Below are 57,671 nucleotides of genomic sequence, written 5' to 3'. Positions count from 1 at the left end.
GCGGTGTCGGCCTGCTGCGCCTGTCCGGCCCGCGCGCTGCGGTGATTGCCCGCGCGCTGGGCGCACCCACGCTGCGCCCGCGCCACGCGCACTACGCACGCCTGCGCGACGCCGGCGGCGAGGTGATCGACGATGGCATCGTGTTGTGGTTCCCCGCGCCGAACAGCTTCACTGGCGAAGAGGTGGTGGAACTGCAGGGCCACGGCAGCCCCGTGCTGCTGCAGCAGCTGGTCGCGCGCTGCATCGCGCTCGGTGCACGCCAGGCCCGCCCGGGTGAGTTCAGCGAACGCGCGTTCCTCAACGGCAAGCTCGACCTGGCCCAGGCCGAGGCCATCGCCGACCTGATCGCCGCGGGCGACAACCGCGCCGCGCGCGCGGCACGCCGTTCGCTGGATGGCGTGTTCTCGCGCCGCATCGATGCTGTGGTTGAACAGCTCGTACTGCTGCGCATCCACGTGGAAGCGGCCATCGACTTCGCCGACGAACCGCTGGATACCCTGGGCGGCGCGCAGGTGCGGCGCGGGCTTGAACAGGCGCGCGCTGATCTGGCCCTGCTGCGCCGGGATGCAGAACGCGGCCGTCGCCTGCGCGATGGCCTGCACGCGGTGCTGATCGGCCCGCCGAACGCCGGCAAGAGCTCGCTGCTGAACGCCTTGGCCGGCAGCGAGCGCGCCATCGTCACCGACATTGCCGGCACCACCCGCGACACGTTGCGCGAAACCATTCGCCTGGACGGGCTGGAGCTGACCCTGGTCGACACCGCCGGCCTGCGCGACGGTGGCGACGCCATCGAACGCGAAGGCATGCGCCGCGCCCACGTGGAGATCGAGCGCACCGACCTCGCACTCATCGTGCTGGATGCGCGCGACCCCGCCGCCGGTGAAGCCGCGCTGGGTGAGTCTGTGGCCGCCGTGCCGCACAAGGTCTACATCCACAACAAGTCGGACCTGCTGGCGGCATTGCCGGCGCTGGACGACCCGGACCGCGTGTTCGTCTCGGCCGCCACCGGTGCCGGCCTGGAAGACCTGCACGCGCGCCTGCGTTCGATTGCCTCGGCCGGAGCAGGCGAGCAGGTGGACGGCGAGTTCTCCGCGCGCACCCGCCATGTCGATGCGATCGAACGCGCGCAGGAACATGCGCAGCGCGCCGATGGCGAGCTGGTGCACGAGCACCTGGAACTGGCTGCCGAGGAACTGCGGCTGGCGCATGATGCGCTGGGCGAGATCACCGGGCAGATGAGCGCCGATGACCTGCTGGGCAGGATCTTCTCCAGTTTCTGCATCGGCAAGTAGCTGTAGAGCCGAGCCCACGCTCGGCTGAGAGGCACCGGGATCGGGGGGCGGGGTCAGATCCCCGAAGGGGCTCTGACCCCTTGGATTGACGCAATCAACCCTGCATCCCTGGCTGCAGGGCGGTACGTCTTGAGTAAGCGCACAGACCGCGCTAGCGTGCGGAAAACTCTGGCTAGGGAATGGCAGATGCACCCGGACCATCTTTCGTACAGTCACTTCACCGGCCCAGCGCAGCTCCATCGCGCGCTGAACTCGCTGGCAGGCATCATCGAGGGAATCTCCATTGATGGAGAAATCAACGTGGATGAGCGCCGCTTTCTGGGCAACTGGATCCAGGATCACCTGCATCAGCGCCACCAGCACCCCTTCAACGAGTTGATGCCTGTACTTGACCAGGCGCTGGGCGAAGGCCGCATGGACGAAGAGTCAGCGGAGGATCTGCGCTGGCTCATTGACCGGATGCGATCCACCGAGCGGGCCAACGCAACGACGGCCGATCTGCAGCGCCTGCATGCGGTACTGGGAGGAATCGTTGCCGACGGACGCATTTCCGAACGGGAGCTGCGCGGCCTCTCCGAATGGATGGATGAGCATGCACATCTTCAGGGGTGCTGGCCCTATGACGAAATTGGCCACCTCGTTGCGAAGGTGTTGGCTGATGGCGTGGTAGACGCGCAGGAACAGGACCTGCTCAAGCAGTTCTTCAGTGAGTTCATCGTCCTGGCCGACGATCGCACCCTGACCAAGCCCCTGCTGGAACTTGCGGGAAGCCTGGTCGGAATGTGCGCGGTGGCACCGGATATCCACTTCGAGCAGAAGGGATTCTGCTTTACCGGTGCTTCATCCCGAGGGACACGCTCGGATATCCAGGCCCTTGTGACTGCACGCGGGGGAAGAGTGCACCCCACACCGTCGAAGAAGGTCGATTACCTTGTCATCGGCGCGGAGGGAAACCCGTGCTGGAGCTACGCCTGCTATGGGCGCAAGGTGGAGCGCGCTGTTGAGCTTCGCAAGGAAGGCCTGCGCATCATGATCGTGCACGAGCGCGATTTCCACGACGCCCTGGCGGACTGAGTCGTTGGGGTCAGAGCCCCTGCGGGGATCCGACCCCGTGCCCGACACCGCCGGCTGTAACATTCCCGCCGCATACTGACCCCCATCACATACCGCTTGGGGAAGTCGCAGTGAAGTCGTGGGGTTGTGCGTTGCTGTTGTCGCTGGCCGTGGCACCATCGGTGGCCATGAGTGCTGAAACTTCCACCCCGGCCACGGCCAAGGTCCCGGTCTACGGTCACCGGGGCGCCAGCGCGCTGCTGCCCGAGCACACGCTGGCGGCCTACGCGCAGGCCATCTCCGATGGCGCCGACTACATCGAACCGGACCTGGTGATGACCAGGGACGGCGTTTTGGTGGCCCGCCACGAGAACGAGATCGGTGGCACCACCGACGTCGCCGAGCACAAGGAATTCGCCAAGCGGAAGACCACCAAGGTCATCGATGGCGAGAAGGTCGAAGGCTGGTTCACCGAAGACTTCACCCTGGCCGAGCTGAAGACCCTCTACACCCGCGAGCGCCTGCCAGAACTGCGCAGCACCGCCTTCGACGGCCAGTTCCGCATCGCCACCCTGGACGAAATCCTGGCGTTCCTGATGCAGCAGGCCGGCCGTGCCAACCGCGGCATCGGCCTGGTGCCGGAAATCAAGCACCCGACCTACTTCCAGTCCATCGGCCTGCCGATGGAAGACAAGGTGCTGGCCGCGCTGCGCGGCAATGCCTATACCGCCGTCGCGCCAGTGACGATCCAGTCGTTCGAGACCGTCAACCTGCGCTACCTGCGCGGCAAGATCGGCCGTGGCAGCAACATCCGCCTGCTGCAGCTGCTGTGGAAGGGCGATGCCCGCCCGGCCGACGTCGCCAAGGCCGGTGGCACGCTTACCTATGCGCAGATGATGACCCCGGCCGGGCTGAAGGACATCGCCAGCTACGCCGATGGCATCGGCCCGGAGCTGCGTTCGATCATTCCGCTTGAGGCCAACGGGGCGCTGGGCACGCCGACGGCGCTGGTGCGTGACGCACATGCGGCCGGCCTGATGGTGATCCCGTACACCTTCCGCCCGGAAAACCATTTCCAGGCCAGCAACCTGCGCAAGGGTGCCGACAGCGCGCGCAACCCGGAAGGCTCGATCGCCGAGATGCGCGCCTACCTGGCCACCGGCATCGATGCGTTCTTCACCGATGACCCGGCGCTGGGCCGGCAGGCGGTCGATGGCATGGGCGCGGCGGGCAACGCCGCGAACTGACCCGTCAACGCCGCCGGGCACGGCCCGGCGCTACCTGTGTGGTCTGGTAGGTGCCAACCTTGGTTGGCACACAACAACCGCGCCGACCAAGGTCGGCCACTACCGGGTCATGGGGTTGCCGGCCAGCGGCCGGCACTACCCACCCATCAACCGCGCGGCTCGTCCGGCCGGCGGAAGGGGACCACCACGTAGTCGTGCCCCTCGCGCGGCTGCCACAGCACCGGCACGCGGCGCGGCGAGGGCGGCTCAAGCTCGTCGTCGGCCAGCGCCTCGACCTCGTCTTCCTCGTCCTCCCAGCTGTAGTGCTGGCGCGGCGTCATCGGGTCGGCATTGCGGAACAGCAGCGCAGCGATGATGCCGGCGAAGGCGCCGCCCATGTGCGACTGCCAGGACACGCCGTCGGCATGCGGCAGGATGGTCATCAGCATGCCGCCGTAGAACAGCATGCCGATCAGGCCGGTGGCAATGGCTGCGCGGTCGCGGCGCAGCAGGCCCAGGCTGGCCAGCAGGAACATCAGGCCGTGGGTCACGCCGCTGGCGCCCAGGTGCACGCTGCCGGGATTGCCCAGCATCCACGCGCCGATGCCCGAACCCAGCCACAGCAGGGGCAGGGCACGCACGGTGGCTTTCGGGTACACGCTGCCGGCCAAGGTGCCGAGGATCAGGATCGCAAAGCCATTGGCGGCGATGTGCTCGACCGAGGCGTGCAGCATCGGCCCGCCGATCAGCCCCAGCAGGCCCTTGGCCTCCAGCGGTGCCACCGCCCACGGCCGCCAGTCGAAGCTGCCCTGCAGGGCGAACACGGCCACCAGCACCAGCACGGCGGCCAGGCTGACATTGAACGCCCGCAGGATGCGCATGCGGTCGTTGCGGGGGGCCGGCACGTCACCGGCGGGCAGGGGCGTGTTGTTGTCCATACCTCAGCAATGGCGGTGGCCGGCGCGAAACCAAGGCCAGCGCAACGGGAGAGTGGAAGCGGCCGACGGGACAATCCCGCCGGCCGCGTGCCGCAGGCCGGTCAGGCTCAGGCCTGGCCGGCGCCTTCCTTCGGCGGGTACTTCAGGCTGAGCACCACGGTGGCGGCGATGATCGCGGCGACCACGCCCAGCGACACCGGGGTCGGGATCTTGAACAGGTCGATGATCATCATCTTGATGCCGATGAAGCCCAGCACCAGCGCCAGGCCGTACGGCAGCAGGTGGAAGCGGTCGGCCATGCCGGCCAGCAGGAAGAACATCGCACGCAGGCCCAGCACCGCGAACACGTTGGAGGTGAGCACGATGAACGGGTCGGTGGTGATGGCGAAGATCGCCGGGATGCTGTCCACCGCGAAGATCACGTCGGTCACCGCGATCAGGATCAGCACCGCGAACAGCGGGGTGAACCAGCGCTTGCCGTCGCGCATCACGCTCATCGCGTTGCCGGCGTAGTCCGGCAGCAGGCGCAGGTGCTTGCGCATCCAGCGCAGGGCGGGGTTGGTCTCCAGGTCCGGCTCCTGGCCGGCGGCGAACCACATCTTCCAGCCGGTGAAGAGCAGGAAGGCACCGAACACGTAGAGCAGCCAATGGAACTGGCTGATCAGCACGCTGCCGGCGAAGATCATGATCGTACGCAGCACGATCGCACCCAGGATGCCGATGATCAGCACCTTCTGGCGCTGCTCCTCCGGCACCGCGAAGTAGCTCATGATCATCAGGAAGACAAAGATGTTGTCCACCGCCAGGGCCTTCTCGACCAGGTAGCCGGTCAGGAACTCCAGGCCGACCTTGTTGGCCACCACCTGGCCGGCGGTCTCGCTGAGGTAATACCAGAGGCCCGCGTTGAACAGCAGGGCCAGCGCGACCCAGCCGATGGACCACCACAGGGCCTCCTTGAAGGTGACCTTGTGCGGTCCGCCGTGGCGCATCAACACCAGGTCGACGAGCAGGGCGATGATGACCACCGCCACGAAGCCGCCCCACATCCACACATTACCGATCGTCTGCATTGGGAATATCCGTTGGAAAGATGAATGCCAAGCCGGACGGCGAGGATCTGCAACGGAGGATCGGGAGGGGATCCAGGGACAGAGCTTCGCCAGTACGGCGAAGGTCTCGCTCGCAACCCCACGCGGGTGGGATTGCCGTTGCACCGGAGCCTGCGGGCTCGAATTGACGGCGACAACGTCTGGGAGCTACTCCCCTTCTGGGGCCGATTCTGCGGCCTGGCCGGGCCGCCGTCAAATGGGCGGCGGGCCGGGGTCAGAGCCCCTGCGGGGATCTGACCCCGGCGGCCGGTTTACAATAGGCCGATGAATACCCCCCTTCCCGTTGTCCGCCTCAAGAACGCGTGGCGCTCCAGCCACCCGTGGATCTTCCAGAAACTGGTCGAGAAGCCGACCGTCCGGCCCAAGCCCGGTTCCATCGTCGACGTGGTCGGCATCGATGGCGAGTTCATCGGCCGTGGCTTCTACAACGGGCACTCGCGCATCGCCGTGCGCATCCTTGAAACCGACCCGAACGTGCCGGTCGATGCCGGCTGGTTCTCGCGCAAGATCGCCCAGGCGGTCGAACTGCGCCGCGGCGTGCTGAAGCTCGATGCGGTGTCCGACGCCTGGCGCGTGGTGCACAGCGAAGGCGACGGCCTGTCCGGCCTGGTGGTGGACCGTTACAACGACCTGGTGGTGGTCGAATTCTTCGCCGCCGGCATGTTCCGCCACCGCGAGTGGATCTACGACGCCCTGCGCGAACAGTTCCCGGGCTGCCGCTTCCACAGCTTCGCCGACGAACACGTGCAGAAGCAGGAAAGCTTCGACTTCCACGGCAACACCACCACCGAAGCGTCGGTGATCACCGAGCATGGCATCAAGTTCCGCGCCGACCCGGCCGGTGCGCACAAGACCGGCTTCTTCGCCGACCAGCGCGAGAACCGTGAGTGGCTGAGCCAGCAGGTGGAAGGCAAGAGCGTGCTCGACCTGTGCTGCAACACCGGCGGTTTCGCCGTGTACGCCGCTGCGCGCGGTGCGTCGGAAGTGGTTGGCATCGACATCGATGAAGACGTCATCCAGATCGCCAAGGGCAATTCGCGCCTGAACAACGTGCGCCCGAAGTTCATCCAGTCCGACATCTTCCCGTGGCTGCGCGATGCCGCCAACCGCGGCGAGCAGTACGACGTGGTGATCCTGGACCCGGCGAAGATGACCCGCGACCGCGACCAGGTCATCACCGCGCTGAAGAAGTACCTGGACATGAACAAGCTGGCGCTGGGCGTGGTCAAGCCCGGTGGCCTGTTCGCCACGTTCTCCTGCACCGGCCTGGTGGCCGAGGACCAGTTCCTGGACATGCTGCGCCGCGCGGCCTATTTCTCCGGCCGCACGATCCAGATCCTGAAGGTGGCCGGCGCCGGTCCGGACCATCCGTTCATGGCCCACGTGCAGGAATCGCGTTACCTGAAGGCCGTGTTCTGCCGCGTGGTTGATTGATTTCAACGTGTAGAGCCGAGCTCACGCTCGGCTCGCGGTGCCTGATCAGTCGAGCATGGCTCGACTCTACAAATCTGCTGGCCGCAGCGCTATGGTCGGGCTCTTCCCTTTGCCGGTGAGAGCCCATGCCATCGCTGCGTCGCCTGTCCCTGTTGCTTGCCCTGGCGCTGTGCGCGCCGCTGTCCGCCCATGCCATCGAGTTCAGCGCGCAGGAGCTGGCCCGCGCCAAGACCCTGCAGCAGCGCCTGCTGACCCTGGACAGCCATCTGGATACGCCGGCCAACTTCGGCCGCGCTGGCTTCGACATCGAACAGCGGCACGATCACAACGCGCTTTCGCAGGTGGATTACCCGCGCATGGTCGAGGGCGCGCTGGATGGGGGCTTCTGGGCGATCTACACCGACCAGGGGGATCGCACTTCCGCCGCCCACCTGGCCGAGCGCGACCATGGCCTGCAGCGCCTAATGGAGATCCGGCAGATGCTGGCGGCCAACCCCGATCGCTTCGCGCTGGCGCTGACCGCCGATGATGCCGCGCGCATCAAGGCCGCTGGCAAGCGCGTGGTCTACATCAGCATGGAAAACGCCAGCCCGCTGGTGGAAGACCCCAGCCTGCTCTCGTTCTACCATCGCGCCGGCCTGCGCCTGCTCAGCACGGTGCACTTCGCCAACAACGAGTTCGCCGATTCGGCCACCGACCCCAAGGGCGCGGAGTGGAAGGGGCTGAGCCCGGCGGGCAAGGATCTGGTGCGTGCGGCGGTGAAGCTGGGCATCGTCATCGACCAGTCGCACGCCTCCGATGCGGTGTTCGATGACCTGCTGGCGATGATGCCGGTGCCGTTCGTGCTGTCGCACAGCTCGGCCAAGGCGGTCTACAACCACCCGCGCAACCTCGACGATGCACGCCTGCGCCAGCTGGCCAAGGCCGGCGGCGTGATCCAGGTGAATGCCTATGGCGGTTACCTGATCGACACTGCCAAAACGCCCGAACGCAAGCAGGCCGAAGAAGCGCTGAGCAAGCAGCTGGGCGGCTGGGAAGGCATGGGCATCGCCCAGGGCGTGGCCCTGCAGCAGGCCGAACAGGCGCTGGACCACGAGCACCCGGTGCGCCACGCCAGCCTGGACGATTTCTTCGCCCACTTCGAACACATCCTCACGGTGGTTGGCCCCGAACACGTGGGCATCGGCCTGGACTGGGATGGTGGCGGTGGCCTGAGCGACCTGCCCGACGTCAGCCAGTTGCCGAAGATCACCGCGTGGCTGCTGCGCAAGGGCTACACCGAGCAGCAGATCGCCGGCATCTGGGGCGGCAACCTGCTGCGGGTGATGCGGCAGGCGCAGGACTACGCGGCAAAGCAGGGCGGCTGACCGCCCCGAGGAAATGCCGGCCAGCGGCCGGCACTACCGGTGATGCGAAAGCGGTAGTGCCGGCCGCTGGCCGGCATACCCGGTGATCCGGTTATTTCGCGATCAACGCATTGCGGCGGCTGTACAGGAAGTACAGCACCAGGCCGACCACGTTCCAGATCAGGAAATACAGCTGGGTGGTGTGCGGCAGGCTGATGAACAGGTAGATGCAGCCCAGCGCGGCCAGCGGCCCGACCACGAAGGCCAGCGGCGTGCGGAAGCTGCGCTCGCGGTTCGGCTCGCGCACGCGCAGCACCACCAGGCAGATACCCACCGCGGTGAACGCGGCCAGGGTACCGGCGTTGGCCAGGGCGGCGATTTCGTCCAGGCGGGCAACGCCGGCCAGTGCCGACACCACTACGGCGGTGAACAGCGTGGTCGCCACCGGCGTGCCGGTGCGTGCGTTGACCTTGGACAGGCCACGCGGCAGCAGGCCATCGCGGCTCATCACGAAGAAGATGCGGCTCTGCCCGTACAGGAAGGCCAGCAGCACGGTGGGCAGGGCGATGATCGCGACCACGCCGATGAACATCGCCGCCTTCGAGCTGCCGAGCTCGCGCATGATCAGCGCCAGCGGCTCGGCGCTGTGGCCGAACACCGCGTAGCTCATCGCGCCCACGGCGGCCAGCGCCACCAGCACGTAGACGATGGTGCAGCCGATCATCGAACCGATGATGCCGATGGACAGGTCACGCGCCGGATTCTTGGTTTCCTCGGCGGCGGTGGAGATCGCATCGAAGCCGTAGAACGCGAAGAAGATGATCGCCGCCGCGGCCATCACGCCACGCTCGACGCCATCGGGGCCGAGCGACTTGGCAAAGCCATACGGCATGAACGGCTGCAGGTTGGCGGGGTCAAAGGCGGGCAGGGCGACGGCCACGAACACCGCCAGGGCGATCAGCTTGAACACCACCAGGATGGCGTTGAGCGTGGCGCTCTCTTTGGTACCGGCCATCAGCATCAGCGCCACCAGCCAGGTGATGATGATCGCCGGCAGGTTGATGAAGCCACCGGCCACGTGCGGCCCGGCGGCCAGTGCGGCCGGCAGGGTGATGTCGATGCCGAACTGGGTGTGGATCCATTCCAGGAAGCCGACGAAGTAGCCGGACCAGCCGACCGCCACCGTACTGACCACCAGCGAGTACTCGAGGATCAGGCTCCAGCCCACCACCCAGGCGAACACCTCGCCCAGCGCGCTGTAGCTGTAGGTATAGGCGCTGCCGGCCGCCGGCATCATCGTCGACAGCTCGGCATAGGCCAGTGCCGCACAGGCGCAGACCGCACCGGCGATGGCGAAGGAGATCAGCACGGCCGGGCCGGCCAGGTTGGCGCCGACGCCGATGAGCGTGTAGATGCCGGTGCCGACGATGGCGCCGATGCCCAGGGCGATCAGGTGCGGCCAGCTGAGGGTCGGCACCAGGCGCCGACCGGCTTCATGGACAGTGACGGAATCTAGCGACTTGCGCCGGAGCAGGGACATGCAGGCCTCGGAAGGGGATGACTTGGAACGACAAGTTCCCGAGTGTGACCGAACGCAGCGCAGCATTACCACTGACGAGGGTCATACCCGCCAAGGCGCGCGCTGCGCCCCGACCAGGCTGCCGGAATCGGCACAAAACCCGCGTCCCCGATCCCGCCGCTGGGCCAGCACGGTTTCAAAGCCGTGCTCGCGGCCGAAGGCGTGCTCGTCCAGCGTCACCGGCAGCAGCTGCAGGAAATCGAAGCGCCCGGAGGGCAGCTGCTGCGGACCCGGGAAGTGCGGGGCGGGAATGAACACCATCGCCTGCAGCGCGCTGTCGGCGCGGTCCACCGGCATGCCCAGCTTCAGCCGGTCCCATGCCGACAGCGGATCGCCTGGCATGCGCCCATGGCACAGCAGCAGCTGGTAGGCGGTGAACCAGCGCACGGTGGTCAATGCCCAGGGCGCCTCGTCCAGCGTTTCCATCAGCAGCTCGACGCCGAAACCGGAATCCCCATCCTCGTGCGGGCCTTCCCATGCATTGGACAGGCCCGAGCTGACGTACACCCAGTGCCGGCGCTCGCCATGCGGCGGGCAGGCGAACACGCCCACGTGCAGCCAGCGCGGATCGATTTCCTCCTGCTGGAACACCCCATGCAGCAGGTCCATGTCCAGCGGAAAGATGCCCGGGCCGGTGTCGCCGAAATGCTGGCGGTACAGGGTCTCTTCGCGGAATTCCCAGCTGCGTTCGAGCAGGGTGTCGTCATCCATGGTGGTCATCGTGCGTCCGTGGCAGTTGCAGGTGGGGGCTGCAGCATAGCGCGCCCCCACCCGGGCCCTCAGCGGTCCACCGTGGCCAGCACCGCCTGCGGGTAGCGCTCGCCGGCGGCGGCATGCAGCGGGAACACCGCATCCAGCCGCGCGAGCACGCCTGCATCCAGCTGCACCTGCAGCGCGCCCAGGTTTTCCTGCAGCCTGGCCGCGCGCGTGGTGCCCGGGATTGGCACCAGGTGCGGACCCTGTGCCAGCACCCAAGCCAGGGCCAGCTGCGCCGGGGTGATCTCCAGCTCGGCGGCCAGCGCCTGCACCTGTGCCACCAGCGCCAGGTTGCGGGCGAAATTGTCGCCCTGGAAGCGCGGCGAACTGCGGCGGTAGTCGTCGGCCTCGAAGTCATCCGGGCTGCGGATGGCGCCGGTCAGGAAGCCACGCCCCAGCGGCGAATACGGCACGAAGCCGATGCCCAGTTCGGCGGTGGTGGCCAGCACCCCGTTCTGCTCCGGTTCGCGCGACCACAGCGAGTACTCGCTCTGCACCGCCGTGACCGGATGCACCGCATGGGCACGGCGGACGGTGGCTGCCGAGGCTTCGGACAGGCCCAGCCAGCGCACCTTGCCCTGTTCGACCAGGCGCGCCATCGCGCCCACGGTGTCCTCGATCGGCACGGCCGGGTCGACGCGGTGCTGGTAGTACAGGTCGATGTGGTCCACGCCCAGCCGGCGCAGGCTGTCCTCGCAGGCGGCCTGCACGTACTCCGGGCGGCCGTCGATACCGCGCGCCTGCGGGTTGCCCGGGTCCAGCTTCAGGCCGAACTTGCTGGCCAGGAACACCTCGTTGCGGCGCCCGGCGATGGCGCGGCCGAGCAGGCGTTCATTGGTATGCGGGCCATACACATCGGCGGTGTCGAGCAGGGTGACGCCACGGTCCAGCGCCTGCTGGATCAGGGCGATGGCCTCGTCCTCGCTGCTGCGGCCACCGTAGAAGGCGCTCATGCCCATGCAGCCCAGGCCGAGGGCGGAAACGGTGGGGCCGGCGGGGCCGAGGGTGCGGGTCGTCATGGATGGGGAGCTCATCGGCTGGGTGCTCATTGGGGTGTCTCCAGGGGGGAAGGGTCAGGCGCGTGGCTGCAGGCGGGTGCCGCCACTCATCAACATGCGCGGCAGCGGCATCTGCAGGAAGTCGTGGGGGAAGGACGGGGCGACGGCACTGAGCGAGTCCAGCCGTGCCAGCGCCTCGGCCGGCAGCTGCAGGTCCAGCGCGGCCAGGTTGTGCTCGAACTGGGCCAGGGTGCGGGCACCGACGATGGGCAGGGCACCGGCGCCCGGGCGCTGCAGCAGCCACGCCAGGGCGACCTGTGCCGGCGAATGCGACAGTTCCTGGGCGATCTGTGTCACTTCATCGGCGATCTGCAGCGAACGCGCGGTCAATGCGCCATTGATCAGGGCGACGTTGCGGCGCGAGCCACCCGGCGTAGCAGCCAGCACCTCGTCCTGGGCCAGGTCGCTGGCGCTGTACTTGCCGGTCAGCACGCCACTGCCCAGCGGCGACCAGGCCACCACACCCAGGCCCAGCGCTTCGGCCATCGGCAGCAGTTCGTGCTCCACGCTGCGCTGGATCAGGCTGTACTCGATCTGCAGGGCCACCAGCGGGGCCCAGCCGCGCAGGTCGGCCAGGGTCTGCATGCGCGCGATCTGCCAGGCCGGTGTATCGGAAATGCCGGCGTAGAGCACCTTGCCGCTGCGCACCAGATCGTCGAAGCCGCGCATCACCTCATCCACGCCGGTGGTGTCGTCCCAGGCATGCAGGTACAGCACGTCCAGGTAGTCGGTGCCGAGCCGGCGCAGGCTGTCCTCCACCGAACGCCGCATGCTCTTGCGGTGGTTGCCGGCGTTGTTGGGGTCGCCCGGCACGGTGGCCAGGGTGTACTTGCTGGCGATCACCAGGCGCTCGCGCTGGCCCTGGGCGAAACGGCCGAGCAGGGTCTCGGCGCTGCCGTCGGTGTAGTTGTTTGCCGTATCGACGAAGTTGCCGCCACGTTCAACGTAGGCATCGAAGATGCGGCGGGCCTCGGTTTCGTCCGCGCCCCAGCCCCAGTCGGCGCCGAAGGTCATCGTGCCCAGAGCCATCGGGCTGACCCGCAGGCCGGAGCGGCCGAGCAGGCGGTAGTGGTCGAGCGACATCGCAGGTCTCCATCACGGGGGCGGTGCATCCGCCGGGGAAGCCAGCTTCCTCCTGTCGATCGTGTGGATAAACTGCGTATAAACTGACTCACCTTGAAGGCTGGCTTCACAATGGATGCCTCCGCTCCTCTGACTGCCGTGGTCGCCTTCGTCCACGTGGCCGAACATGCCAGCTTCACCCGCGCCGCCGATGCGCTGGGCGTGTCGACCTCGGCGCTGTCACAGAGCGTGCGCGCGCTGGAAGCGCGGATGGGCGTGCGCCTGCTGCAGCGGACCACGCGGCGGGTGGGCCTGACCGAACACGGCGCGCGCTTCCTGCAGCGGGTGCGAGGTGGCCTGGACCAGATCGACCAGGCCTTCGCCGAACTGGACAGCGCGCGCTCGGTGCCGGCCGGGCGACTGCGGGTGACGCTGCCGCGCATCGTCGCCGACCGCATGGTGCTGCCGCGGCTGCCCGATTTCCTGGCGCGCTACCCGCAGGTGCAGGTGGAGCTGTGCGTCGACCCGGCGCTGGCCGATCTGGTGGCCGAGGGCTTCGACGCCGGCATCCGCCTGGGCGAATCACTCGCGCAGGGCATGATCGCGGTGCCGATCGGGCCGCCCGAGCGGCAGGTGGTGGTGGCCACGCCGGCCTACTTCGAGCGCCAGGGCGTGCCGCAGACCCCGCATGACCTGCAGGGCCACGCCTGCATCGTGCACCGCCTGGCCAACGGCCGGCTGATGCCCTGGGAGTTCAGCCGCGAGGGCCACGACCTGGAGGTGGAAGTGAGCGGGCGGCTGGTGTTCAACGATGCCGGCGTCGCCCATCGCGCCGTGCTCGCCGGGCTGGGCATGGCCCAGGGCTTCGCCTCGCTGGTGGCCGACGACATCGCCGCCGGGCGGCTGCAGAGCGTGCTGCAGGACTGGCAGCCGCCGTTCCCCGGCTTCCACCTGTACTACCCGGCGCGTGAGCAGATGGCACCCAAGCTGCGGGTGTTCATCGACCACCTGCGCGAGGGAATGCACGACCGGTAGCGTCGAGCTTGCTCGACTGCTCCGCCGCCTTTGTAGAGTCGAGCCATGCTCGACTGCTCTTTGCATCAGTCGAGCAAGCTCGACGCAACGGTCAGCGGCTCGACGCCCGGCCAATGGCAGCCATCTTCCTGCCATGCCTCGACGTCTTCGCTGAAGGCCGTGCGTCGCCCATCGCGCGCGCGTTCGTAGCTGAAACCGTAGACGCGCGCGCCCTGCGTGCTCAGGTGATAGCGCCCGTTGCGGCGGCCTTCGATGCGTTCTTCCCACACGCTGTCGAACTGGGAGGGCCGGTCTTCATCCAGCACCGTCGTTTCCTGCGAGACCCGCTGCACCGGCAGGCGGCCGCGCTGCCCGGCGTACTGCACGTCGGCGCTGCCATCGTCCAGCCAGCGCCACAGCAGGTGGATGCTGTCGTTGCGGCCGCCGGTGAGGCAACGATGGTCCTGCGCCGCGGCCGCCGCTGCGGTGTCGGCCAGCAGCAAGGCAAACAGCAGCACGGCCAGCCGCCGGATCATCCGTTCAACCCCAGGCGGATGCCGAAACCGACCAGGAACAGGCCGGCCACGCGGCGCAGGACGGTGCTGATGCGCGGGTGCTGGATCAGGTGGCGACGGGCCAGGTTGCCCGCACCGATCAGCAGCGAGCAGTAGGCCACGCTGACCACGAAGATGATGCCGGCCAAGGCCGCGAACGTGGCGATGCCGTGGTGCGCGGCCGGGTCGATGAACAGCGGCAGGAAGGCCATGTAGAACAGGATCGCCTTCGGGTTGAGCAGGCTGACCAGGATCGCCTGCTGGAAATAGCGTCCGGGCTGCATGCGGATCGGGCCGGCATCGCCGCCCTCGGTCTTCGGCGTGCGCAGCAGGCTGATGCCCACCCACACCAGGTAGGCCGCACCCAGGTACTGCACCGCGTGGAAGACCAGCGGGTTGGCCTTCAGCAGCGCTGCGACGCCGGCCAGGGCCAGCCACATCAGGATCTGGTCACCGACCAGCAGGCCGGCCAGCGCGGTGTAGCCGCCGCGCACGCCGCCGCGGCCGGTGGCGGTGAGCAGGGTGAAGGTGCCGGGCCCGGGCAGGGCGAGGAACACCAGCACGGCGAGCAGGAACGTCCACAGGTCCTGGATGCCCATCCACGGCATGGCATGGCTCATTGTTGTTGCGGGGGGGCGCCATTGTCGGCCAGTGGCGGGGCCGGGGACAGGGGGCCGCCGCCATCGCCGGGCAGGCCGGACAGCAACGGTTGCAGGTGGTCGCGCAGCTGCGCGTGCAGTTGCCGCACCGCCGGCGAGAACTGCTTGCGGTGCGGGCATACCAGCTGCAGCGGGATATGGCTGCCGATGCCGCCCAGCAGCACCTGCAGGCGCCCGGCGCGCACGTCCTCGCGCAGGTCCAGCCAGGATTTGTAGGTGATGCCTTCGCCAGCCACCGCCCAGCGCCGCACCACGTCGGCATCGTCGCAGACCAGCGGCCCGCGCACCGGTATCACCACGCGCCGCCCCTCGACCTCGAACGCCCAGCGGTCGTAAGTGCGCCCACCGAGCTGGTAGGCCAGGCAGTCGTGCTCGCGCAGGTCTTCCAGCCGTGCCGGCACGCCACGCCGCTGCAGGTAGGCGGGCGATGCCGCCAGCACGCGGCGGTTGCCCTCCAGCAGCGGCAGCGCCACGTAGCTGGCATCGTCGAAGTGGCCCAGGCGGATCGCCACGTCCACCGGGTCGCGGAACACGTCGGCCACCTCGTCGGACAGGCGCAGGTGCAGCCGCAGCCGCGGGTGTGCGGCACGGAAGGTGGCCAGCCACGGCAGCAGCAGGTTGCGGCCGAAATCCGAAGGCGCCGACAGCTGCAGGGTGCCGTGCAGGTCGGCGTCCTCGCCCTGCACGCGGGCCTGGCCCTCGCGCAGCGTGGCCAGCACCTCCTGCGCATAGGGCAGGTACAGCGCGCCTTCGCCGGTCAGGCGCAGGCTGCGGGTGGTGCGCACGAACAGGCGCAGGTCCAGCTCGCGTTCCAGCCGCGCCACCGCCGCGGCCACCTGCCCGGGCAGCAGGTCGGCTTCGCGCGCGGCCTGCGAAAAGCTGCCCAGCGCGGCGGTGCGGACGAACAGCTGGAGGTCGTCGAAACGGATCATTTTCATTGCCGGAGTGAAAGTGCTGACTGATTCTGCGCCTTTCCGGGGGGCCGCGCGCGGCGCACGCTGTGGGTTCCTCTTCCCACCGGACCGCTGCCATGCGCGCCATTGCCTACACCCACGCCGGCCTGCCGATCGACGATCCCCAGGCCCTGATCGACATCGACCTGGACCTGCCGCAGCCGGGCCCGCGCGACCTGCGGGTGGCGGTGCGCGCCGTGGCGGTGAACCCGGTGGATACCAAGGTGCGCCGCAACGCCGCCACCGAGGGCCCGCGCGTGCTGGGCTGGGATGCCGTGGGCGTGGTCGATGCCGTGGGCAGCGACGTGACCCTGTTCCAGCCGGGCGACGCGGTCTACTACGCCGGGGTGATCGACCGCCCGGGCAGCAACGCCGAATACCAGCTGGTGGATGAGCGTAGCGTCGGCCGCAAGCCGGCCAGCCTCGACGATGCTGCCGCCGCGGCGCTGCCGCTGACCGCGATCACCGCCTGGGAACTGCTGTTCGACCGCCTGCGCATCGCCGAGGGCGGTGGTGAAGGCCAGACCCTGCTGGTGATCGGTGCAGCCGGCGGCGTCGGCTCGATCCTGGTGCAGTTGGCACGCACGTTGACCAAGCTCACCGTCGTCGGCACCGCCTCGCGCCCGGACACCCAGGACTGGGTGTATGCGATGGGCGCGCACCACGTGATCGACCACACCCTGCCGCTGACCGAAGGCCTGGCCCGGCTGGGCATTCCCCAGGTCGAGCACGTGGCCAGCCTGACCCACACCGACCAGCACTATGCGCAGATCGTGGAAGTGCTGGCGCCGCAGGGCCAGCTGGGCCTGATCGACGACCCGGGCCAGCTGGACGTGATGGCACTCAAGCGCAAGGCGCTGTCGCTGCACTGGGAGCTGATGTTCACCCGGCCGCTGTTCAAGACCGCCGACATGCAGCGCCAGCACGATCTGCTGAACCGCGTGGCCGAGCTGGTTGATGCCGGGGTGCTGCAGACCACGCTGGGCGAGCACTTCGGGCGCATCAACGCGGCCAACCTGCGCCGCGCGCATGCGCTGCTGGAAAGCAATCGTGCCAAGGGCAAGATCGTGCTGGAAGGCTGGTAAGGATCATGGCCAACGGCTGAGCCCCTCGTGGCTGGCCGCCCGGTCCCGCGGCCGCGCATCTGCGGATGGGCCGGGTGGGCAGGCCGCGCAGGGGACGCCGTGAATCCATCCATGGAGGCTTGTGAGCGCCATCCATGGCGCTCGCACCCCTGCGCAACCTACCCACCCGACCTCTGACAATTTCCGTGCGCGTCCAGCCACGGAAAAGAAAAAAGAAGAGCAGAAGCCGGTCGCTTCGCTCGTGTGTCGACCAAGGTCGACACCTACCAGAGCAGGTCCCGTGCCGACCAACGGTCGGCACCCACCCTCAGCAGCGGGCACCAACAGACCGCAGAAATCTGTCGAAGGCGGGGTGGGTCCGGTTGAGGGGGTGTGAGCGGCATGGATGCCGCGACCAAGCCCCCATGGATGGGTTTACGGCGTCCCCCTCAACCGGACTCACCCCGCCATCCCACGGATAGCCCGCTTCTGCTGTTGCTCTGGCTTCGGCTTCTGCAGGTGCAGGGCTGCAAGCCCTGCAAGCAAACCCCAACCCTCAGGCGACGCCGTTGTCGACGTGCGCGGCAAACCCCGGCTGCTGCCGCAAGCGCTCGAACCACACCTCGATATTCGCCAGCAGCGGCTTGCCGCCCGGCGTGCTGCGCCAGCGCTGCGTCGACAGGCCGAGCACGATGTCCGCCAGGGTGAAATCCGCACCGGCTACGTGCGCATGGCCAACCAACTGCGCGTCGAGCATCGTCATCAGGCGGTTCCACTGCGCCAGGCTCGCCTCCGCCCGCGCATCGTCCGGGTAATCGGCATGCCCGCGCACGCGCGCCATGAACACGTGGCGCCACGCCGTGTTCAGATCGGTCGCCTGCCAGTCCATCCACTGCTCCACCCGCGCCCGTGCCTGCGGCGCCACCGGCAACAGGTCGTGGCGCCCGGCGCGCGCGGCCAGGTAGCGACAGATGCTGTTGGATTCCCACAGCACGAAGTCGCCCTCGCGCAGCACCGGCACCTGTGCGTTCGGGTTCAGCCCGCGCAGCAGCTCGGCATCGGGTGCCGCATGGTGCCGCACCGCCAGGTCCAGCCCGGCGCACAGCCACAGCACCTTGCGCACGTTGATCGAGGTCGGCTTTCCGTACAGTTCGAGCATGGCCAGACGCAGCGTTTGAGACGGGGCCAGCCTACACTGGCGGCATGCAAACCGAATTCCTGCTCCTCGGCGCCCTCCTCCTGGCCGTCCTCGTCCTGCAGCTGGTCGCCCTGCTGCGCCGCCCGCCCCATGACCGCCTGGAACAGGCCGTGCGCGAGGAGGCGCGGGCCGGCCGCAGCGAACTGCGCGAACAGCTCGATGGCTTCGCCCGCGCGCTGAACGATCTGTCCACCCGCACCGACCAGCGCCTGGACCTGCTGCGCGAAGCCCTCGGCGAAGATGCGCGCAAGGCCCGCGCTGAAGCGGCCGAAAGCCAGCAGCGCAGCGGTGCGTTGATGGGCCAGCGCCTGCAGGAACTGCGCGCGCAGCTGGAAGTGTTCGGCCAGCAGCAGGAAGCTCGCATCCACGCCTTCGGCCAGCAGCTGCAGGAACTGACCACCCGCACCGACAGCCAGCTGGGCGCGCTGCGCCAGACCCTGGTGGACGATGCGCGCAAGGGCCGCGAGGAAGGCGCACAGTCGCAGCAGCGCCTGACCGAAAGCCTGGGCCTGCGCCTGCAGGAACTGACCCAGCGCAACGAACAACGCATCGCCGAGATGCGCACGACCCTGGAAGAACAGCTGCGCGCGCTGCAAAGCGACAACGCGCAGAAGCTGGAACAGATGCGCGTGACCGTGGACGAGAAGCTGCAGACCACGCTGGAAACGCGCCTGGGGCAGTCGTTCAAGCTGGTCTCCGAGCGCCTGGAACAGGTGCAGCGCGGCCTGGGCGAAATGCAGCAGCTGGCCACCGGCGTGGGCGACCTCAAGCGCGTGCTGACCAACGTCAAGACGCGCGGCAGCTGGGGTGAAGTGCAGCTGGAGAACATCCTCGAACAGACGCTCATCCAGGAGCAGTACGCGCGCGCGGTGAAGGTGCGCCCGGACAGCAACGAGATGGTCGACATCGCGGTGCGCCTGCCCGGCCGTGGCGACGACGCGCCGGTGTGGCTGCCGATCGATTCCAAGTTCCCGCGCGAGGATTACGAGCGCCTGCTGGATGCCCAGGACCAGGGCGATGCCGAGCTGGTGCGCGTCCAGGGCACGCAGCTGGAACGCGCGGTGAAGGTGCAGGCCAAGTCGATCTCCGAGAAGTACATCGTGCCGCCGCACACCACCGATTTCGCGGTGATGTTCCTGCCCACCGAAGGCCTGTACGCCGAGGTCATCCGCCGTCCCGGCCTGGTCGACCTGCTGCAGCGCGACCACCGCGTGGTGGTGGCCGGCCCGACCACCATCACCGCGCTGCTCAACAGCCTGCAGATGGGCTTCCGCACGCTGGCCATCGAGAAGCGCTCCAGCGAAGTGTGGAGCCTGCTGGGTGCGGTGAAGAGCGAGTTCGGCAAGTTCGCCGGCATCCTGGAAAAGGCCGAGAAGCAGATCACCACGGTCGGCCGCAGCATCGGCGCGGCCAGCCGCAAGACGCGCACCATCGAACGCCGCCTGCGCGGGGTGGAGACGCTGGCCAACGAGCAGGTGCAGCAGCTGCTGGGCGACCTGGGCGAGGCGGAAGAAGAGGGGGGCGAGGACGAGGCCAGCGAGGGCGAAGAGACCTGAGTGCACTGACACACCACCTGCACCACGCAATGCGTATGCTGGCGGCCTCGATCACCGCCTGCAGGTCCGACCATGCGTCTACGCTTCCTTGCCAGCCTGGCCCTGGCCGCCCTTTTGTCGGCCTGCAGCAGCACGCCGCCGGCCGCTGATGCGGCGGCACAGCCGGCGGCGGCAGACACGCCGGAGGCCACCGAGGCCTACCAGGAAGCGCGCGATGTGGATTGCCGCGCCGCCGGTGGCACCCTGCAACCGCTGGGCCGCCTGCAACGCGTGCAATGCGTGATTCCCTATGCCGATGCGGGCAAGGCCTGCAGCAGCAAGCGCGACTGCAGCGGCCAGTGCCTGGCCACGGGCGAAGCCGAGGCGGGCGTGGTGGCAACCGGCACCTGCCAGCGTGATGTCAGCCAGAACTTCGGCTGCCGCCAGCGCATCGAGGACGGCAAGGCGCAGGGCACGATCTGCGTGGATTGATCGCACGCGGCGCATCCGCGCAGCGCTATGCTGGTGGACCTTTCCCCGCCATAGCCGGAGCCCCCGCGTGAGCACCCCGATCCAGGATATTTCCCTCACCACCATCGACGGCCAGCCGTCCACCCTGGGCGATTACCAGGGCAAGGTCCTGCTGGTGGTCAACGTTGCCTCCAAGTGCGGCCTGACCCCCCAGTACGAAGGCCTGCAGGCGCTGTACGCGGAAAAGCAGGCCCAGGGCCTGGAAGTGCTGGGTTTCCCGGCCAACAACTTCCTCGGCCAGGAGCCGGGCAGCGAAGCGGAGATCCAGCAGTTCTGCCAGCTGACCTACGACGTCACCTTCCCGATGTTCGCCAAGATCAGCGTGGCCGGCGAGGACACCCACCCGCTGTACCAGCAGCTGACCGCTGCGCAGCCGCAGGCCATCGGTGAAGGCCCGCTGCGCGAGCGCCTGGCCAGCAAGGAGATTCCGATCCACGCCGCACCGGCAGTGCTGTGGAACTTCGAGAAGTTCCTGGTCGGCCGCGATGGCAAGGTCGTTGCACGCTTCGCCCCGGACGTGGCCGCCGATGACGCGCGCCTGCGTGAGGCGATCGAGGCCGCGCTGGCCGCCTGATCGCCCGGGGTCGGATCCCTTTCCAGGGGAAAGGGCTCCGACCCCGGGCCATGAGCAAAAAAAAACCCCGCCAAGGCGGGGTTTTTCATGCATGGACCACGGTGATCAGTTGGTCCAGTTCGGCATCGGCATGGCATCCACCGGAATCGGCGAATTCTCATCGTCGCTGCCGCGCTCGCGCTTGCCGCGCAGGTCGTTCTCGATCTGGTAGTTGCGGCGCTGCAGCCAGGCATCACGCACCAGCGCGTACTCATCCACCGCCGAACTGCGCAGGTCGTCCACCGCCATCAGCTGCGCGCGGGTGTCGACCAGCTGCAGGCCCTGCAGGGCGATGCGGATCTTGTCTTCCTCGATCGTGCGCATCGGCGACAGCGGCATGTCGCCCGCCAGGCCGAACACATCGCGCACGGTACGCGGGCCGAAGAACGGCAGTTCCACGTAGCGCGAACGGCGCCAGCCCCAGGCACCCAGGGTCTGCCCGAAGTCCTCGCGGCGGTTGGGCACCATCGCCTTGCTGGCCGGGTCGAACAGGCCACCGATGCCCACCGTGGAGTTCATCAGGAAGCGGCCGAGGGTATCCCACGCATCATCCGGGCGGCCCTGCAGCAGCTGGTTGAGGATGGTGACCGGCGAGCGGATGTTGCTGAAGAAGTTGCTCACGCCGGTGCGTGCGAAGCGCGGCACGACGTGGGTGTAGGCGGTCGCCAGCGGTCGCGCGATCACGTTGTCCACGCCCACGTTGAAACGGTGCACGCGGCGGTTCAGCGGCTCCCACGGGTCATAGGCAGCCGTGGTGGCGGCCGTGCCAGCGTTGCCGTACAGCGCGTCGAAATCGTCATCGCCACCGGGTGCGGCGGCGGCGGCCGCCGTGGCGGCATCAGTTTCGGCGGTGTCGGCCGGCGGCGGGGTGGCCGTCGCCGTTGCGTCGTCCGCGGCGGCAGCCGGTGCCGCTTCAACCGTGCCGGTATCGGCAGCGGGTGCATCGGCGGTGCTGGCCGGGACCACGGTGTCGGCCACCGGCGCATCGCTGCGCGCGGGCTTGCCGGCACAGGCGCTGAGCGCCAGGGCCAGGATCATCAGGGGAATGGCGCGTACGACGTTCATGTCAGCTCGCAGCAGAGGGTGCATTGAAATCCAGATCGGGCGACAGCCGGTAGGCCGCGCTCAGTTCGTTGAAACCAGCCGGGGTGCCGGAGATCGCCAGCGGGTGGCCCTGGGTGCGCGCACGCGCGGCCAGTTCGGCCAGCAGCGCCAGGCCGGCGCTGTCCACGCGCTCGACCTCGCCCAGCTCCAGTCGTGCCAGCTTTGCCGGCAGGGCCTGCAGCTGCGGCCACAAGGCGATCACCGCGGCACGGTCGAGCACCCCGCGCAGGCGCAGGGTGTCGCCTTCCAGCAGTGCCAGCGGCTTACTTGCCATTGCCGGCCGGCCCGGCCTGCATGCTGCCGCTGCGCAGGTCGCTGGCCACCTGCTTGATGCCCTTCTGGCGCAGCGGGGCGTCGAACTGGTTGCGGAAGGTCTGCACGTAGGAGATGCCTTCGATGTTGACGTCGAAGATCTTCCACTGGCCGTTGACGTTGCGCATCCAGTACTCGACCGGGGTCGGCTCGTTGCCGGCACGCACCAGCTCGGTGGCCACGCGCACGCCGCGGTTGCCCGGCAGCGGGCTCTCGCCCTTCAGGCGGAAGCTCGGCTTGCCCTGGATGTTCAGCAGGGTCGAGCCGTAGCGCTGCATCAGGCTGTCGGCCATCGCATCGGCGAACAGCTTGATGTCGGCGTCGGAGGCGCCGCGGGCGTGCGTGCCCAGCACCAGGCGCGCGGCATAGTCGCGGTCGAAGGTGCGGGTCAGTTCGCTGTCGATGTAGCTGCGCAGGCTGGCCGGGTTGCTGGTGAACTCAGCGCGGCGCTGCTGCAGGGTCGACATGATGCGGCTGCTGGCGTCGATCACCACCTTGCCGGCCTGGCCCTGCGGGGCGGCGGCAGCGGCGGGGGCGGACTGCGCCTGGGCCAGGAACGGGGTGGCCAGCAGCAGCGACGAGGCCAGCAGGGCCGGGATCAGTTTCATCTTCATGGTTGCGGTTCCGTTGCAGGCGACTGCTCGCCATCGTTGGGTTTCTGGCCAGCGCCACCGGCACTGCCACTGAACATGTACTTGCCGACCAGCTGCAGCAGGTCCACCGCCGGCTGGGTGAAGACGATCTCCTCACCGGGCTTGAGCACTTCCGGATCACCACCGGGCTGCAGACCGATATAGCTCTCGCCGAGCAAACCGCTGGTGAAGATGCCGGCGGAGGTGTCGGCCGGCAGGTCCTTGACCTTGCTGTCCATGCGCAGGGTCACGATCGATTCGAACTTCACCGGGTCCAGTTCGATCGAGGCGACCTGGCCGACGGTGACGCCGCCGATCTTCACCGGCGCCTGCTTGCGCAGCTGGCCGACCTGGGAGAAGCGTGCCTTCAGCTCATAGCCCTGGCCGCCCCAGCTCCAGCGCTGGTTGGTCGAGGCCACGGCCAGCACCATCAGCGATGCCAGGGCCAGCAGCAGGAATGCGCCGACGGAGAATTCGAGTCTGGGACCGCGTATGGCCATGTGGATTACCTGATCGAGTCGTGGTGGCCGCGCGCCCTGCGCACCGCCAAAGGAGGGGTTAGGTGAACAACATTGCCGACAGCACGAAGTTGAACATCAGCACCAGCAGCGAGGCGTTGACCACCGCGCGGGTGGTGGCCACCGAAGTACCTTCGATGGTCGGCTCGGCATGGAAACCGACGTAGGAGGCGACCAGCGCGGCGGTGCCGCCGAAGATCGCCGACTTCAGCATCGCCACGCCGAAGTCATCCCAGAAGTCCACGCTGTTGCGCAGCGCCGACCAGAACACGCCATTGTCCAGGCCCAGCACGTGCACGGCTTCGAAGTAGCTGGCACTGATGGCCAGCGAGCAGAAGATGCCGGTCAGCAGCGGCACGGTCAGCACCGCCGCCCAGAAGCGTGGCGCCACCGCCTTGGCCACCGGGTCGATGGCCATCAGCTCCAATGCTTTGATCTGGTCGGTGGCCCGCATCAGGCCCAGTTCGGCGGCGATCGAGCTGCCGGCGCGGCCGATGAACAGCAGGGCGGTCAGCACCGGCGCCAGCTCGCGGTACAGCGACAGGCCGAGCAGGGTCGACAGCGCGTCGGCCGCACCGAAGGTGGTCAGCGTGCGGTAGCCCTGCAGGGTCAGCACCAGGCCGACGAAGGCACCGCCGACGGCGATGATCGGCAGCGAGCGCGCGCCGATCTTGTAGATCTCGCGGGTCAGCTCGGCCAGGAAATCACGCGTCGGCAGCGAACCACGCAGCACGGTCAGCGAGAACAGGCCGGCGCGGCCCAGCGAACGGGTGGCTTGCACGAACGGCATCAGGCAACCCTCGCCCGCGGAGCGGCGTCGAACGGAATGGGGCCGTCGGGCTGGCCATGCAGGAACTGCCGCAGCAGCGGGTCCTGGCTGGACTGCAGCGCTTCGGGCGTGCCCTGGAACACGATGCCGCCATTGGCAATGGCGATCACCTGGTCGCAGATCGGCAGGGTTTCATGCACGTGGTGGCTGACGATGATGCTGGTCAGGCCCAGGCTGTGGTTGAGGCGCTGGATCAGGCTCATGATGACCCCGGAGGCGATCGGGTCCAGCCCGGTCAGCGGCTCGTCGTAGATCATCAGCGGCGGGTCCAGCGCCAGTGCGCGGGCCAGCGCCACGCGGCGCGCCATGCCACCGGACAGCTCGCGCGGCCAGGCATCGGCGGCGGCCAGCAGGCCTACCGCGTGCAGCTTCATCTGTACCAGCCGGCGCAGCACCGCCGCCGGCAGGCGGGTATGGGTGCGCAGGGGCAGGGCGACGTTCTCGGCCACGGTGAGGTCGGTCAGCAGGCCATTGCCCTGCAGCAGCACGCCCACGCTCTTGCGCATTTCCAGCAGCGCGCCGCTGTCATGCGGAATGGGCTGGCCGAACAGGGTGACCTCACCGGCGACCGGGCGCAGTTCGCCGGTCAGTGCCGCCAGCAGGGTCGACTTGCCGCTGCCGGACGGGCCCAGCACGGCGGTGATGCTGCCCTGTGGAACCTGCAGCGAAACGTCGCGCAGGATCGTGCGTCCGCTCCGGTCGATGCGGACGTTGGACAACTGCACCAGACTGGAGGCGGAAGCCGACATGGGCACCATTAACGTTTTTTAGACATCGAAGGGTGGGGTCAGCCGGCTGAACATAAGCAGACTGGACGGTGCAGTATTGTGGCACGTCGCGACCGGCGACAGGCCGGGACAATTCCCAGGGGTGCCGGAACAATCCATCGCAGCGGTCGCTGCGTCCCCCAGTGACGTACGTCACCATTGAATACTGCCGAGCGTCCTGCACACTGTGCACGATGACCGACCCGTTCAGCGACTTCCGCCTTTACCACTCCAACTCGTTGGACGTGCTGGCCGCCCTGCTGGCCCGCAACGTGCGCACCCCGGTGCCGGGCCAGCCGCTGCTGGCGCCGGAGGTGGTGCTGATCCCGCAGGTGGCGATGCGGCGTTGGCTGCAGGCAACTCTGGCGGCCGAGTACGGCGTGGCGGCCAATCTGGAATTCCTCACCCCGGGCGAGTTCGTCGCACGCGCGCTCAACGCCAACGTCACCGGCGAAAGCGACGACCTCGATGCCGCCGGCCTGCACTGGAAGCTGTACCAGGCGCTGCGCGACCCCGCGCTGCTGGCACAGCCACCGATGCGTGCGCTGCAGGCCTATCTTGCCGGTGGTGATGCCCTGAAGCCGTGGGCGCTGGCGGGCGAGCTGGCTTCGGTGTTCGAGAAGTACCAGGCCTGGCGCCGTGACTGGCTGCTGCGCTGGGATGCCGGCGCCGACCCGGCCGATCCGCAGGCGATCCTGTGGCGGGCCATCGCCGGCGGACGCGGTTACCGTGCGCGGCGCATCCAGGCCTACCTGGATCGCTTCGAAGGCCCGGACAAGCCGAAGCCGAACGGCCTGCCGCCGCGTCTGTCGGCGTTCGCCACGCTCAACATCTCGCCCGATGTGCTGCGGGTGATGGCCACCCAGGCCCGCGTGGGCGAGCTGCACTTCTATATGCCCACGCCGGTGCAGTCCTACTGGGGCGACCTGCAGACCCTGGCCGAGCGCCTGCGCAGCGGCGCACCCGATCCCTTCGGCGAGGCCGCGGGCGAGAACCGCCTGCTGGAAGCCTGGGGCGCGGCTGGCCGCGACTTCATGGCGGTGCTGGGCAGCTACGAAGTGGTGCACCCGGCCGGCGAGATCGCCGCGTACTCCGATCCCGAGGATGACACCCGCCCGACCTTGGCCGAGGGCGGCCTGGCAGACAGCCTGCTGCACCGCCTGCAGCGCGATCTGTTCCACCGCCGCGCGCTGCCCTCGGGCGAGCTGCGCGCGGAACTGCGCAGCGATGACCCCAGCCTGCAGGTGCATGCCTGCCATACCCGCCTGCGCGAACTGCAGGTGCTGCACGACCAGTTGCGCAGCCTGCTGCAGGACCCGCGCTTCGACCCGCCGCTGCAGGCCCGCGAGATCGCCGTGCTGGCGCCGGACATCGATCCCTACGTGCCGTACCTGGAAGCCGTGTTCGGTGGCCGTGGCGGCGACGAGGAACACATCCCGTATGCGCTGGCCGACAGCAGCCCGCTGGCGGGCGAGCCGCTGGCCGACGTGTTCGTGCACCTGCTGTCGCTGCCGGTATCGCGCTTCGGCCTGAACGAGATCCTGGACCTGCTGGCCAGCGCACCGCTGGCCGAGGCGGCCGGGCTGGAGGCGGTGGATTTCGACCGCCTGCATGGCTGGCTGCAGCAGGCCGGCGCGCGCTGGGGCCTCGATGCCAACCATCGCGGCCAGCTGCTGGCGCCGCGCGACGATGCCTACACCTGGCAGTTCGCGCTGGATCGCCTGCTGCTGGGCCACGCCACCGGCAGTGATGTCGACCTGGCCGGCGTCGCGCCGTGGATCGAGCTGGAGGGCGGCGCACTGGACGCGCTGGACCGGCTGCTGCGCCTGCTGCGCGTGCTGGCGCTGTACCAGCGCAGGCTGGGCGAGACCCTGAGCCCGGCGCAATGGCGGCAGCGCCTGTTGTCCCTGCTCGATGCGCTGCTGCCGGAAGCCCCCAGTTCACCCAACAGCCAGCGCGCGCTGGAGCGCCTGCGCAAGCTGCTCAACCAGTTTGCCGACGACGCGCACAAGGCCGGCTTCGAGGACGGCGTGCCGCCGGAGGTGGTGCGTGCGCACTTCGCCGGTGCCCTGTCCGAGGCCGATACGCGTGCGCCGCTGCTGACCGGCGGCATCAGCTTCGGCCGCATGGTGCCGATGCGCCTGCTGCCGTTCCGGGTGATCTGCGTGCTGGGCCTCAACGATGGCGACTTCCCGCGCCGCGACCCGGCCGCTGGCCTGAACCAGCTCACCGCCGAGCTGGACACGCCGCGCCGCCGACCGGGCGACCGTTCGACCCGCGAAGATGACCGCTTCCTGTTCCTGCAGCTGTTCGCCGCCGCGCAGGATGTGTTCTACCTGAGCTACCTGGGCGCCGACCCGCGCGATGGCAGCGTGCGCGAGCCCTCGGTGCTGGTCAGCGAGCTGATCGACGCGGCTGCGGCCTACCACCAGGACCCGGTCGCGGCCACCCGCGGGTTCACCGTGCGCCATGCGCTGCAGCCGTTCTCGCCTGCCGCCTTCGGCGAGGGTGATCCGCGCCGTTTCAGCTACCGCCGGCAGTGGCATCCGGCCGCCGGTCGCATGGCCGGCCAGCGTGGCGGGTTGCAGCCGTGGTTCGATGCCGCGCTGCCGCCGCCCGTGGACGATGCGGTGGAAACCGAAGTCGCGCTGGATACGCTGCGCCGCTTCCTGTGCGACCCGGCCGGGCAGTTCCTGGCCCAGGCCCTGGGCCTGCGCCTGGCCGACGACGTCGAGGAGGTGGATGACCTGGAGCCGCTGGTGCTGTCCTCGCGCGGCCCGGAAAAGCGTAGCGTGCAGGCTGCGGTGGTGCGCGCCACCATCAGCGGTGATGTCGAGCCGTTGTACCCGCGCCTGCGCGCCCGTGGCCTGCTGCCGTCCGGCGCGCTGGGCGAGCGCCAGTTCGAGGCGGAACAGCTCAAGACCCGCCCCTACGCCAGCGCGATGCTGGGCTGGATGCAGGGGCAGCCACTGGAAAGCCGTCGGTATGAGGTGGAGATCGACGGCGTGCGCCTGCACGGCCGCGTGGCCGATCGCCACCCCGAAGGCCTGGTGCGGCTGCGCGCCGGCACGCTGAACGGCAATGCGGTGATCCGCCAGGGCCTGGACTGGCTGCTGGCCAATGCCGCCGGTGACGCGCTGCCGCTGGTGCAGTTCCACGATGGCGGCGACGCCGGCCCCGGGCCGCACATCCTGCCCGCGCCGGGCGCATCGGCCGCGCGCGCGGCCCTGCGTGCCCTGCTGCAGCTGCGCCAGCGTGGCCTGCGCGAGCCGCTGCGCTTCGCCCCGTACACCGGCTGGGTGCTGTTCACCGCCCCCGTGGAAAAACAACGCAGCGAAGGCTGGAAGCAGTGGCACGGCAGCGACCGCAGCTGGGGCGAAGCCAACAGCGATGCGTGGCAGCTGCTGCTGCGCGGCGCAGATCCCTTCGCCGATGACGATGATTACGCCGACCTGCTGCGCAACAGCCAGGTCGTCTTCGGTGCGGTACGCGATGGGCGTGGCCCGGCGGGCACCGGCAAGGAGGCCGACGCATGAGCACCCCCGTGGATCCCTACCTGCTGCTGCCGCTGCAGGGCATCGGCCTGATCGAGGCCAGCGCCGGTACCGGCAAGACCTTCACCCTGGCCACGCTGTTCACCCGCCTGGTGGTGGAACAGGGCCTGCGCATCGGCCAGATCCTGGCGGTCACCTTCACCGACGCCGCCACCCAGGAACTGCGCAAGCGCATCCGCGAGCGCCTCGCTCTGGCCGCGCGCCTGGTCGATCTGCCGCCCGCCGATGACGAGGCTCCCGACGCGCTGCTGACCCGGCAGGTGCTGCAGCGCCACCTCGAAGCGGGCAGCGAGAGCGCCGTCGCGCTGAAGCGCCGCCTGCAGGTGGCCGCCGACGAAATCGACCTGGCCTCGATCTTCACCATCCACGGCTTCTGCACCCGCGTACTGCGCGAGCACGCGCTGGAAAGCGGGCATACCTTCGATCCGCCGGAACTGCTGGCCAGCGACCGCGAGCTGCTGGAGGAACTGGCGGCCGACCTGTGGCGCGTGCACGCCAACGATGCGGCGACGCTGGAGCCGCTGACCTGGCTGTGGTCGAACCCGGACGCGCTGGCCTCGGACCTGCGCGCGCTGCTGGCCTCGCCTCCGTTGTACCCGCGCCCGCAGCCGCTGGCGGTGGAGGATCCCCGCGCGGCCCTGCAGGGCGCGGCGGCGGACCTGTCGATGGCCGTGCGCGAGCATGGCGAGCAGTTCTTCCTCGACCTGTGCGAGGCCGTCGACAACAAGTGGATCAACGGCGTTTCCTACAAGCTGGGCTGGCTGCATCCGCTGGGCCGGCAGCTGCTGGCCTGGGCCGGGCGTGGCGATGCCACCGAACTGCTGTCCAGCGACCGCCTGCCGGCGCTGCTGCCCGATGCACTGGTGGCCAAGACCAACAAGAAGTTCGCCGACCGCACGCCGTCCTCGCCGCTGCAGGCCCCGCTGCAGCGCTACGTGGCCCTGCTGGCCCAGCGCGAGCAGTGGCTGCGCGCCGCTGCGCTGAACTTCCTGCACGCCCTGCGCGAGGAAGCCACCCAGCGCCTGGCCACGCTCAAGCGCACGCGCCGCGTGCAGACCTATGACGACCTGATCGACGGCGTGGCCCATGCACTGGAGGGCTCGCAGCGGCTGGACCTGGTACGCAAGCTGCGCCAGCAGTACCGCATCGCCCTGGTCGATGAATTCCAGGACACCGATGATCGCCAGTGGGGCATCTTCCACACCGTGTTCGGCGATTCGCCGGAGGTGCAGCAGCTGGGCCTGCCACCGGCGCTGTTCCTGATCGGCGACCCGAAACAGGCGATCTACGGCTTCCGTGGCGGCGATATCCACACCTACCTCAAGGCCAAGCAGGCCGCGCGGCCGGCACCGCCGCTGGACCAGAACTTCCGCTCGCGGCCCTCGGTGCTGCGCGCGCTGCAGGCGCTGTACGACAACGGCGGCGACGACGCGTTCCTGGAGGCGGGCATCGGCTTCGAGCCGGTCCGTCCCGGTGGCGTGCGCAGCGACGACGATTACCAGCGCGACGGCGCAGCAGCGCCGGCACTGACCCTGCGCGTGCTGCGCAGCGACGGCGACAAGGCGCTGAGCGCCGACGCCTCGCGTGCCGCCGCCACCCACGCCTGCGTGGCGGACATCCACCAGACCCTGCTGGACGCGCGCGCCGGCACCGCCATCCTGCGCGGCCGCCCCGTGCAGCCCGGTGACATCGCCGTGCTGGTGCGCTCGCACCGCGAGGCAACGCTGGTGCAGCGCGCGCTGGCGGCGGTGGGCATTCCGGCGGTGGCAGCCGGCAAGCAGAGCCTGTTCTCCACCAGCGAGGCGCGCGATCTGCGCGCGCTGCTGCTGGCCCTGCTGCAACCGGCCGACGAAGGCCGCCTGCGTGCGGCGCTGGCGACGGTGCTGCTCGGCCAGCGGGCCAGCGCGATCGCCAGCATGGAGCGCGAGGGTGACCTGCAGCGTGCGTTCCAGGCGCAGCTGCTGCACTGGCGCGAGCGCTGGCAGCGCGGCGGCCCGTTCGCCGTGGTGGCCGATGTCTGCGCCGCACAGGGCGAGCGCCTGCTGGCGCTGATCGATGGCGAGCGCCGGCTGACCAACTACCTGCAGCTGGGCGAACTGCTGCAGGAAGCCTCCGCGCAGGCGCTGGGCATGCATGGCCTGCTGGACTGGCTGCAGGGGCAGATGGCCAATGCCGACCAGAACGACGAACAGCAGCTGCTGCGGCTGGAGTCGGATGCGCGCCGCGTGCAGATCATCACCCTGCACAAGAGCAAGGGCCTGGAGTACCCGCTGGTCTACCTGCCGTTCGTTGGCATCGACGGTGGCGCACCCAACAACGCCGCGCACTGCACCGTGCACGTGGGCGGCGAGCGCCAGCTGCACTGGAAGCTGGACAAGGACGAGGCCTGGGATGCCGCCAGCGGGCAGCGCGACCGCGAGCAGCGCGCCGAGGATGCGCGCCTGCTGTACGTCGGCCTGACCCGCGCCGAGCATGCGCTGTGGATTGCCATCGGCGACCTCGCCGGACTGGGCAGGACCCGGCTGGCACCGCTGCTGGGCGACCTGCAGGGGCTGCGCGCGCACGCCGATGTGCATATCGACGACAGCGAGCCGGTGCTGCGCCTGCCGCAGCTGCCGGTGGAACAGGAAGGTGAACTGCCGGCCGTGCGCGGCCTGACCCGGCGCGTGCCGCACGACTGGTGGGTGTACAGCTTCACCCAGCTGGCACATGCCGATGCCGGCAATGACATCGAAGCTGCTGCGACCGAACTGCCGTCGCCCGCGGCCGATGAGCCGGCCGGCGCGGAGCTGCCGCTGGAACCGGCCCTGCCCGAACCCGCTGCCGCCGAAGCCGCGCCGCTGGACCCGCGCTTCATGGGCAGCCGTTTCGGCAACGTCCTGCACGAGGCGCTGGAGAACGTCGATTTCGCCGCATGGGGCGGCTGGACAGCCGACCAACCCGCGCCCGATGGGCAGGCCGAGCTGCTGCGCAAGGCGCTGCACGACGAAGGCTATGCCGACGAGGACCTCGACGACGGCGTGGCGGTGCTGGTGCCGCTGGTTGGCCACACGCTCACCGTCGCGCTGCCTGAAGGCGGTGCCCTGCACAGCCTGGGCGAAGGCGAGCGCCGCGCCGAAATCGAATTCCACTTCGCGATCGAACCGACCGCCGTGCCGGCACTGCTGCAGCTGCTGCACGCCCATGGCATTTCCAGCGCGCGCCGCGGTTTCGGCCTGCGCCGCCGGCTGGAAGGGCTGATGACCGGCAAGATCGACCTCACCTATGTGCGCGATGGGCGCTGGTACGTGCTCGACTACAAATCCAACCGCCTGCCGGGCTACAGCCCGGACCTGCTGCAGATCGCCATGCGCCACAGCGAATACGACCTGCAGGCGCTGATCTACACCGTGGCGCTGCACCGCTGGCTGCGCTTCCGCCTGGGCGGTGCCTACGACTACGTGCGCGACATGGGCGGCATCCGCTACCTGTTCTGCCGCGGCCTGGATGGCAACGGCAATGGCGTGCACGTCGACCGCTTCGCGCCGGCGCTGGTGGATGGGCTCGATGCGCTGTTCGCCGGTGGCGACGCCGCCCATGCCGAACTGGTCGCGCGCGCCATCGGAGCCCGCGCATGAGCGCCACCCTGCTGCAGCAGCTTTACCGCGGCGGTCATCTGCGCACCCTCGACCATGCCTTGGCCACCAGCCTGCGGCGTCTGCGCGAGGACACGCCCGATGGCGTGGCGGTTGCCGCCGCACTGGCATCGCTGGCGGTATCGCAGGGCCATGCCGCGTTCGATCCGGCACAGCCGCAGCGCGTGCTGGAAGGTTTCCAGGCCTGGCCCGCGCCGGCGCAGTGGCTGGCCCAGCTGCAGGCTTCGCCGTGGGTGGCGCAGCCGGAGGACCCCGACGCGGCCGCCGACGAGGCACCGCTGGTGCTGGAAAACGGCCTGCTGTACCTGCGCCGCTACCGGGAATACGAGCGGCAGCTGGCGGCAGGACTGCAGCGCATCGGCCGCCACCCGTTGCCGGCACCTGACATGGCGGCGCTGGCACCCTTGTTCGCGCGGCTGTTTCCCGCTGCCGCGGCGCAGGAAGACCACCAGGCCCGCGCGGCAGGGGTCACCCTGCGCCATCCGCTGGCGCTGGTGACTGGCGGTCCCGGCACCGGCAAGACCACCACCATCGCGCGCCTGTTGCTGCTGCTGGCCGCGCAGGCCCTGCATGCCGGCGAGCCGGTGCCGCAGGTCGCACTGGCGGCGCCCACCGGGCGTGCCGCCGAACGCATGGCCGAGAGCCTGCGCTTGGCCGTGCAGCGCCTGCAGGAAGAGGGCCTCGATCCGGCATTGTGCGCCGCGTTGCCGGGCACCGGCACCACCCTGCACCGCCTGCTGGGTGTCATCCCCGATTCGCCGCGCTTCCGCCACCACGCCGACAACCCGCTGCCGGTGGATGTGGTGGTGGTCGACGAGGCGTCGATGATCGACCTGCCGCTGATGGCCAAGCTGGTCGACGCCATCGCCAGCGGCACCCGCCTGATCCTGCTGGGCGATCCGGACCAGCTGCCCTCGGTGGAGGCCGGCGATGTGCTCAGCGCCATCCTGCGCGCCAGTGGCGATGGCACCGGTACGCGCGCCGATGATGCGCAGGCCCTGCACGGCCTGCTGGCGGCGCCGACCCTGCAGCCGCAGGCCGTGCCACGCGCCTTCGCTGGCCGCCGCGTGCAGCTGCAGCGTGGCTACCGGCAAAGCGATGCACTGCAGCTGGCGCCGCTGGCGCAGGCCGTGCGTGAGGGCGACAGCCGCACGGCACTGGCCCTGCTGCGTGGCGGCAGCCTGTCCGGTGTCAGCTTCCATGAAAACGATGCTGACCCGCTGCGCGGGCAGCGCGAGCACCTGCTTTCGCACTGGCGCGCGCTGGCCGAAGCGGAAGATCCCGGCCGCGCGCTTCAGCAGGCCGGCCGCCTGCGCGTACTGACCGCCTTGCGCGAAGGCCCGCAGGGGGCACGCGGGCTCAACAGCCGCATCGAACAGCTGTTGGCCGGCAACACCCCCGGCTACTTCCAGGGCCGGCTGCTGCTGGTGACCGAGAACAGCTACCGCCATCGCCTGTTCAACGGTGACATCGGCATCTGCCTGCGCGACCCCAGCGGCGCGATGGTGGCCTGGTTCCCCGGCGATACCGCCGAACAGCCGCGCGCGTTCCACCCGGCCGCACTGCCCGCGCACGAGAGCGCGTTCGCGATGACCGTGCACAAGGCGCAGGGCTCGGAATTCGATGAAGTGTGGTTGCAGCTGCCGCGCCAGGACAGCCGCGTGCTGTCGCGCGAACTGGTCTACACCGGCCTCACCCGCGCCCGCCAGCGCCTGCATGTGGCCGGCAGCGAAGAGGTGCTGGTGGCCGCGCTGAAGCGGCATGCGAGCCGCCTGGGCGGCCTGGCCTGGCGGCTGGGCGCCGAAGCGGGGTCGGATCCCGTTCCCGACGGGAACGGGCTCTGACCCCCATCCACGCATGGCGTGGATCTACTGGCGACTGCGGCTGTTGGTAGGTGTCGACCGTTGGTCGACACATCTGTCAGACATCGATATCCGACCCCGTGCCGACCAACGGTCGGCACCCACCAAAGCAGAGCGCCATCCCTCAGGAAACCCGCTTTTGCCGTTGAGGTTGCCGGCCAGCGGCCGGCACTACCGCAGGTGCAGGGCGCAGCCCTGCCGCGACACCTACTCCGCGATCAACACCAGCCCGTCCGGAAACACGATCGCCGGCTCATCGGCACTCAGGTCAAAGAACCCCACGCCGTGCTTCTCGGCCAGGTCCTGCACGCGCCCATGCGCACGCTCGGCCACCGAATACGCGAACGCGCCGTAGATCACCTGGCGGCCGATGCTGTAATCGGTCACCTCGGCACGATCGTCATCGTCGTTGCTCAGCGGCCCGTTCATCGGCGGGAAGTCCTGTGCCATCTCCGCGAACCACGCCTGCAGCGCCGGGCTGCTCACCACCGGGTCGTCGTACTCGTGGTTCTCACCCCATTCCGCCTGTTTCTCGAACCAGGCGATGAAGGCCGCGGCGTCTCGCGGGGCCGCGCTGGGCTCGAACACCATCATGTCGTAACTCATTGAACCGTCCTGTGCATGGCGGGGTCAGAGCCTTCGCCGTTGGCGAAGGATCCGACCCCGGCGCGGGGTCTGTGGCTGCACAGGGTATCGCGCTACGGCTGTTCGGCCGCACTCATCGCCAACCCCGGCGCCAGCGCCTTCGCTTCCGGGAACAGCGCAAAGCGCAGGCCGATCAGGCCCATCAGTGCTTCATCGCGTGCCTTGCAGGCGGCCACGCCACCCACGCGCCCCAGTGACGTGTCCAGGCGCTCGCGCAGGGCTTCGGCCGCGGCAATCGGGCGGCGCGCGGCGATCTGCCGGCGGTAGTGCGCGGCGATCTCTTCCAGGATGTGCTCCACCGCCTCGCGGCTGCGCTCGGGCAGTTCCAGGCGGGCGCGGCGCAGCTGCAGGATGTTCAGGCCGATGCGCGCCTCGTTGAGCATGTCCACCGAAGCGATGTCGCTGCCTTCCGGCGTCGCCGCCAGGCGCGGGGCGAGCAGGCCCAGCAGGTCGAGCATGCGCGCGGCGAAGCGCTGGCGGTCCTGCTGGCCGCGCCCTTCGGCGGCCTCGGCCAGCGTGGTCCAGCCCTGCCGCACCAGGCGGCGCGCGGTCCACTCGGCACCCACCGAACGGAACAGGCGGGTCATCACCACTGCAAAGCCGATGCCGATGAACATGGCGATGGACGAATTGAGGAAGCTCTGGATGTTGGCGCTGTAGGTGTTCTGCAGGCTCAGCAGGGCGGCCAGGTTCACCGTCAGCGGCAGTGCGAACAGCGCGCTCTTGGGGTGGTGCAGCAACAGGCCCAGCGGCAGGAACGCCACCGCCAGCACCAGCGCCAGCAGGCCGAAGTCATGCACGGCCGGGAACACGCCGAACAGGTACACGCCAGCCACCAGCGAGGCGACGATGGCCCACACCAGGAACGAGACCATGCTCGGTGCCGGATCGTCCTGTGCAGCGAAGAAGGCCGCCGTCACCGCCGCCATCATCGCGCCGTTGCCGCCACCTTCCCAACCCAGGCCGATCCACAGCACGCAGTAGCTCATCAGGGCCACGCCGGCGCTGAGTGCGGAGAACAGCGCCATGCCGTAGTCGACATGCTTGTCGGTGGCCGCGCGTTCGGTGCGGATGCGGTAGTGCACGCGGTCCAGCGGCGCGGTGCCGTGATCGATCGCATGCTGCAGGGTGCGGCAGTCCTGCCACAGGTCCACCAGCTCCTCCAGGCGCAGCAGCAGGCTGGCCAGCTGCAGGTGCTGCAGGTCGCTGTCCACCTGCGGCTTCAGCGCACTGATGCGCGCGCGCAGGCGGGCGTAGTCGCTGGCACTGGCGGGCGTATCGATCCAGTCGTGGATGTCATCGACCAGCGCAGGCAGGCCTTCGGGCAGTGCCTGGCCATCGCTGCGCAGCGCGCTCAGGCGATCGGCGATCGAGGACAGCACCGGCAGCAACAGCAGCATGCGCTCGCGCAGGCGTTCCATCGAAACAGCAGAGCCCGCATGGCGCGGATCATCGCGGCGCAGGAACTCGATGAGGGCCTCGAACTGCACCAGGTCGGCGGCCAGCCGGTTGCGCGGGGCATGGGCACGGCCGCGCTCGAGGATCTGCCGGCACCATTGCGACGCATCCTCCATCCAGTTGCCGATGCGCGTGCGCAGCATCGGCTGCACCGAGGCCGGGAACAGCAGCGAGGCGGCCAGCACCGCCACCACCGTGCCGAGGATGATCTCCTCGCTGCGCGCCACCACCGTGTCGAAGATGGTTTCCGGCGAGGTCACCGCCGGGAAGCCGATGAAGGCGGTGGTGTAACCGGCCAGCAGGAACGCATAGCCGCGCGGGCCGCGGTTGAGCAGGGCCAGGAACAGGCAGGCGGCCAGCCAGATCGACATCGCCGCGCTCAGCACCAGGGGTGTTTCCACCAGCGCCGGCAGCACCAGCAGGGTGGCCAGGCCGGCCACCAGGGTGCCGACGATGCGGTACACGCCCTTGGCCCGGGTCGGGCCCAGCAGCGGTTGGCTGACGATGTACACCGTGCCCATCGCCCAGTACGGGCGCGACAGGTTGCCGGCCATGGCGATGTACAGCGCGGCCACCGCGGCCAGGTAGGTCTTGATCGAGAACAGCCACGCCTGGCGGTCGGTCAGCGCGTTCATGGCTTACTTCGCCGTGGCCTGTGCGGTGGCGGGCGCGGCCGTCGCCTGCCAGCCGCCACCCAGCACCAGGAACAGATGGATCTGGTCGCGCGAGACCTGCGCCTCGGCAGCGGCCAGGGTGGCATCGCTGGTGGCCAGGCTGCGGTCGGCGTCCAGGCTGGACAGGTACGGCGTGCGTCCGCCCTGGTACAGGCGGCGGTTCTGCTCGGCGGCCAGTGCGGCCTGCTGCTGGGCTTCGCGCAGCGACTGCAGGCGGCGCAGGTCCTGCGCGTAGCGGTCCAGTGCGGTCTGCGTCTCGCGCAGGGCCTGCAGCACGGCATGGTCGAACTCGGCCAGCGCAGCATCGGCACCGGCCTCGGCGGCGTGGATGCGCGCGTGGGTGCCCGAGGACGGCAGCGTCCAGGAGATCAGCGGGCCGATCGACCACTGCTGGGTCATCGGCGTACCGAAGTCCTCCAGCAGGCCGGCGGCACCGAGCGAGGCGCCCAGGCGGATGTCCGGGTACAGCTCGGCGGTGGCCACGCCAATCCGCGCGGTGGCCGAGGCCAGCTTGCGCTCGGCCTGGCGGATGTCGGGGCGGCGCTGCAGCAGGGCGCGGCCATCACCCACCGGCAGCGGCTGGGCCAGGCGCGGCGCGTCGGCGCAGTCGATCACCCCGGCCGGCAGCTGGCCGGGGGTCTGGCCAAGCAGGGCGGCCAGCGAATAGGCCGCGGCCGAACGCTGCGCGCGCAGCGGCGGCAGCGCGGCTTCCAGCAGGGCCACCTGCGCGTTGGCGCGGGCCAGTTCCGGCGGCGTGCCGCGGCCGGCTTGGATCAGGCGCTGGGTGACCGAGCGGCTGCGCTGCTGCAGCTGCAGCGAATGCTCGGCCACGTGCAGTTCGTGGTTGGCGTGGCAGATTTCCAGGTAGCTGTCGGCCACCTCGGCCACCACGCTCACCTGGGCCAGGTCGCGTGCGGCGGCCACCGACTGTTCGTCGGCGTGGGCGGCTTCGGCACCGCGCTTGAGCTTGCCGAACAGGTCGAACTGGTAGCTGGCGGCGAACTTGCCGTCGGCCAGGTTGATCACCGGTAGTTCGTGCTCCTGCAGGAAGGCCTCAGCCGACAGCTGCGCGCGGCTGACCCCGGCTTCGGCCTCGTACTCGAAGCCACCGGCATCCATCGCCTGTTCGTACACGGCCGCAGCGCGGCGCAGGTGCGCATCGGCGGCCTTCAGTTCGACGTTGTCACGCAGCGCCTGGGTGATCAGGCCGTCCAGCACCGGATCGTTGTACAGCGACCACCAGCGGTCGGGCAGCGCCTGGTTGGCGGCGACGTCCGGGTTCCGGGTGTCGATGAAGGCGGCGTTGGCCTCCGGGCGCTTGAAGGCCGAGCCTTCCGGCAGGGCGTAATCCGGGCCGACGGTCTTGCAGGCCGCCAGGCTGGCCAGCGCAACGATCAGGCCGAGACGGGGCAGGGTGGTGTTCACAGGCCCGCCTGTGTCGGCGTGGTGCCGGCCTTGTCCGCGTGCTTGCTGCTGTTGGTCTGCACCGTCACCGTGGCGGTACGGCCGGCGATCAGTTCGACGCCCTGCGGCACCTCGTCGATGGCGATGCGCACCGGGATGCGCTGCGCCAGCCGCACCCAGTCGAAGGCCGGGGTGACGTTCGGCAGCAGGGTGCTGCCGTTGCTGCGGTAGCGGTCCTCGATGCCGGCGGCGATGCTTTCCACGTGGCCACGCAGCGCGGTCGACTCGCCCATCAGGCGGATGTCCACGCTCTGCCCGGGGGCCACGCCGCGCAGGCGGGTTTCCTCGAAGTAGCCATCGATGCGGAACGAGCCGGTATCCAGCAGCGCCAGCACCGGCTTGCCGGCCACCACGTAGTCGCCCACGCGCATGGTGCGGTCGTTGACCCGGCCGTCGGCCGGCGCGTGCACCTCGGTGCGGGCCAGGTTCAGATCGGCCAGGTCCACCGCGGCCTGGGCGGTGGCCAGCGACGCCTGCGCGGCCTGCAGCTTGGCCCGGCGCACTTCGGCATCCTCGGCGGCCACCAGGTCCTGCAGGCTGCGGTCGCGGCCGATCTCGCGGCGCAGCTGTGCCACCGACGCCTGGCGCTCGGCCAGGCTGGCCTTGGCCTGTTCCAGCGCGATGCGGTAACGCGCGCGGTCGACCACGAACAGCACGTCGCCCTTCTTCACCGCCTGGTTGTCGGCCACGTTCACCGATTCCACCAGGCCGGACACGTCCGGGGCCACCTGCACCACGTCGGCGCCGACATGGGCGTCACGGGTCCACGGCTCATCCATGTAATAGACCCACAGCTGGCGCAGCACCAGCAGGGCCACGATCACCGCTGCGCTGGTCAGCAGTATGGGAAGGGTCTTCTTCACGATCTTGTTCACGATTGCATCCAACGCAGGAGGTGGAACAGCAGGCCCAGCACGATCCCGTACAGCGCCAGGTTGAACAGCGCCGGATGCCAGACATGGCGATAGGCGCCGGCACGCTGCAGCAGCGCGTGCAGGCCGCTGTTGACCAGGTAGGCCAACAACATCAACCCGAGCAGGGTCGGGACGAACACTCCGTGGAGACTGAATTCACCGGGCATCGGTAGGGGGGCGAGATGGGGGAGGGGAGGGCAACACACAGAACAACGGCAACGGGCAAAAGCCGCTGGCGCGTGCACGGCAGCGGCGGTGTTTCAAGGAGAACGGCGTCACGTGATGCGGTCGGCCGCCTCGGCCAGCAGGCGCCATGCCTTCAGCACGGCCTGCAGTTCATCCATGGAAAGTTCGCCGAACACGTCCTGGCGCAGGCCGATGAGCTGTTCTTCCAGCTCGCGCACCAGCACCTGTCCCTCGTCGGTCAGCCACAGCAGGTTGGCGCGGCGGTCGCTGGCGTCGCTTTCGCGGCGGACCAGTTCGCTGGCGCACAGCTTGTCCAGCAGGCGTACCAGGGACGGGCCTTCCATGCCCAGCTGCTGGGCCAGCGCCACCTGGCGGATACCGCCGCCGGAGCGGCCGATCATCAACAGGGGCATGGTGCAGGCGGTGGAGATGCCGTAGCTGCCGAGCCGGCTGTCGGCCAGACGCTGCCACTGCCGCCCTGCATAGAGCAGGCCGGAGCTGAGCTGCATCTGCAGCCGGGTACGTTCGTCGAGGGGTGTGTTCATAAGAGATAGATAGGATACTACTAATTTCATTCCTATCAATAGGTTTTGCTGAATGGGGTGGGTGCGTTGAGGAAAGCGTTGCGCCTCGTGTGCTGGCGGTTGGGGTGGCGCAGGGCCGGACGGGCCAGGACACGCCGTAAACCCGTCCATGGGGGCTCGTAGGCGCCATCCATGGCGCCTGCGGTCCTGGCCCATCCGGCCCTGCGCCACCCATCCATCACCCCGCAGGCGCGGTGGGTTGGCTCTTTTAAAGGCAAGGGCAGGAGCCAAAGCAGTGCGGACCAACGGTCCGCACCCACCACAGCAGCGCCGCGCGGTCCCTCCGAAGCCATCAACCCCCGCTTTTGCCCCCGCTTTCGGGTGGCCTCGCCGCGCCCGCAGAAACTGTCCGGGAGGGGGAGAGGGGGCTGCGCAGGACCGTTGGCGCCATGGATGGCGCCATCGAGCCCCCATGGACGGGTTCACGGCGTGTCCTGCGCAGCCCCCTCTCCCCCTCCAGACCGATAGCAATGAAGCGCCAAGACAGGCCCCCGATGAACCCGATCCACAGGACGACCCACCCCCCGGTCGGGTACGATGCTCGCCCCCCGTTCGGGACGCTGTACGCAATGAGCAAGAACAACGAAAAGGCCGCCCCGCAGGGCGATGTGACCCAGGACCAGGCCGAGGATGCCGTGCGCACCCTGCTGCGCTGGGCCGGCGAGGACCCGTCCCGTGAAGGCCTGCTGGATACCCCCCGCCGCGTCGCCGAAGCCTATGGCGACTGGTTCAGCGGTTACCGCGACGACCCGCGCGCCTACATGGAGCGGACCTTCGAGGAAGTGGCTGGCTACGACGAGCTGATCGTCCTGCGCGACATCGAGTATGAAAGCCACTGCGAGCACCACATGGCGCCGATCATCGGCCGCGTGCATGTCGGCTACCTGCCGGCCGGCAAGGTCGTGGGCATCAGCAAGCTGGCCCGCGTGGTCGAGGCCTACGCCCGCCGCTTCCAGGTGCAGGAAAAGATGACCGCGCAGATCGCCCAGTGCATCCAGGATGTGCTGCAGCCGATCGGTGTCGGCGTGGTCGTCGAAGGCGCCCACGAATGCATGACCACCCGCGGCATCCACAAGCGCGGCGTCAGCATGGTCACCTCCAAGATGCTGGGCAGCTTCCGCGACGACGCGCGTACCCGCGCCGAGTTCCTGCGCTTCATCGAAGTGGGCGGCAGGCGCTGAGCCGCCTGCCCGCACCGCGCCGGCCCCGCGTGGCCGGCACGTCCACGGCTGCCCCTGCGGCGGCCGTGCATGGCTGCCCGCAGCCGCCAGCGTCCATGAATCCTTTGGCTGCATGAAGCACCGCGAACGCATTGCCCGTTACCGCCATCTGCGCGAACAGCCCCAGTGGAAGCTGCTTGCCGCCGACCACGCCCCGGAAATCATCGGCCTGCTGCAGGGCCTGCTGATGGACGGCGAGCGCACGTTGCCGTCTTCGGTGCTGAACGAGCGCCTGCAACGCGCGCTGGACCAGCTGGCTGGCGACGAACTGTCGCGCGAGCTGCCGCGTACCGCCCAGGCCTACATCGCCCACTGGCTGGCCCAGGGCTGGCTGGAACGCCGCCTGCCCGAAGGCGCCGACCAGGAGCAGTACGAACTGTCGACCCCGGCGCTGCAGGCGATCCGCTTCGCCGACAGCCTGGAGCAGGCCCGCGTGGCCGCCACCGAAAGCCGCCTGGCGCTGGTCATCGAGCAGCTCTCGGCCCTGGCCGCGCAGACCGAAGCCGATCCCGATGCGCGCCTGTCCGCGCTGCACGACGAGCGCGACCGCATCGATGCCGAGATCGCCCGCGTCGGCGCCGGCCGCGTGGTGGCCCTGGACGGCAAGCGCGCGCTGGAACGCACCCGCCAGATCATCGGCCTGGCCGACGAACTGACCGAGGACTTCCGCCGCGTGCGCGATGACTTCGAGCAGCTCAACCGTGATTTCCGCGAACGCATCATCGACGACGAAGGCGAGCGCGGCGACGTGCTGTCGCAGCTGTTCGAAGGTGTCGATGTCATTGGCGAAAGCGATGCCGGCCGCAGCTTCCAGGCGTTCTGGCGCCTGCTCAATGATGCCGAGCAGAGCGCGCAGCTCGACGCCGCGCTGGAGGCCGTGCTCGCGCGCGGCTTCGCCCGTCGCCTGGACCGCAACGAACGCAACTTCCTGCGCGGCTTCACCAGCACCATGCTGGAACGCGGCGGCCAGGTGCACGACGTGCTGCAGAACTTCGCGCGCAGCCTGCGCGGCTTCGTGCAGAGCCGCGGCTACCTGGAACAGCGCCGCCTCAACCAGCTGCTGAAGCAGGCGCAGTCCGAAGCCCTGGCCCTGCGCGATGATTTCCCCGCCCAGCGCAGCATCGGCCGCGACCTGCAGCTGACCACCAGCCGCCTGCGCTCGTGGTCGCAGTGGAAGCTGCACGACCCGCGCAGCGCCCAGGTCGATGGCAACGTCGAATACAACGATGCGGCCGCCATCAGCCTGGAAAGCGTAGGCGACCTGGTCGCGTCGTCGGAAATCGACTTCCGGACCCTGCGTCGCGACCTGCACGACCTGCTGGACGCACAGCCGCGCCTGAGCATCGCCGAGGCCCTGGCCCAGCGCGAAGCGCCGCAGGGGCTGGGCAGCGTCATCGGCTACCTGTCGCTGGGCACGCGCTTCGGCAACGTGGTCGCCGGCGAGCAGGAACTTGCGCAATGGCGCGGAGGCGACGGCCAGGTGCGCCGCGCACGTATTCCGCTGGTTTGGTTCACCCAGGAGAGACGCCATGAGCTGGCATGAAGATCCCATCGAAGCAGCAGCGCCCGACCTGGTCGAAGACGCCTACGAGGCCGAACCGGCACCCGTGGCTGCAGCGCCGCGCCGCGGCAACGACGTCTATTACATGGGCGATACCGGCCGCCTGCCGCTGGATGCGCGCCGCGCGCTGTGCCAGCTGCTGATCGGCCCCAGCATCGACCAGCTGCGCCACGCCAAGCTGTGGCCCGCGCTGATCCGCAGCGAGGCCGCCATCCGCTCGGCACTGGCCGACCTGTTCCTGGAACTGGTGCTGGACCGTGACAGCGGCGTGGCGTTCACCCGCCAGGCCGACACCGAAGACGTCGACGCCCCGGTGCTGCTGCGTACCTCGCCGCTGACCTTCATCGATTCGGTGCTGCTGCTGTTCCTGCGCCAGCAGCTGGCCGAGGCCGATGCGCGCGGCAACCGCGCCGTCGTCGCCGACGCCGAGATGGCCGAAGCCCTGGCCATCTACGAGAAGAACCTGTCCACCGACCGCGCCGGCTTCAACCGCCGCGTGGCCTCGGCCGTGCAGAAGATGAAGGACAACCACATCCTGACCCGCCTCGGCGGCCAGGAAGACCGCCACGAAGTCTCGCCGGCGCTGAAGCTGATGTTCTCGGCCGAAGACGTGTCCCAGCTCTCGGCGGTGTACCGCCAGCTGCGCGAAACCCCGGCTGCAGAAGCCTGAGAGACCCGAGCACCGCATGGCCATTTCCAAGCACACTCCCGCCCTGTTCAACGACGGCCTGCCGGACCCGCGCCTGCAGCAGTTCCGCATGCGTCGCCTGCAGGTGCACAACTGGGGCACCTTCAACGGCCTGACCGAAGTGCCGATCGCCGAGCGCGGCTTCCTGTTCGTCGGCCGTTCCGGCTCGGGCAAGTCCACCCTGCTCGATGCCATGTCCGCGCTGCTGACCCCGCCGGCCATCGTCGACTTCAACGCCGCGGCGCGTGAAGCCGAGCGCAGTGGCCGCGACCGCAACCTGGTGTCCTACGTGCGCGGTGCCTGGGCCGACCAGCAGGACAGCGGTACCGGCGAGATCGCCACCCAGTACCTGCGCAAGGGTGCCACCTGGACCGCACTGGTGCTGGAGTACCGCGCCGGCGATGGCCGCGTGGTGTGCCTGGTGCGCCTGCTCTGGATCTCCGGCAACGGCACCTCGGCCGGTGACGTGCGCAAGCACTACATGATCGCCGAGCGTCCCTTCGACATCGCCAAGGACCTGGGCGGCTTCGACCTGGACCTGCGCAAGCTGAAGCAGAAGCTGGCCGACATCCACCACTTCGACACCTTCTCCGGCTACGCCGAGCGCTTCCGCCACCTGCTGGGCATCGACAACGAAATGGCGCTGCGCCTGCTGCACAAGACGCAGTCGGCGAAGAACCTGGGCGACCTCAACGTCTTCCTGCGCGATTTCATGCTGGACACGCCGCGCACCTTCGATGCCGCCGAGCGCCTGGTCAGCGATTTCGCCGAGCTCGACGGCGCGCACCAGGCGGTGGTCACCGCCCGCCGCCAGGTCGAAACCCTGCTGCCGGCGCGCGCGCATTACACCGAACTGAAGCACATGCATCGCCAGCGCGGCGATGACGAGACTCTCAAGCTGGGTATCGACAGCTTCCGCGAGAGCCGCCGCCAGCTGCTGATCGAAGCGCGCCTGCGCGAGATGGATGTGCGCGACCGTGGCCTGCTGGGCGAAGAAGCCCAGCGCCGTGCGGCGCTGGACAACCACACCGAACGCCTGGCCGAGCTGGAACTGCAGCGCCGCCAGCAGGGTGGCGAGCGCATCGAGGAACTGGAACGCGAGCAGGGCCGCGCCGAAGCCGAGCGCGACCGCCGCCTGGCCAAGCAGGCGCAGGCCCGCGACGCCGCGCGCCACCTGCAGGCTGAACTGCCCGAAGACGCGCATGCGTTTGCCGAGCTGGTCGAGCGCGCGCAGAACGAACTGCAGGACCGCCAGCGCGCTTCGGCGGCGCTGGACGATGCGATCAGCGAACGCCTGGGCGGCAAGCGCGATGACGAGCGCCGCTTCGGCGAAGTGCGCGGCGAACTGGAAGCGATGCAGCGCACGCCGTCCAGCATCCCCGCGCCGATGCAGAAGCTGCGCGCGCGCCTGGCTGAAGAAACCGGCATTTCCGAAGCCGCGCTGCCCTTCGTCGGCGAGCTGATCCAGGTGCGCAGCGAGGAGCAGAACTGGCAGGGCGCGATCGAGCGCGTGCTGGGCGGCTTCGCGCAGTCGCTGCTGGTGGACGACAAGCATTACAACGAAGTGGCCGACTGGGTGAACCGCACCCATCTCGGCATGCGTTTCACCTACTACCGCGTGCGCCGCAACGATGATGCGTTCGCCCGCGAGCCGTCCGCGCGTTCGCTTCTGCACAAGCTGGAGCTGCGTGACCACGCCTTCGAAGGCTGGCTGCGCCGCGAACTGGGCAAGCGCTTCGACTACGAGTGCGTCGATGCCAAGCAGCTGCGCAATGTCGACCGCGGCATCACCCGCGAAGGCCAGGTCAAGCATCCGGGCGACCGCTTCGAGAAGGATGACCGCAGCGCGGTGAACGACCGCCGCCGCTGGATCCTCGGCTTCAACAACCGCGACAAGCTGGTGGTGTTCGAGCGCGAAGCGCAGGAACTGGCCAAGCGCATCGCCAGCTGCGATACCGATATCGCCAGCCTGCGCGGGCAGCGTGACCGCGACAACGAACGCCGCTTGGCCTGCCATGAACTGATCGGCATCCAGTGGAACGAGATCGACGCGGCCGCACCGCAGCAGCGCCTGGCTGATATCGAAGCCACCCTGCGCGACCTGCGCGAAGGCAACGCCGACCTGGCCCGCCTGGCCAAGCAGATCGACGCGGTGCGCGCCGATATTGAACAGGCCCGCCGCACCTATGAGGACACCCGCGTCGAGCGCGGCCAGCTGGTGCGCGAACGCGACCGCCTGGACCGTGCCCGCCAGCAGAGCCGCGCCCTGGTGCTGCCGGCGCTGGCCGAAGACCAGGAAGCCGGCCTGGCCGAGCGCCTGCAGGAGCAGGGCCCGCTCAGCCTGGAAACGCTGGAGGCGCACATGCGCCAGGTCAGCAACGCGCTGAACGAACAGCTGTCGTCCTCGCAGCAGGACGTCAACCGCGTCGAGAACCTGCTGCTGGGCTGCTTCCGCCGCTTCGTCCAGCAGTGGCCGGAGGAATCGGGCGACTTCACCGTGTCGGTGGCCTCGGCCGAGGATTTCCTCGCCCGCCTCGAGCGCCTGGAACGCGACGGCCTGCCGCAGCACGAAGAGCGCTTCTTCGACCTGCTGCAGAACCAGAGCAAGAACAACCTGCTGGCCCTGCAGCGCCACAGCGCCGAGGCCCGCAAGTCGATCGGCCAGCGCCTGGACGAGGTCAACGCCAGCCTGGAACAGGTGCCGTTCAACCGCGGCACCCTGCTGACCATCGAGCTGAGCGACCGTCGCCTGCCGGAAGTGGGCGAGTTCCACCTGCAGCTGCGCGAAGTGCTGTCGCAGCAGCAGACCGAGCAGCGCGAGCTGGCCGAATCGCAGTTCACCGTGCTGCGCCAGCTGGTCAACCGCCTCGGCTCGCAGGAAGGTGAGGACAAGCGCTGGCGCGAGCTGGTGCTGGACGTGCGCATGCACGTGGAGTTCATCGGCGTGGAGCTGGATGCGGAAACGCGCCAGCAGGTCGAGATCTACCGCAGCGGCGCCGGCAAGTCCGGTGGCCAGCGGCAGAAGCTGGCCACCACCTGCCTGGCGGCGGCGCTGCGCTACCAGCTCGGCGGTGCCGACAGCCAGCTGCCCAGCTACGCCGCGGTCGTGCTCGACGAAGCCTTCGACAAGGCCGACAACGAGTTCACCGCGCTGGCGATGAACATCTTCGACAACTTCGGCTTCCAGATGGTGGTGGCCACCCCGCTGAAGTCGGTGATGACGCTGGAGCCGTTCATCGGTGGCGCCTGCTTCGTCGAGATCAGCGGCCGCCACGATTCGGGCGTCCTGCTCATCGAGTACGACGAGGAAGGCAAGCGCCTGAAGCTGCCCGAACGCAGCCGACAGCAGGCCAACGAACCGGAAGAAGCCGAGGCCTGAGCGCCTCGGCGGCCCCCCTGGTAGCGCCGGGCCATGCCCGGCGGCACTTCGCCCTCACGCCCCGCGGAACGTATCCCACGCCATCCGCGCGATCAGCACCACCACCAGCCCCACGAACAGCTTGCGGATGAACGGCGTGCCGCCCTTCAGCGCCAGCCGCGTGCCCACCACCGAGCCGATGATGTTGGCCGCCGCCATCGGCAGTGCGAACAGCCACAGGATGTTGCCGGTCGGGATGAAGAACGAGATCGCTGCCACGTTCGTCGCCAGGTTCACCACCTTCGACGCCGCCGAGGCGCGCAGGAAATCCAGGCCGAAGAAGCGCACGAACAGGAAGATCAGGAAACTGCCGGTGCCCGGCCCGAAGAAGCCATCGTAGAAGCCGATGGCCGCACCGATGGCCAGGGCGATCACCAGCTCGCGGCGGCCGATCTCCTGCGGCCGGTGCAGCGCGCCGAAATCCTTCTTCCACAGCGTGTAGCCCAGCATCGCCACCAGCAGCACCAGCACCAGTGGCCGCACCGCGTCCTTGGGCAGCAGGCTGACCGCCGTGGCACCGGCGAAGGAGAAGATGAAGGCCGTACCGGCGGCGAACAGCACCGGTTTCCACGGGAAGCGCACGTTGCGCGCATAGCGCCAGGCAGCCGCGCCGGTGCCGAACATCGAACTGAACTTGTTGGTGCCGAACAGCATCGCCGGCGTCTGCTGCGGCAACACCGTGAACAGGCCCGGCAACTGCACCAGCCCGCCACCGCCCACCGCCGCATCGACCAGGCCAGCGATGAAGGCGATCACCACCAACCACCACAACTCGGGGGGAACCAGTTCCAGCACGGCAATCAACCAAAGTGGGGGCGCGACAGCATACGCCTATCACCGATGGATGCCGGGGGCGTCCCGCGCGACAATGGCGGCATGACCCGCACCCCTGCCGATCCCTGTCCCTGCGGCCTGCCCGCCGACTACGCCGCCTGCTGCGGCCGCTATCACGCCGGCGAAGCCGCGCCGGATGCCGAACGCCTGATGCGCTCGCGCTACAGCGCCTACGTGCGGCAGTTGGCCGGTTACCTGCGCCAGACCTGGCACCCGGATACGCGCCCGGCCGAACTCTCGCTGGACGAGGCGCCGGGCCAGCGCACCCAGTGGCTGGGCCTGACCGTGAACGAACACAGCGTCACCGGCCCGGACAGCGCCGAGGTCCGCTTCACCGCCCGTTACCGCATCGGCGGTGGCAGCGCGGTGCGGATGACCGAGCACAGCCGCTTCCTGCGCATCGACGGCCGCTGGTACTACCTCGACGCCGTCTGAGCCTCAGCCACCGCGCACAGCCAGCACGCGCTGGCCGCCGTGCGCGCAGACCCGGTTGCGGCCTTCTTCCTTGGCCGCATACAGCGCCTGGTCGGCTGCCTTGACCACCCCGGACGGCCGCGCATCCACGCGGCTGTCGGCCAGGCCGATGCTCACCGTCACCTGCACCACCTGGCCCGTGCCGCCACGCCCGCGCTGCTGCTGCCCGGCCGCATCGTCCCGGCTGCGCGTGCTGCGGTCGCGCAGCTGCATGCGGCTGTCCTCGATGTTCTGCCGCAGCGCCTCCACTGCATCCACGCAGGCCGGCGCCGGCCGGTCCAGGAACACCACCGCGAACTCCTCGCCGCCGTAGCGGAACGCGCGGCCGCCATCGCCCACCCGCGCCAGGCGCGAGGCCACCAGCTTCAGCACGTCATCGCCGGTGTCGTGGCCGTGGGTGTCGTTGAACTTCTTGAAGTGGTCCACGTCCACCATGGCGATGCTGTAGGTGCCGGCGGCACGCTGCAGGGTCTCGTTGAAGGCCCGCCGCCCGGGCAGCCCGGTCAGTTCATCGCGGAACGCCATGTGGAAGGACTCCTGCAGGGTCGCGCCCAGCATCAGCAGCAGCGCCGCCACGCTCAGCGCCGGCAGCAGCGCCGGCTGCAGGAAGATGCGCGGCAGCATCCACCACAGGCACAGCAGCGCCAGCAGCATGGCCGTGTGCAGCGGGCGCGGGCGCTGCCAGGCCTGCCAGCCCAGCGCGGCGGTGGCCAGCAGGAACAGCAGGGCCGGCAGCTGCGCCAGCGCATTCCAGTCACTGGGTATCCAGGCGAAATGCCGGTTCGACAGCAGGTCATGCATGCCCTGTGGCTGCTGCACGGCCAGCAGGATGAAGATGGCCAGCAGGGCGCCGCTGCCGATCCCGCGCAGCAGCAGATCCTGGCGGCGCCGGCCGCGCTCGGGCCACAGCGCGTGGGCGGCGAACAGCAGCGGCAACCAGCTGGACACGGCATGGAAGCGCAGCGGCGTCAGCGGGCTGATGTAGCCCAGGCGCAGGTAGTGGGCCAGGTCGGGGTGCAGCACCGTGAACACGGCAGCCACCAGCAGCAGCAGGCACAGCGTGCGCACCTGGTTGTACATCAGCGCCAGCCCCGAACCCAGGCAGGCCAGCAACCACGGCAGCACGCGCTGGCCGGTCCGGCCGACATCTTCGTTACCCAGCGTGGTCCACAGCACCAGCGCGACCAGCAGGGCAGGCAGCACGAACAGGTAATGCGCAGGCTGGCGGAGCGGATGATGGGACAAGCGGTCATTCCAGCGCGGTCACTACACGGCCGCAGCACTGGCGTTAGCGGCGTCGCTGCGGGGTTCTTGAATGGGCGCGATGTGAATGCGCCGGCCCTGTGCGATGACATCGCGCTCACCCGCCGCAGCCGAAGCTGGGCCCATGGACAGCGCAACCCTCGCCGTCGCTGCCCCGCAGCGTGAACTCGCCAGCCACTTCGCCCATGTGCGCGGGCGCAGCCAGCAACTGGCCGCACCGCTCAGCGCCGAAGACGCGATGCTGCAGAGCATGGACGACGCCAGCCCGGCCAAATGGCACCTGGCCCACACCACCTGGTTCTTCGAACGCTTCGTGCTGGCCAGCGTGCGCGGCCACCAGCCATGGGATCCCGCGTGGGATTTCCTGTTCAACAGTTACTACAAGAGCCTGGGCCCCGCCCACGCACGGCCGCGCCGTGGCCTGCTGTCGCGGCCCTCGCTGCAGCAGGTGCGCGACTATCGCCGGCACGTGGACGAGCAGGTGCTGGCGCGCTTGGCCGACGGTGATCTCGGTGAAGAAGCGCTGCAGCACCTGCAGCTGGGCCTGCAGCACGAACAGCAGCACCAGGAGCTGCTGCTGACCGACATCAAGCATGCGCTGTGGTGCAACCCGCTGCAGCCGCCCTATCGCGAAGACCTGGCGACGATCGCCAGCGTGCCCAGCGCGCTGGGCTGGAGGGCGCAGGACGAGCGCATCGTCACCGTCGGCGCAGCGCGCTGGCCGCAGCAGGCCGCCTTCGCCTATGACAACGAATCGCCGCCGCATCGCGTGTTGCTGCCCGCGCACGCCCTCGCCGAGCGCCCGCTCAGCAACAGCGAGTACCGCGCCTTCGTCGATGCCGGCGGCTACCGCGATCCGCGCTGGTGGCTCAGCGAAGGCTGGGCGCTGTGCGAAGCCGAAGGCTGGCAGCACCCGCTGTACTGGCACGACGATCTGCAGCGTGAGTACACGCTGGGTGGCTGGCGCGATCTCGATCCGCATGCGCCGGTCTGCCATCTCAGCTATTACGAAGCCGATGCCTGTGCGCGCTGGCACGAAGCGCGGCTGCCGACCGAGTTCGAATGGGAAGCCGCCGCCGCCACGCAGCCGCCCAGCGGCCACTTCGCCGACGACGACCAGCTGCATCCGCATGCAGGGCAGGGCACGGGCCTGCGCCAGCTGTTCGGCGATGTCTGGGAATGGACCTCCAGCGCCTATGGCGCCTACCCCGGCTTCCAGCCCTTCGGCGGCAACCTGGGCGAATACAACGGCAAGTTCATGTGTGGCCAGTGGGTGTTGCGCGGCGGCAGCTGCGCCACCCCGCGCGGCCACGTACGCAGCAGTTACCGCAACTTCTTCAATCCACCGGCCCGCTGGCAGTTCTCCGGCGTGCGCCTGGCGAGGGATCTTCCATGAGTACCGTGCAGGACGCGCTGCAGGCGCTGACCGACCTCACCCCCGGCCGCCAGCAGATCCTGGCCGACGCCGTAGCCGGCCTTTCGCGCGCCGCGCGCCAGCTGCCGTCCAAGTATTTCTACGATGCACGCGGCTCGCGCCTGTTCGAGCAGATCACCCACACCCCCGAGTACTACCCCACGCGCACCGAACTGGCGCTGCTTGACCGGGTGCTGCCGGAGATCGCCCGCGCCGTCGGCGCGCATGCCCACGTGGTCGAACTGGGCAGCGGCAGTGGGCGCAAGACCGCGCGCCTGCTGGCCGCCCTGCAGGACCCGGTGGCCTACACCCCCATCGAGATTTCGCGCGCCGCGCTGCTCTCCAGCATCGATCACCTGGCCCCGGCCCTGCCGCAGGTGGAAATGCTGCCGGTCTGCGCCGATTTCACCCGCCCGGTGCAGGTCCCCACGCCGGAACGCCCGGCGGCGCGGCGCCTGCTGTTCTTCCCGGGTTCCACCCTGGGCAACTTCGCGGGCGACGAAGCGATCGCCCTGCTGCGTGCGATGCGCCAGACGATGGGCGATGACGGCCTGGCGCTGGTCGGCATCGACCTGCACAAGGACCCGGCGCTGATTGAAGCCGCCTACAACGATGCCGACGGCATCACCGCCGCCTTCACCCTCAACCTGCTGGCCCGCCTCAACCGCGAAGTGGGCAGCGACTTCGATCTCGATGGCTTCCGCCACCAGGCCCGTTACAGCACCGCGCGCCTGCGCATCGAAACCGATCTGGTCAGCCAGCGCGAACAGGACGTGCACCTGGACGGGCAGACCTTCCACTTCCAGGCCGGCGAGCCGATCCGGGTCGAGTACAGCCACAAGTACACCGAGGCCAGCTTCAACCACCTGCTGCAGCAGGCCGGCCTGGAAACCGTCGCCCACTGGGACGCGTCCGACCCCGCCTACGGCCTGCGCCTGCTGCGCGCCTCCGCTCCGCATCGGTAGTGCCTGGCCATGCCTGCCGGCTGCCAGGCCGTCCGCCCGCGCTAACATGGCCCCAGCACCGGCAACACGGAGGACGCCATGCCCTTGATGACCACGCTCGGCCTGGCCGCCGCGCTGGCCGCGCCGTCGATGGCGCCAACGACGCCCGCCGCGGATCCGGCGTTCGCCCGCTGCATGACGCAGCTGCAGGCCACGGCCGCCAAGCAGGGCGTGGCCGCGGACCGCTTCACCGCGATCACCGCCGGCCTGCAGCCCGACCCCAGCGTGCTGCCACTGCTGGACGCGCAGCCTGAATTCACCACGCCCATCTGGGATTACCTGGCCGCGCTGGTCGATCGCCCGCGGGTGGATGACGGCCGCGCGATGCTGCAGCAGCACCGCGACCTGCTGCAGCGCGTTTCAGCGCAGTACGGCGTCGATCCGGCCACCATCGTCGCCGTATGGGGCGTGGAGAGTGACTACGGCCGCGTGTTTGGCAAGCGCCCGCTGCTGCAGTCACTGGCCACGCTGTCCTGTGCGGGCCGGCGCCAGCCCTTCTTCCGTGGCGAACTGCTGGCGCTCATCAGGCTGATCGAGCAGGGCGACCTGCAGGCGCAGGGGCTCACCGGTTCCTGGGCCGGCGCCTTCGGCCACACCCAGTTCATGCCCAGCACCTACGCGCGCATCGCCGTCGACGGCGATGGCGACGGCCGCCGCGATCTGGTCGGCAGCATTCCCGATGCACTGGCCTCCACCGCCAACTATCTCAAGCGTGCCGGTTGGCGCAGCGGCGAACCGTGGGGCATGGAAGTGCGTGTCCCCGAGGGCTTCAAGACCAGCCAGGCCGGGCGCACCCAGCGTCGTGCGCTGGCGGACTGGCGCGCACTGGGCATCACCGGCCTGGATGGCAGCGCCCTCGCGCCGCCGGGGCTGCCGGCCGATGCCCGCGCGGCCCTGCTGCTGTCCGCCGGCAGCAAGGGCCCGGCGCTGCTGGTGTTCCGCAACTACGATGCGATCTACAGCTACAACGCCGCCGAAAGCTACGCACTGGCCATCGCCACCCTGGCTGACCGGCTGCGTGGCGGCAATGGGCTGGCCACGGCCTGGCCCACCGATGATCCCGGCCTGGGCCGCGACGAGCGCCGCCAGCTGCAGACCCTGCTGCTGGCCCGCGGCCACGATATCGGCAGCGCCGATGGCATGATCGGCAACGCCAGCCGGCGCGCGATCCAGGTCGAGCAGCGTCGCCTGGGCTGGCCCGATGCCGATGGCCGCCCCGGCCAGCGCATCCTGCGCGCGCTGCAGGGCGAACCACGCACCCCGGCCACGCCCACCCGTTTCAGCCTTCCCGCCAACTACAGTGCCGCGCAGTCGCCGGCCATACGGAGTCGATCCACCGTGCAACAGATCCAGGGTGTCAGCAGCGGCCAGTTCCAGGGACTCGATGCCTGGCTGGTGGAAACCCCCGAGGCCACCGCCGCCATCAGCGTGTTCGGCGGCCAGCTGCTGTCCTTCGTGCCCAAGGGCCAGCCCGATGTGATGTGGCTTTCGCCCAAGCGTGCCGAGCTGCCGACCCCGATCCGTGGCGGCAGCCCGGTGTGCTGGCCGTACTTCGGCCGCCAGGGCCAGGGCAACGATGTGCCGGCGCATGGTTTCGTCCGCACCCTGCCGTGGGAACTGCAGCAGGCGCGCCGCCTCGACGATGGCAGCATCGAGCTGACCCTGGCGCCGCCGGCGCTGCAGGACCTTGGCCTGCGCCTGACGATGACCGTGCGGGTGGGCCGCGAACTGCGCCAGCAGCTGGTCACCGAAAACACCGGCACTGCACCGGCCACCTTCACCCAGGCCCTGCACAACTATTTCCGCGTGGGCGACGCCACCCGTGTCGAGGTGGATGGCGTGGACGGGGTGACCTACCAGGACAAGTACGAGAACTACGCGCAGACCCGCCGCCAGCAGGGGCCCTGGTCGCTGCGCGACCCGCGCGACCCGGGCCGCAGCGACCGCATCTACAGCCCGGCCGGTGGCCGCTACGTGCTGCGCGACCCGGTGCTGAAGCGCCGCATCGAGCTGCATACCGAAGGCAGCCGCGCGCTGGTGGCGTGGAACCCCGGTGCTGAAGCCGCGGCGAAGATGGCCGATGTCGGCGATGGCTGGCGCGACTACGTCTGCCTGGAGGCGGCCAACGCCGGTCCCGATGTGGTCACCATCGCCCCGGGCGGCCGCCATGTGCTGGTGCAGGTGATCTCGGCAGCGCCTCTATAGCCGGCGCCAGGCCGGCTGCTTTTGACCGCGGGCCTGTCATGGCACCGGGTATTAGTCGCAATCTGCACGGAACGCAGCCGGCCTGATTCCCCGGATGCCGCCCGGGCATCCTCATCCGGCCCGGGAAAGGACCAGGCCATGGGCTTTTCCAGGCCGGATCGACAGCAGTGACGCTATTGGCCTGGACTGGCCTGCAGCACCCGGCAAGCATCCCTCGCACTGTCACGACGGCGGTGCGAGGGCATCGGTGCGGCAGGAACAAGGAGAGGCTTCATGGAAGAAGGGCGTTGGCACTACACCGACGGGGACCGTCACCACGGGCCATGCACGCTGGCCGAACTGCGGCAACTGATGGAGCAGCGGACCATCACGCCGGAAACGCTGCTGCAGCGCGAGGGCGGTTCCGGCTGGCGGCCTTTTGCCGAAATCGACCCGGCGGCAGACGCGCCGGTGGATTCGGCCGCCCATGATCCCTACCGCGCATCCGCAGCCGCAGCCGGTCCGGAAACGACCGAAACGACCGAAACGAGCGCAGTGGATCACCTCGACGGTGAGATGGCGCCGTATGCCGCGTTCGTGGGCCCGCGCTTCGCCGTCTATCGCCAACGCTGGCGGCTGGACTTCGGCGGCGCCAACGCTGCCAGCACGTGGCACTGGCCGGGCTTCCTTTTCGGGGTCATCTGGATCATGTATCGCAGGATGTACGGTATTGCGGCGCCCTGGTTCGGCTTGATGATCACCCTGTTGGTGCTCGAGAAGCTCGCCGGCCTGCCCGAGCTGGTCACCTTGCTCATCTCCGTGGGGCTGTCCATCACGGCGGGCGTCTGCGGCAACGGCTGGTACCTCTCCCACTGCCAGCGGAACATGGCCGAGGTACGCCGCCTGCGCGGCTACGATGAACCACGGCGGCTGCGCGCGCTGGCCGAGCGGGGCGGCACCAGCGTGGGTTCCGCGCTCGCCGCCCTCGGTGTAGCCCTGGCCATGAGCGTACTGGGTGCGCTCATGGCGGCCTGAACCGTCTCAACCCGATGTGCGTGGCCGCAGTACCAGCAGGCACAGCGAACCTGCCACCAGCCCCCAGAATGCCGAGCCGATGCCCGCCAGTGACACCCCGGAGGCCGTCACCAGGAAGGTGACCAGCGCGGCCTCGCGGTCGCGCTCCACGGCCAGGGCGCTGGCCAGGCTGTTGCCGATGGTGCCGAACAGGGCGATGCCGGCCACGCAGGCCACCAGTTCCTTGGGGAAGGCGGCGAACAGCGCCGCCACGGTCGCCCCGAACAGGCCGATCACGATATAGAAGGCGCCGGCCGCCATCGCTGCGGTGTAGCGGCGCGCGGGGTCCTCATGGGCATCGCGGCCCATGCAGATCGCTGCGGTGATCGCCGCCAGGTTCAAGGCGTAGGCGCCGAAGGGGGCCAGCAGCGTGTTGACCACGCCAATCCAGCCGATCACCGGCGAAATGGGCGCGCTGTAGCCGGAGGCGCGCATCACCGCCACCCCGGGGATGTTCTGCGAGGCCATGGTGACCACGAACAGGGGCAGGGCGATGCCAGCCACCGCCTGCCACGACAGTGACGGTGTGACCCAGTGCGGGGTGGCCAGCTGCAGCTGCAGGTCCTGCGCATGCAGCAGGCCACGGCTGGCGGCGATGATGATGCCCACCAGCAGGGTGGCGATCACCGCATAGCGCGGGAACAGGCGGCGGCCGGCCAGCCAGGTGGCGAACATTGCCAGGGCGAGCACCACCTGGGTGTTCATTGCCATGAACACGTCCAGGCCGAAGCGCAGCAGCACGCCCGCCAGCATGCCGGCGGCCAGCGCCATCGGTACCCGCTGCATCAGGCGGGAGAAGATGCCCGAGAAGCCGGCAATCATGCCCAGCACTGCCGCGAGCAGGAACGCGCCGGTGGCTTCGGACAGCGAAGCGCCACCAGCGCCGACCACCAGCATCGCCGCGCCGGGGGTCGACCACGCGGTGACCACCGGCACGCGGTAGCGCAGCGACAGGCCGATACAGGTCACGCCCATGCCCAGGCCGAGCGCCCACATCCATGAAGCGATCTGCGCCTGGTTGGCGCCGACGGCCTGTGCGGCCTGGAACACGATCACCGCCGAACTGGCGAAGCCCACCAGCACCGTAATGAAGCCGGCCACGATCGCCGGCACCGAAAGATCGCGCCACCACACCTGTCGAACCTGCGTGCCCATCGCTGTCTCGTCTGTATGCATCCGTACATACATAGCGCTTGCGGCGTTGACCGCGCAACGCGCGGGCAACGCCGCAGTGATGCCGGCACGCACGCTATGCATGGCGCAGGTGACGTCTTTGTCATCTTCCTGAAAAAAAAATCTTGACGAATCCTGCAGGATCTCTAGAATTCGCTCCCTTGCTGCGGCGTGGCAACTTCCTCGGAAGTGACCCGCCAACAGCGACGCCACACCGGCGAACGAGATGATCGAACGAAGGTGTTGACGGACTCAAAAAGTCCGGCATAATAGGCGGCTCGCAACGACGAAAGACCTTCGGGTCCAACGACGAAGCAGCATCGGCAACAACGTCCACTTCGGTGAGACGGCCTTGAAAAAAGGTGTTGACGAAGCGGAAAAGCCGGCTATAATGGGCGGCTCGCTACGAAGGAAACTTCGCAGCACACGGGAATGGCGCTGAGGCCACTTCCCAAGATCTTTGAAAGTATGCGCAGGTATCTTGTGAAGGCGCCTGCAGGAAGGATGATTGTCCATCTTGCAGACGTTTGATCAAGCAACTATTAATTGTTTTAAAGCAAGCGATACGTTGCCAGCATCAATCATCTGCAGCTTTAAATTTTGATCTTCGGATCATGTAGTTTTAAGTGAAGAGTTTGATCCTGGCTCAGAGTGAACGCTGGCGGTAGGCCTAACACATGCAAGTCGAACGGCAGCACAGTAAGAGCTTGCTCTTATGGGTGGCGAGTGGCGGACGGGTGAGGAATACATCGGAATCTACTTTTTCGTGGGGGATAACGTAGGGAAACTTACGCTAATACCGCATACGACCTACGGGTGAAAGCAGGGGACCTTCGGGCCTTGCGCGATTGAATGAGCCGATGTCGGATTAGCTAGTTGGCGGGGTAAAGGCCCACCAAGGCGACGATCCGTAGCTGGTCTGAGAGGATGATCAGCCACACTGGAACTGAGACACGGTCCAGACTCCTACGGGAGGCAGCAGTGGGGAATATTGGACAATGGGCGCAAGCCTGATCCAGCCATACCGCGTGGGTGAAGAAGGCCTTCGGGTTGTAAAGCCCTTTTGTTGGGAAAGAAATCCAGCCGGCTAATACCTGGTTGGGATGACGGTACCCAAAGAATAAGCACCGGCTAACTTCGTGCCAGCAGCCGCGGTAATACGAAGGGTGCAAGCGTTACTCGGAATTACTGGGCGTAAAGCGTGCGTAGGTGGTTGTTTAAGTCTGTTGTGAAAGCCCTGGGCTCAACCTGG

46 protein-coding genes, 1 pseudogene and 1 other annotated feature (1 of these 48 only partly in view) are annotated in these 57,671 nt (G+C 68.9%); of the genes and pseudogenes, 22 read left to right on the top strand and 25 right to left on the bottom strand.

Features of this window, described 5'->3' with window-relative positions; translation table 11 throughout:
• From mnmE to C1926_RS21345, 3 genes are all read left to right on the top strand, one after another.
• Positions 1-1,292: the 3' portion of a tRNA uridine-5-carboxymethylaminomethyl(34) synthesis GTPase MnmE gene (gene mnmE / locus C1926_RS21355; RefSeq protein ID WP_108760586.1), read on the top strand. 58 nt of this gene lie to the left of the window's left edge; only the last 1,292 of its 1,350 coding nucleotides appear in the window; the start codon falls outside the window, past its left edge; the stop codon is at positions 1,290-1,292.
• 186 nt (positions 1,293-1,478) lie between these two features.
• Positions 1,479-2,366, top strand: coding sequence for a BRCT domain-containing protein (locus tag C1926_RS21350; RefSeq protein WP_108760585.1), 888 nt, complete (start codon positions 1,479-1,481; stop codon positions 2,364-2,366).
• A 110-nt stretch (positions 2,367-2,476) separates the two neighbouring features.
• On the top strand, positions 2,477-3,592 hold the full coding sequence (locus tag C1926_RS21345; RefSeq protein WP_108760584.1) for a glycerophosphodiester phosphodiesterase: 1,116 nt from the start codon (positions 2,477-2,479) through the stop codon (positions 3,590-3,592).
• A 146-nt stretch (positions 3,593-3,738) separates the two neighbouring features.
• Here the strand turns inward: C1926_RS21345 and C1926_RS21340 are convergent, their stop codons facing one another.
• Positions 3,739-4,509, bottom strand: coding sequence for a rhomboid family intramembrane serine protease (locus tag C1926_RS21340; protein ID WP_108760583.1), 771 nt, complete (start codon positions 4,507-4,509; stop codon positions 3,739-3,741).
• Positions 4,510-4,616: 107 nt separating this feature from the next.
• Complete coding sequence (locus C1926_RS21335; protein WP_108760582.1) at positions 4,617-5,579, bottom strand: TerC family protein; 963 nt, start codon at positions 5,577-5,579, stop codon at positions 4,617-4,619.
• Between the two features lie 303 nt (positions 5,580-5,882).
• Here C1926_RS21335 and C1926_RS21330 point away from each other — a divergent pair, with 303 nt between their 5' ends.
• Both C1926_RS21330 and C1926_RS21325 read left to right on the top strand, forming a co-directional pair.
• Entirely contained in the window at positions 5,883-7,052 is a 1,170-nt protein-coding gene (locus tag C1926_RS21330) for a class I SAM-dependent rRNA methyltransferase (RefSeq protein ID WP_079224439.1), read from the top strand.
• Between the two features lie 125 nt (positions 7,053-7,177).
• Positions 7,178-8,419: a dipeptidase gene (locus C1926_RS21325; protein WP_108760581.1), complete on the top strand. Its 1,242-nt coding sequence runs from the start codon at positions 7,178-7,180 to the stop codon at positions 8,417-8,419.
• Between the two features lie 91 nt (positions 8,420-8,510).
• Here the strand turns inward: C1926_RS21325 and C1926_RS21320 are convergent, their stop codons facing one another.
• From C1926_RS21320 to C1926_RS21305, 4 genes are all read right to left on the bottom strand, one after another.
• Positions 8,511-9,938 carry an amino acid permease gene (locus C1926_RS21320; protein ID WP_108760580.1) on the bottom strand — a complete coding sequence of 476 codons (1,428 nt, stop codon included), beginning with the start codon at positions 9,936-9,938 and terminating at the stop codon, positions 8,511-8,513.
• Positions 9,939-10,019: 81 nt separating this feature from the next.
• Entirely contained in the window at positions 10,020-10,688 is a 669-nt protein-coding gene (locus tag C1926_RS21315) for a suppressor of fused domain protein (RefSeq protein ID WP_254057350.1), read from the bottom strand.
• Between the two features lie 68 nt (positions 10,689-10,756).
• Complete coding sequence (locus C1926_RS21310; protein WP_108760578.1) at positions 10,757-11,752, bottom strand: aldo/keto reductase; 996 nt, start codon at positions 11,750-11,752, stop codon at positions 10,757-10,759.
• Between the two features lie 54 nt (positions 11,753-11,806).
• Positions 11,807-12,874, bottom strand: coding sequence for an aldo/keto reductase (locus C1926_RS21305; RefSeq protein WP_108760577.1), 1,068 nt, complete (start codon positions 12,872-12,874; stop codon positions 11,807-11,809).
• Between the two features lie 111 nt (positions 12,875-12,985).
• Here C1926_RS21305 and C1926_RS21300 point away from each other — a divergent pair, with 111 nt between their 5' ends.
• On the top strand, positions 12,986-13,888 hold the full coding sequence (locus C1926_RS21300) for a LysR family transcriptional regulator (RefSeq protein ID WP_079224432.1): 903 nt from the start codon (positions 12,986-12,988) through the stop codon (positions 13,886-13,888).
• A 65-nt stretch (positions 13,889-13,953) separates the two neighbouring features.
• On the opposite strand, the gene C1926_RS21295 is transcribed toward C1926_RS21300, so the two are convergent.
• From C1926_RS21295 to C1926_RS21285, 3 genes are read right to left on the bottom strand one after another with little or no spacing between them, the layout of a single operon-like run.
• Positions 13,954-14,403, bottom strand: a complete 450-nt coding sequence (locus C1926_RS21295; RefSeq protein WP_108760576.1) for a hypothetical protein — start codon at positions 14,401-14,403, stop codon at positions 13,954-13,956.
• Positions 14,400-15,029: a leucine efflux protein LeuE gene (leuE, locus tag C1926_RS21290; protein WP_108760575.1), complete on the bottom strand. Its 630-nt coding sequence runs from the start codon at positions 15,027-15,029 to the stop codon at positions 14,400-14,402. The genes C1926_RS21295 and leuE overlap by 4 nt, the downstream gene beginning before the upstream one ends.
• A gap of 8 nt (positions 15,030-15,037) precedes the next feature.
• Positions 15,038-16,018: a LysR family transcriptional regulator gene (locus C1926_RS21285; protein WP_108760574.1), complete on the bottom strand. Its 981-nt coding sequence runs from the start codon at positions 16,016-16,018 to the stop codon at positions 15,038-15,040.
• A gap of 92 nt (positions 16,019-16,110) precedes the next feature.
• On the opposite strand from C1926_RS21285, the gene C1926_RS21280 reads away from it, so the two are divergent.
• The gene (locus C1926_RS21280; RefSeq protein ID WP_108760573.1) at positions 16,111-17,118 is read left to right on the top strand and encodes a zinc-binding alcohol dehydrogenase family protein; all 1,008 of its coding nucleotides are present in this window, start codon (positions 16,111-16,113) and stop codon (positions 17,116-17,118) included.
• Positions 17,119-17,653: 535 nt separating this feature from the next.
• Here the strand turns inward: C1926_RS21280 and C1926_RS21275 are convergent.
• Positions 17,654-18,256, bottom strand: coding sequence for a glutathione S-transferase N-terminal domain-containing protein (locus tag C1926_RS21275; protein ID WP_108760572.1), 603 nt, complete (start codon positions 18,254-18,256; stop codon positions 17,654-17,656).
• A 44-nt stretch (positions 18,257-18,300) separates the two neighbouring features.
• On the opposite strand from C1926_RS21275, the gene rmuC reads away from it, so the two are divergent.
• The 3 genes from rmuC to C1926_RS21260 all read left to right on the top strand — a co-directional run bounded on the left by rmuC (position 18,301) and on the right by C1926_RS21260 (position 20,935).
• A complete protein-coding gene (gene rmuC, locus C1926_RS21270; RefSeq protein WP_108760571.1) occupies positions 18,301-19,851 on the top strand; it encodes a DNA recombination protein RmuC in 1,551 nt (516 codons plus the stop codon).
• A gap of 72 nt (positions 19,852-19,923) precedes the next feature.
• Positions 19,924-20,322, top strand: a complete 399-nt coding sequence (locus C1926_RS21265; protein WP_108760570.1) for a hypothetical protein — start codon at positions 19,924-19,926, stop codon at positions 20,320-20,322.
• A 67-nt stretch (positions 20,323-20,389) separates the two neighbouring features.
• Positions 20,390-20,935 (top strand): glutathione peroxidase, encoded by a 546-nt coding sequence (locus C1926_RS21260; RefSeq protein ID WP_079224418.1) that lies wholly within the window; start codon positions 20,390-20,392, stop codon positions 20,933-20,935.
• A 105-nt stretch (positions 20,936-21,040) separates the two neighbouring features.
• Here the strand turns inward: C1926_RS21260 and C1926_RS21255 are convergent, their stop codons facing one another.
• Genes C1926_RS21255 through C1926_RS21230 form a run of 6 tightly spaced genes read right to left on the bottom strand, consistent with a single transcriptional unit; the run spans position 21,041 to position 25,118 of the window.
• Entirely contained in the window at positions 21,041-22,039 is a 999-nt protein-coding gene (locus C1926_RS21255) for a VacJ family lipoprotein (RefSeq protein ID WP_108760569.1), read from the bottom strand.
• Position 22,040: 1 nt separating this feature from the next.
• Complete coding sequence (locus tag C1926_RS21250) at positions 22,041-22,352, bottom strand: STAS domain-containing protein (RefSeq protein ID WP_079224414.1); 312 nt, start codon at positions 22,350-22,352, stop codon at positions 22,041-22,043.
• Positions 22,342-23,004, bottom strand: a complete 663-nt coding sequence (locus C1926_RS21245) for an ABC transporter substrate-binding protein (protein WP_108760568.1) — start codon at positions 23,002-23,004, stop codon at positions 22,342-22,344. The genes C1926_RS21250 and C1926_RS21245 overlap by 11 nt, the downstream gene beginning before the upstream one ends.
• The gene (gene mlaD / locus C1926_RS21240; RefSeq protein ID WP_079224410.1) at positions 23,001-23,522 is read right to left on the bottom strand and encodes an outer membrane lipid asymmetry maintenance protein MlaD; all 522 of its coding nucleotides are present in this window, start codon (positions 23,520-23,522) and stop codon (positions 23,001-23,003) included. Before mlaD ends, C1926_RS21245 begins: the two co-directional genes overlap by 4 nt.
• A gap of 58 nt (positions 23,523-23,580) precedes the next feature.
• Positions 23,581-24,330 (bottom strand): MlaE family lipid ABC transporter permease subunit, encoded by a 750-nt coding sequence (locus tag C1926_RS21235; RefSeq protein WP_079224408.1) that lies wholly within the window; start codon positions 24,328-24,330, stop codon positions 23,581-23,583.
• On the bottom strand, positions 24,330-25,118 hold the full coding sequence (locus C1926_RS21230; protein ID WP_108760782.1) for an ATP-binding cassette domain-containing protein: 789 nt from the start codon (positions 25,116-25,118) through the stop codon (positions 24,330-24,332). The genes C1926_RS21235 and C1926_RS21230 overlap by 1 nt, the downstream gene beginning before the upstream one ends.
• Positions 25,119-25,330: 212 nt before the next feature.
• Between C1926_RS21230 and recC the strand changes: the two genes are divergently transcribed.
• Genes recC through recD form a run of 3 tightly spaced genes read left to right on the top strand, consistent with a single transcriptional unit; the run spans position 25,331 to position 34,169 of the window.
• Entirely contained in the window at positions 25,331-28,672 is a 3,342-nt protein-coding gene (gene recC, locus C1926_RS21225; RefSeq protein ID WP_108760567.1) for an exodeoxyribonuclease V subunit gamma, read from the top strand.
• The gene (gene recB / locus C1926_RS21220) at positions 28,669-32,307 is read left to right on the top strand and encodes an exodeoxyribonuclease V subunit beta (RefSeq protein WP_108760566.1); all 3,639 of its coding nucleotides are present in this window, start codon (positions 28,669-28,671) and stop codon (positions 32,305-32,307) included. The genes recC and recB overlap by 4 nt, the downstream gene beginning before the upstream one ends.
• The gene (gene recD, locus C1926_RS21215) at positions 32,304-34,169 is read left to right on the top strand and encodes an exodeoxyribonuclease V subunit alpha (RefSeq protein ID WP_108760565.1); all 1,866 of its coding nucleotides are present in this window, start codon (positions 32,304-32,306) and stop codon (positions 34,167-34,169) included. The genes recB and recD overlap by 4 nt, the downstream gene beginning before the upstream one ends.
• A 225-nt stretch (positions 34,170-34,394) precedes the next feature.
• Here the strand turns inward: recD and C1926_RS21210 are convergent, their stop codons facing one another.
• The 6 genes from C1926_RS21210 to C1926_RS21185 all read right to left on the bottom strand — a co-directional run bounded on the left by C1926_RS21210 (position 34,395) and on the right by C1926_RS21185 (position 40,073).
• On the bottom strand, positions 34,395-34,793 hold the full coding sequence (locus C1926_RS21210) for a hypothetical protein (protein WP_108760564.1): 399 nt from the start codon (positions 34,791-34,793) through the stop codon (positions 34,395-34,397).
• A gap of 92 nt (positions 34,794-34,885) precedes the next feature.
• Entirely contained in the window at positions 34,886-36,925 is a 2,040-nt protein-coding gene (locus C1926_RS21205) for an FUSC family protein (RefSeq protein ID WP_108760563.1), read from the bottom strand.
• A gap of 3 nt (positions 36,926-36,928) precedes the next feature.
• Complete coding sequence (locus C1926_RS21200; protein WP_108760562.1) at positions 36,929-38,389, bottom strand: efflux transporter outer membrane subunit; 1,461 nt, start codon at positions 38,387-38,389, stop codon at positions 36,929-36,931.
• The gene (locus tag C1926_RS21195; protein ID WP_108760561.1) at positions 38,386-39,303 is read right to left on the bottom strand and encodes an efflux RND transporter periplasmic adaptor subunit; all 918 of its coding nucleotides are present in this window, start codon (positions 39,301-39,303) and stop codon (positions 38,386-38,388) included. The genes C1926_RS21200 and C1926_RS21195 overlap by 4 nt, the downstream gene beginning before the upstream one ends.
• Positions 39,300-39,509 carry a DUF1656 domain-containing protein gene (locus tag C1926_RS21190; protein WP_010487502.1) on the bottom strand — a complete coding sequence of 70 codons (210 nt, stop codon included), beginning with the start codon at positions 39,507-39,509 and terminating at the stop codon, positions 39,300-39,302. The genes C1926_RS21195 and C1926_RS21190 overlap by 4 nt, the downstream gene beginning before the upstream one ends.
• Positions 39,510-39,617: 108 nt before the next feature.
• Entirely contained in the window at positions 39,618-40,073 is a 456-nt protein-coding gene (locus tag C1926_RS21185; RefSeq protein WP_108760560.1) for a MarR family transcriptional regulator, read from the bottom strand.
• A 608-nt stretch (positions 40,074-40,681) separates the two neighbouring features.
• Between C1926_RS21185 and folE the strand changes: the two genes are divergently transcribed.
• The 4 genes and pseudogenes from folE (at position 40,682) to C1926_RS21165 (ending at position 46,960) form a co-directional block, all read left to right on the top strand.
• Positions 40,682-41,293, top strand: a complete 612-nt coding sequence (folE, locus tag C1926_RS21180) for a GTP cyclohydrolase I FolE (RefSeq protein ID WP_079224393.1) — start codon at positions 40,682-40,684, stop codon at positions 41,291-41,293.
• Positions 41,294-41,405: 112 nt separating this feature from the next.
• Positions 41,406-42,875: a DUF3375 domain-containing protein gene (locus tag C1926_RS21175; RefSeq protein ID WP_079224391.1), complete on the top strand. Its 1,470-nt coding sequence runs from the start codon at positions 41,406-41,408 to the stop codon at positions 42,873-42,875.
• Positions 42,876-42,975: 100 nt separating this feature from the next.
• Positions 42,976-43,563: pseudogene (locus tag C1926_RS21170) on the top strand (DUF4194 domain-containing protein); the annotation flags it as partial.
• Between the two features lie 16 nt (positions 43,564-43,579).
• The gene (locus C1926_RS21165; protein ID WP_108760559.1) at positions 43,580-46,960 is read left to right on the top strand and encodes an ATP-binding protein; all 3,381 of its coding nucleotides are present in this window, start codon (positions 43,580-43,582) and stop codon (positions 46,958-46,960) included.
• 54 nt (positions 46,961-47,014) lie between these two features.
• On the opposite strand, the gene C1926_RS21160 is transcribed toward C1926_RS21165, so the two are convergent.
• Complete coding sequence (locus C1926_RS21160; RefSeq protein ID WP_079224385.1) at positions 47,015-47,794, bottom strand: TSUP family transporter; 780 nt, start codon at positions 47,792-47,794, stop codon at positions 47,015-47,017.
• An 81-nt stretch (positions 47,795-47,875) separates the two neighbouring features.
• Between C1926_RS21160 and C1926_RS21155 the strand changes: the two genes are divergently transcribed.
• Positions 47,876-48,268 (top strand): YchJ family protein, encoded by a 393-nt coding sequence (locus C1926_RS21155; RefSeq protein WP_108760781.1) that lies wholly within the window; start codon positions 47,876-47,878, stop codon positions 48,266-48,268.
• A gap of 3 nt (positions 48,269-48,271) precedes the next feature.
• Here the strand turns inward: C1926_RS21155 and C1926_RS21150 are convergent, their stop codons facing one another.
• Positions 48,272-49,552: a GGDEF domain-containing protein gene (locus tag C1926_RS21150; protein WP_108760558.1), complete on the bottom strand. Its 1,281-nt coding sequence runs from the start codon at positions 49,550-49,552 to the stop codon at positions 48,272-48,274.
• Between the two features lie 142 nt (positions 49,553-49,694).
• On the opposite strand from C1926_RS21150, the gene egtB reads away from it, so the two are divergent.
• The 4 genes from egtB (at position 49,695) to C1926_RS21130 (ending at position 55,207) form a co-directional block, all read left to right on the top strand.
• Complete coding sequence (gene egtB / locus C1926_RS21145; RefSeq protein WP_108760557.1) at positions 49,695-50,966, top strand: ergothioneine biosynthesis protein EgtB; 1,272 nt, start codon at positions 49,695-49,697, stop codon at positions 50,964-50,966.
• A complete protein-coding gene (egtD, locus tag C1926_RS21140; protein WP_079224380.1) occupies positions 50,963-51,949 on the top strand; it encodes an L-histidine N(alpha)-methyltransferase in 987 nt (328 codons plus the stop codon). The genes egtB and egtD overlap by 4 nt, the downstream gene beginning before the upstream one ends.
• Before the next feature lie 129 nt (positions 51,950-52,078).
• Positions 52,079-54,193 carry a lytic murein transglycosylase gene (locus C1926_RS21135; RefSeq protein ID WP_108760780.1) on the top strand — a complete coding sequence of 705 codons (2,115 nt, stop codon included), beginning with the start codon at positions 52,079-52,081 and terminating at the stop codon, positions 54,191-54,193.
• Between the two features lie 273 nt (positions 54,194-54,466).
• The gene (locus tag C1926_RS21130; RefSeq protein ID WP_108760556.1) at positions 54,467-55,207 is read left to right on the top strand and encodes a GYF domain-containing protein; all 741 of its coding nucleotides are present in this window, start codon (positions 54,467-54,469) and stop codon (positions 55,205-55,207) included.
• Between the two features lie 6 nt (positions 55,208-55,213).
• Here C1926_RS21130 and C1926_RS21125 read toward each other — a convergent pair whose 3' ends face one another.
• A complete protein-coding gene (locus tag C1926_RS21125; protein WP_108760555.1) occupies positions 55,214-56,401 on the bottom strand; it encodes a benzoate/H(+) symporter BenE family transporter in 1,188 nt (395 codons plus the stop codon).
• Between the two features lie 649 nt (positions 56,402-57,050).
• Positions 57,051-57,600: a sequence feature (16S ribosomal RNA rRNA prediction is too short), on the top strand.
• The last annotated feature ends 71 nt before the right edge of the window (positions 57,601-57,671 follow it).

It is taken from the genome of Stenotrophomonas sp. ZAC14A_NAIMI4_1 (assembly GCF_003086915.1).
Lineage (GTDB): Bacteria > Pseudomonadota > Gammaproteobacteria > Xanthomonadales > Xanthomonadaceae > Stenotrophomonas.
The sequence above is the reverse complement of the archived record's forward strand: the minus strand, read 5'-3'. Positions and strand labels throughout refer to the sequence as shown.

Coding starts and splice junctions, on each gene's coding strand:
- C1926_RS21350 (WP_108760585.1), top strand. CDS start 1,479: ATGCACCCGGACCATCTTTCGTACAGTCACTTCACCGGCCCAGCGCAG.
- C1926_RS21340 (WP_108760583.1), bottom strand. CDS start 4,509: ATGGACAACAACACGCCCCTGCCCGCCGGTGACGTGCCGGCCCCCCGC.
- C1926_RS21335 (WP_108760582.1), bottom strand. CDS start 5,579: ATGCAGACGATCGGTAATGTGTGGATGTGGGGCGGCTTCGTGGCGGTG.
- C1926_RS21330 (WP_079224439.1), top strand. CDS start 5,883: ATGAATACCCCCCTTCCCGTTGTCCGCCTCAAGAACGCGTGGCGCTCC.
- C1926_RS21325 (WP_108760581.1), top strand. CDS start 7,178: ATGCCATCGCTGCGTCGCCTGTCCCTGTTGCTTGCCCTGGCGCTGTGC.
- C1926_RS21320 (WP_108760580.1), bottom strand. CDS start 9,938: ATGTCCCTGCTCCGGCGCAAGTCGCTAGATTCCGTCACTGTCCATGAA.
- C1926_RS21315 (WP_254057350.1), bottom strand. CDS start 10,688: ATGGATGACGACACCCTGCTCGAACGCAGCTGGGAATTCCGCGAAGAG.
- C1926_RS21310 (WP_108760578.1), bottom strand. CDS start 11,752: ATGACGACCCGCACCCTCGGCCCCGCCGGCCCCACCGTTTCCGCCCTC.
- C1926_RS21305 (WP_108760577.1), bottom strand. CDS start 12,874: ATGTCGCTCGACCACTACCGCCTGCTCGGCCGCTCCGGCCTGCGGGTC.
- C1926_RS21300 (WP_079224432.1), top strand. CDS start 12,986: ATGGATGCCTCCGCTCCTCTGACTGCCGTGGTCGCCTTCGTCCACGTG.
- C1926_RS21295 (WP_108760576.1), bottom strand. CDS start 14,403: ATGATCCGGCGGCTGGCCGTGCTGCTGTTTGCCTTGCTGCTGGCCGAC.
- leuE (WP_108760575.1), bottom strand. CDS start 15,029: ATGCCGTGGATGGGCATCCAGGACCTGTGGACGTTCCTGCTCGCCGTG.
- C1926_RS21285 (WP_108760574.1), bottom strand. CDS start 16,018: ATGAAAATGATCCGTTTCGACGACCTCCAGCTGTTCGTCCGCACCGCC.
- C1926_RS21280 (WP_108760573.1), top strand. CDS start 16,111: ATGCGCGCCATTGCCTACACCCACGCCGGCCTGCCGATCGACGATCCC.
- C1926_RS21275 (WP_108760572.1), bottom strand. CDS start 18,256: ATGCTCGAACTGTACGGAAAGCCGACCTCGATCAACGTGCGCAAGGTG.
- rmuC (WP_108760571.1), top strand. CDS start 18,301: ATGCAAACCGAATTCCTGCTCCTCGGCGCCCTCCTCCTGGCCGTCCTC.
- C1926_RS21265 (WP_108760570.1), top strand. CDS start 19,924: ATGCGTCTACGCTTCCTTGCCAGCCTGGCCCTGGCCGCCCTTTTGTCG.
- C1926_RS21255 (WP_108760569.1), bottom strand. CDS start 22,039: ATGAACGTCGTACGCGCCATTCCCCTGATGATCCTGGCCCTGGCGCTC.
- C1926_RS21250 (WP_079224414.1), bottom strand. CDS start 22,352: ATGGCAAGTAAGCCGCTGGCACTGCTGGAAGGCGACACCCTGCGCCTG.
- C1926_RS21245 (WP_108760568.1), bottom strand. CDS start 23,004: ATGAAGATGAAACTGATCCCGGCCCTGCTGGCCTCGTCGCTGCTGCTG.
- mlaD (WP_079224410.1), bottom strand. CDS start 23,522: ATGGCCATACGCGGTCCCAGACTCGAATTCTCCGTCGGCGCATTCCTG.
- C1926_RS21235 (WP_079224408.1), bottom strand. CDS start 24,330: ATGCCGTTCGTGCAAGCCACCCGTTCGCTGGGCCGCGCCGGCCTGTTC.
- C1926_RS21230 (WP_108760782.1), bottom strand. CDS start 25,118: ATGTCGGCTTCCGCCTCCAGTCTGGTGCAGTTGTCCAACGTCCGCATC.
- recC (WP_108760567.1), top strand. CDS start 25,331: ATGACCGACCCGTTCAGCGACTTCCGCCTTTACCACTCCAACTCGTTG.
- recB (WP_108760566.1), top strand. CDS start 28,669: ATGAGCACCCCCGTGGATCCCTACCTGCTGCTGCCGCTGCAGGGCATC.
- recD (WP_108760565.1), top strand. CDS start 32,304: ATGAGCGCCACCCTGCTGCAGCAGCTTTACCGCGGCGGTCATCTGCGC.
- C1926_RS21210 (WP_108760564.1), bottom strand. CDS start 34,793: ATGAGTTACGACATGATGGTGTTCGAGCCCAGCGCGGCCCCGCGAGAC.
- C1926_RS21205 (WP_108760563.1), bottom strand. CDS start 36,925: ATGAACGCGCTGACCGACCGCCAGGCGTGGCTGTTCTCGATCAAGACC.
- C1926_RS21190 (WP_010487502.1), bottom strand. CDS start 39,509: ATGCCCGGTGAATTCAGTCTCCACGGAGTGTTCGTCCCGACCCTGCTC.
- C1926_RS21185 (WP_108760560.1), bottom strand. CDS start 40,073: ATGAACACACCCCTCGACGAACGTACCCGGCTGCAGATGCAGCTCAGC.
- folE (WP_079224393.1), top strand. CDS start 40,682: ATGAGCAAGAACAACGAAAAGGCCGCCCCGCAGGGCGATGTGACCCAG.
- C1926_RS21175 (WP_079224391.1), top strand. CDS start 41,406: ATGAAGCACCGCGAACGCATTGCCCGTTACCGCCATCTGCGCGAACAG.
- C1926_RS21165 (WP_108760559.1), top strand. CDS start 43,580: ATGGCCATTTCCAAGCACACTCCCGCCCTGTTCAACGACGGCCTGCCG.
- C1926_RS21155 (WP_108760781.1), top strand. CDS start 47,876: ATGACCCGCACCCCTGCCGATCCCTGTCCCTGCGGCCTGCCCGCCGAC.
- egtB (WP_108760557.1), top strand. CDS start 49,695: ATGGACAGCGCAACCCTCGCCGTCGCTGCCCCGCAGCGTGAACTCGCC.
- egtD (WP_079224380.1), top strand. CDS start 50,963: ATGAGTACCGTGCAGGACGCGCTGCAGGCGCTGACCGACCTCACCCCC.
- C1926_RS21135 (WP_108760780.1), top strand. CDS start 52,079: ATGGCGCCAACGACGCCCGCCGCGGATCCGGCGTTCGCCCGCTGCATG.
- C1926_RS21130 (WP_108760556.1), top strand. CDS start 54,467: ATGGAAGAAGGGCGTTGGCACTACACCGACGGGGACCGTCACCACGGG.
- C1926_RS21125 (WP_108760555.1), bottom strand. CDS start 56,401: ATGGGCACGCAGGTTCGACAGGTGTGGTGGCGCGATCTTTCGGTGCCG.